General features: G+C 38.3%; 41 protein-coding genes and 7 pseudogenes. 16 read left to right on the forward strand and 32 right to left on the reverse strand.

Features of this window, described 5'->3' with window-relative positions; all coding sequences use genetic code 11:
* The first annotated feature begins 260 nt into the window (after positions 1 to 260).
* Positions 261 to 746 carry an 8-oxo-dGTP diphosphatase gene (locus tag H0Z31_13605; protein MBO8178473.1) on the forward strand — a complete coding sequence of 162 codons (486 nt, stop codon included), beginning with the start codon at positions 261 to 263 and terminating at the stop codon, positions 744 to 746.
* A 166-nt stretch (positions 747 to 912) separates the two neighbouring features.
* On the opposite strand, the gene H0Z31_13610 is transcribed toward H0Z31_13605, so the two are convergent.
* Positions 913 to 1,533, reverse strand: coding sequence for an alpha/beta hydrolase (locus tag H0Z31_13610; protein ID MBO8178474.1), 621 nt, complete (start codon positions 1,531 to 1,533; stop codon positions 913 to 915).
* Positions 1,534 to 1,681: 148 nt separating this feature from the next.
* Here H0Z31_13610 and H0Z31_13615 point away from each other — a divergent pair, with 148 nt between their 5' ends.
* Positions 1,682 to 2,149, forward strand: coding sequence for an antibiotic biosynthesis monooxygenase (locus H0Z31_13615; protein ID MBO8178475.1), 468 nt, complete (start codon positions 1,682 to 1,684; stop codon positions 2,147 to 2,149).
* A 59-nt stretch (positions 2,150 to 2,208) separates the two neighbouring features.
* Positions 2,209 to 2,667 (forward strand): NUDIX hydrolase, encoded by a 459-nt coding sequence (locus H0Z31_13620; protein MBO8178476.1) that lies wholly within the window; start codon positions 2,209 to 2,211, stop codon positions 2,665 to 2,667.
* Positions 2,668 to 2,704: 37 nt separating this feature from the next.
* Here H0Z31_13620 and H0Z31_13625 read toward each other — a convergent pair whose 3' ends face one another.
* From H0Z31_13625 to H0Z31_13640, 4 genes are all read right to left on the reverse strand, one after another.
* Positions 2,705 to 3,808: a sensor histidine kinase gene (locus H0Z31_13625; GenBank protein MBO8178477.1), complete on the reverse strand. Its 1,104-nt coding sequence runs from the start codon at positions 3,806 to 3,808 to the stop codon at positions 2,705 to 2,707.
* A gap of 177 nt (positions 3,809 to 3,985) precedes the next feature.
* On the reverse strand, positions 3,986 to 4,174 hold the full coding sequence (locus H0Z31_13630; protein MBO8178478.1) for a hypothetical protein: 189 nt from the start codon (positions 4,172 to 4,174) through the stop codon (positions 3,986 to 3,988).
* 4 nt (positions 4,175 to 4,178) lie between these two features.
* Positions 4,179 to 4,682 (reverse strand): hypothetical protein, encoded by a 504-nt coding sequence (locus H0Z31_13635; protein MBO8178479.1) that lies wholly within the window; start codon positions 4,680 to 4,682, stop codon positions 4,179 to 4,181.
* Between the two features lie 272 nt (positions 4,683 to 4,954).
* Positions 4,955 to 6,418: a catalase gene (locus tag H0Z31_13640; GenBank protein MBO8178480.1), complete on the reverse strand. Its 1,464-nt coding sequence runs from the start codon at positions 6,416 to 6,418 to the stop codon at positions 4,955 to 4,957.
* A 215-nt stretch (positions 6,419 to 6,633) separates the two neighbouring features.
* On the opposite strand from H0Z31_13640, the gene H0Z31_13645 reads away from it, so the two are divergent.
* Complete coding sequence (locus H0Z31_13645; GenBank protein MBO8178481.1) at positions 6,634 to 6,816, forward strand: hypothetical protein; 183 nt, start codon at positions 6,634 to 6,636, stop codon at positions 6,814 to 6,816.
* A gap of 222 nt (positions 6,817 to 7,038) precedes the next feature.
* Here the strand turns inward: H0Z31_13645 and H0Z31_13650 are convergent.
* Positions 7,039 to 7,400: pseudogene (locus H0Z31_13650) on the reverse strand (ASCH domain-containing protein).
* 121 nt (positions 7,401 to 7,521) lie between these two features.
* Between H0Z31_13650 and mutT the strand changes: the two are divergent.
* Entirely contained in the window at positions 7,522 to 7,926 is a 405-nt protein-coding gene (mutT, locus tag H0Z31_13655; protein MBO8178482.1) for an 8-oxo-dGTP diphosphatase MutT, read from the forward strand.
* A gap of 242 nt (positions 7,927 to 8,168) precedes the next feature.
* On the opposite strand, the gene tatC is transcribed toward mutT, so the two are convergent.
* The 6 genes from tatC to H0Z31_13685 form a co-directional block, all read right to left on the reverse strand.
* A complete protein-coding gene (gene tatC / locus H0Z31_13660) occupies positions 8,169 to 8,891 on the reverse strand; it encodes a twin-arginine translocase subunit TatC (GenBank protein MBO8178483.1) in 723 nt (240 codons plus the stop codon).
* Between the two features lie 340 nt (positions 8,892 to 9,231).
* A complete protein-coding gene (locus H0Z31_13665; GenBank protein ID MBO8178484.1) occupies positions 9,232 to 9,432 on the reverse strand; it encodes a twin-arginine translocase TatA/TatE family subunit in 201 nt (66 codons plus the stop codon).
* Positions 9,433 to 9,598: 166 nt separating this feature from the next.
* Positions 9,599 to 11,245: a DUF839 domain-containing protein gene (locus tag H0Z31_13670; protein ID MBO8178485.1), complete on the reverse strand. Its 1,647-nt coding sequence runs from the start codon at positions 11,243 to 11,245 to the stop codon at positions 9,599 to 9,601.
* Positions 11,246 to 11,648: 403 nt separating this feature from the next.
* Positions 11,649 to 12,149, reverse strand: a complete 501-nt coding sequence (locus H0Z31_13675; GenBank protein ID MBO8178486.1) for an acetone carboxylase subunit gamma — start codon at positions 12,147 to 12,149, stop codon at positions 11,649 to 11,651.
* 16 nt (positions 12,150 to 12,165) lie between these two features.
* Positions 12,166 to 14,442 carry a hydantoinase B/oxoprolinase family protein gene (locus H0Z31_13680; protein ID MBO8178487.1) on the reverse strand — a complete coding sequence of 759 codons (2,277 nt, stop codon included), beginning with the start codon at positions 14,440 to 14,442 and terminating at the stop codon, positions 12,166 to 12,168.
* Between the two features lie 21 nt (positions 14,443 to 14,463).
* Positions 14,464 to 16,611 (reverse strand): hydantoinase/oxoprolinase family protein, encoded by a 2,148-nt coding sequence (locus tag H0Z31_13685; protein MBO8178488.1) that lies wholly within the window; start codon positions 16,609 to 16,611, stop codon positions 14,464 to 14,466.
* A 273-nt stretch (positions 16,612 to 16,884) separates the two neighbouring features.
* On the opposite strand from H0Z31_13685, the gene H0Z31_13690 reads away from it, so the two are divergent.
* The 4 genes and pseudogenes from H0Z31_13690 to H0Z31_13705 all read left to right on the forward strand — a co-directional run bounded on the left by H0Z31_13690 (position 16,885) and on the right by H0Z31_13705 (position 21,937).
* On the forward strand, positions 16,885 to 18,873 hold the full coding sequence (locus H0Z31_13690; GenBank protein ID MBO8178489.1) for a sigma-54-dependent Fis family transcriptional regulator: 1,989 nt from the start codon (positions 16,885 to 16,887) through the stop codon (positions 18,871 to 18,873).
* Positions 18,874 to 19,003: 130 nt separating this feature from the next.
* Entirely contained in the window at positions 19,004 to 19,951 is a 948-nt protein-coding gene (locus H0Z31_13695; protein MBO8178490.1) for a restriction endonuclease, read from the forward strand.
* 76 nt (positions 19,952 to 20,027) lie between these two features.
* Positions 20,028 to 21,212: pseudogene (locus H0Z31_13700) on the forward strand (IS21 family transposase).
* Positions 21,209 to 21,937: pseudogene (locus H0Z31_13705) on the forward strand (ATP-binding protein). The pseudogenes H0Z31_13700 and H0Z31_13705 overlap by 4 nt, the downstream one beginning before the upstream one ends.
* Positions 21,938 to 22,381: 444 nt before the next feature.
* On the opposite strand, the pseudogene H0Z31_13710 reads toward H0Z31_13705, so the two are convergent.
* A pseudogene (locus H0Z31_13710) lies at positions 22,382 to 23,357 on the reverse strand (ISL3 family transposase).
* Between the two features lie 238 nt (positions 23,358 to 23,595).
* Positions 23,596 to 24,570: a DNA adenine methylase gene (locus tag H0Z31_13715; protein ID MBO8178491.1), complete on the reverse strand. Its 975-nt coding sequence runs from the start codon at positions 24,568 to 24,570 to the stop codon at positions 23,596 to 23,598.
* Positions 24,571 to 24,704: 134 nt separating this feature from the next.
* Between H0Z31_13715 and H0Z31_13720 the strand changes: the two genes are divergently transcribed.
* Together H0Z31_13720 and H0Z31_13725 are read left to right on the forward strand one after the other, a co-directional pair.
* A complete protein-coding gene (locus H0Z31_13720; protein ID MBO8178492.1) occupies positions 24,705 to 25,658 on the forward strand; it encodes a type II restriction endonuclease in 954 nt (317 codons plus the stop codon).
* A 97-nt stretch (positions 25,659 to 25,755) separates the two neighbouring features.
* Positions 25,756 to 26,547 carry a site-specific DNA-methyltransferase gene (locus H0Z31_13725; GenBank protein ID MBO8178493.1) on the forward strand — a complete coding sequence of 264 codons (792 nt, stop codon included), beginning with the start codon at positions 25,756 to 25,758 and terminating at the stop codon, positions 26,545 to 26,547.
* A gap of 50 nt (positions 26,548 to 26,597) precedes the next feature.
* Here H0Z31_13725 and H0Z31_13730 read toward each other — a convergent pair whose 3' ends face one another.
* Both H0Z31_13730 and H0Z31_13735 read right to left on the reverse strand, forming a co-directional pair.
* The gene (locus H0Z31_13730; GenBank protein MBO8178494.1) at positions 26,598 to 27,092 is read right to left on the reverse strand and encodes a hypothetical protein; all 495 of its coding nucleotides are present in this window, start codon (positions 27,090 to 27,092) and stop codon (positions 26,598 to 26,600) included.
* Between the two features lie 96 nt (positions 27,093 to 27,188).
* Positions 27,189 to 28,349 (reverse strand): annotated as a pseudogene (locus H0Z31_13735) (hypothetical protein).
* A gap of 539 nt (positions 28,350 to 28,888) precedes the next feature.
* On the opposite strand from H0Z31_13735, the gene H0Z31_13740 reads away from it, so the two are divergent.
* Entirely contained in the window at positions 28,889 to 29,722 is an 834-nt protein-coding gene (locus H0Z31_13740) for a hypothetical protein (GenBank protein ID MBO8178495.1), read from the forward strand.
* 35 nt (positions 29,723 to 29,757) lie between these two features.
* On the opposite strand, the pseudogene H0Z31_13745 reads toward H0Z31_13740, so the two are convergent.
* A pseudogene (locus H0Z31_13745) lies at positions 29,758 to 30,119 on the reverse strand (HIT family protein).
* A gap of 52 nt (positions 30,120 to 30,171) precedes the next feature.
* Positions 30,172 to 30,503 (reverse strand): annotated as a pseudogene (locus H0Z31_13750) (nucleoside triphosphate pyrophosphohydrolase).
* Between the two features lie 173 nt (positions 30,504 to 30,676).
* On the opposite strand from H0Z31_13750, the gene H0Z31_13755 reads away from it, so the two are divergent.
* Positions 30,677 to 31,642, forward strand: coding sequence for a bile acid:sodium symporter family protein (locus tag H0Z31_13755; GenBank protein ID MBO8178496.1), 966 nt, complete (start codon positions 30,677 to 30,679; stop codon positions 31,640 to 31,642).
* Positions 31,643 to 31,815: 173 nt separating this feature from the next.
* On the opposite strand, the gene H0Z31_13760 is transcribed toward H0Z31_13755, so the two are convergent.
* From H0Z31_13760 to H0Z31_13805, 10 genes are all read right to left on the reverse strand, one after another.
* On the reverse strand, positions 31,816 to 32,613 hold the full coding sequence (locus H0Z31_13760; protein MBO8178497.1) for a peptidoglycan-binding protein: 798 nt from the start codon (positions 32,611 to 32,613) through the stop codon (positions 31,816 to 31,818).
* Positions 32,614 to 32,959: 346 nt separating this feature from the next.
* Complete coding sequence (locus H0Z31_13765; GenBank protein ID MBO8178498.1) at positions 32,960 to 33,694, reverse strand: hypothetical protein; 735 nt, start codon at positions 33,692 to 33,694, stop codon at positions 32,960 to 32,962.
* A 356-nt stretch (positions 33,695 to 34,050) separates the two neighbouring features.
* On the reverse strand, positions 34,051 to 35,193 hold the full coding sequence (locus tag H0Z31_13770) for a hypothetical protein (GenBank protein MBO8178499.1): 1,143 nt from the start codon (positions 35,191 to 35,193) through the stop codon (positions 34,051 to 34,053).
* 14 nt (positions 35,194 to 35,207) lie between these two features.
* Entirely contained in the window at positions 35,208 to 36,482 is a 1,275-nt protein-coding gene (locus H0Z31_13775; protein ID MBO8178500.1) for a hypothetical protein, read from the reverse strand.
* Entirely contained in the window at positions 36,457 to 37,347 is an 891-nt protein-coding gene (locus tag H0Z31_13780) for an ABC transporter ATP-binding protein (protein MBO8178501.1), read from the reverse strand. The genes H0Z31_13775 and H0Z31_13780 overlap by 26 nt, the downstream gene beginning before the upstream one ends.
* Complete coding sequence (locus tag H0Z31_13785; protein ID MBO8178502.1) at positions 37,341 to 38,105, reverse strand: hypothetical protein; 765 nt, start codon at positions 38,103 to 38,105, stop codon at positions 37,341 to 37,343. Before H0Z31_13785 ends, H0Z31_13780 begins: the two co-directional genes overlap by 7 nt.
* Entirely contained in the window at positions 38,102 to 38,653 is a 552-nt protein-coding gene (locus H0Z31_13790; protein ID MBO8178503.1) for a sigma-70 family RNA polymerase sigma factor, read from the reverse strand. Before H0Z31_13790 ends, H0Z31_13785 begins: the two co-directional genes overlap by 4 nt.
* Positions 38,654 to 38,876: 223 nt before the next feature.
* Positions 38,877 to 39,641, reverse strand: a complete 765-nt coding sequence (locus tag H0Z31_13795; GenBank protein MBO8178504.1) for a hypothetical protein — start codon at positions 39,639 to 39,641, stop codon at positions 38,877 to 38,879.
* Between the two features lie 202 nt (positions 39,642 to 39,843).
* Positions 39,844 to 40,224 carry a tryptophan-rich sensory protein gene (locus H0Z31_13800; protein ID MBO8178505.1) on the reverse strand — a complete coding sequence of 127 codons (381 nt, stop codon included), beginning with the start codon at positions 40,222 to 40,224 and terminating at the stop codon, positions 39,844 to 39,846.
* Positions 40,225 to 40,270: 46 nt separating this feature from the next.
* Entirely contained in the window at positions 40,271 to 41,230 is a 960-nt protein-coding gene (locus H0Z31_13805; protein ID MBO8178506.1) for an NERD domain-containing protein, read from the reverse strand.
* Positions 41,231 to 41,456: 226 nt separating this feature from the next.
* Here H0Z31_13805 and kynU point away from each other — a divergent pair, with 226 nt between their 5' ends.
* The 3 genes from kynU to kynA are packed head-to-tail and all read left to right on the forward strand — an operon-like array spanning position 41,457 to position 44,196.
* A complete protein-coding gene (kynU, locus tag H0Z31_13810) occupies positions 41,457 to 42,728 on the forward strand; it encodes a kynureninase (GenBank protein ID MBO8178507.1) in 1,272 nt (423 codons plus the stop codon).
* Position 42,729: 1 nt separating this feature from the next.
* Positions 42,730 to 43,362 (forward strand): arylformamidase, encoded by a 633-nt coding sequence (kynB, locus tag H0Z31_13815; GenBank protein MBO8178508.1) that lies wholly within the window; start codon positions 42,730 to 42,732, stop codon positions 43,360 to 43,362.
* Positions 43,363 to 43,416: 54 nt separating this feature from the next.
* Positions 43,417 to 44,196 (forward strand): tryptophan 2,3-dioxygenase, encoded by a 780-nt coding sequence (gene kynA / locus H0Z31_13820; protein MBO8178509.1) that lies wholly within the window; start codon positions 43,417 to 43,419, stop codon positions 44,194 to 44,196.
* Between the two features lie 242 nt (positions 44,197 to 44,438).
* Here the strand turns inward: kynA and H0Z31_13825 are convergent, their stop codons facing one another.
* The 4 genes from H0Z31_13825 to pdaA form a co-directional block, all read right to left on the reverse strand.
* Positions 44,439 to 44,834, reverse strand: coding sequence for a hypothetical protein (locus H0Z31_13825; GenBank protein MBO8178510.1), 396 nt, complete (start codon positions 44,832 to 44,834; stop codon positions 44,439 to 44,441).
* 449 nt (positions 44,835 to 45,283) lie between these two features.
* On the reverse strand, positions 45,284 to 46,660 hold the full coding sequence (rlmD, locus tag H0Z31_13830) for a 23S rRNA (uracil(1939)-C(5))-methyltransferase RlmD (protein ID MBO8178511.1): 1,377 nt from the start codon (positions 46,658 to 46,660) through the stop codon (positions 45,284 to 45,286).
* A 5-nt stretch (positions 46,661 to 46,665) separates the two neighbouring features.
* Positions 46,666 to 47,538, reverse strand: coding sequence for a DNA-3-methyladenine glycosylase 2 family protein (locus H0Z31_13835; protein ID MBO8178512.1), 873 nt, complete (start codon positions 47,536 to 47,538; stop codon positions 46,666 to 46,668).
* Between the two features lie 622 nt (positions 47,539 to 48,160).
* Complete coding sequence (gene pdaA, locus H0Z31_13840) at positions 48,161 to 48,958, reverse strand: delta-lactam-biosynthetic de-N-acetylase (GenBank protein MBO8178513.1); 798 nt, start codon at positions 48,956 to 48,958, stop codon at positions 48,161 to 48,163.
* Positions 48,959 to 49,218: the final 260 nt, after the last annotated feature.

Here is a 49,218-nt window from a genome sequence, read left to right on the forward strand (position 1 = left end):
ATCTTGGCTTGCACTTTCGGCATCTTGGCTTGCACTTTCAGTATCTTGGCTTGCACTTCGGCATCTTGGCTTGCACTTTCAGCATCTTGGCTTGCACTTCGGCATCTTGGCTTGCACTTTCGCACATTCGGCTTGCACTTTCGGCATCTTGGCTTGCACTTTCGGCATCTTGGCTTGCACTTTCGGCATCTTGGCTTGCACTTTCGCTATCTTTTTTCCAGTAGCAGTTTCTATCTATAAAAAAAGGAGAGATTCACGATATGTCCGTTGATTGGAAAAGTATCGAACACCAAATATACACATTGTGTATGGTGCAGCATGAAGATAAAGTGTTATTAATTAAACGGCCTGATCGGTTAGGGTACCCAGGATATGTGGCCCCCGGGGGTAAAGTCGAATTTCCAGAAAGCATCGTGGAAGGTGCCGTAAGAGAAGTAAAAGAAGAAACGGGCCTCACCGTAACGAATTTAATTTTTAAAGGAATAGACGAATATGTGAATCCGAAAGAAAAAGTGCGATACATGGTCTTTAACTACTGGACCGATACGTTTGAAGGCGAGCTGCTGGAACATCCACCGGAAGGCGAACTTGTCTGGGTCCCGATCGACGAAGCTTTAAATTTACCGATGCAAGACTGGTTCCGCGTAAAGTTCCATTTGATTCTTGAACCCGGTACATTTGAGATTCACCGCGAGTGGGACCAAGATTTAAATAAACAAGTGTCCATGAAAATTACCCGTACATAAATAACGCAACCAAATTCTGAACGAATTTGGTTGCGAACATTGTTCCTATAATTTCACCACGATAAAATATGTGGTTCGATATGATCAATTCCCCAATGCTGTAAGAATTTCATAATTTTCATTTTGTATTCATCAGGTGGGGAAATACCAATAAAATAGTCCATAATTATTCCTCCCTTTCTTTCACCCACTTCTCAATTGCCACCATCACTTCCTTCAACCAGTCGATGGATTGTAAAACACTTGTATCCGTTCCTAAACTATGGTCCGCCCCTTTCATAATCACTGCTTCCGGGAACTGTTCTATTCGTTCGGCATGAAAATACGGATCGTTATCACCAATGATATATAAACTCTGATGTATTCCTTTTAGCATGCCATCGTACACGAGATCATTGGTGACGAGTGGGGTAAGCCAAATAAACGAAGCATTTGCAAACCGCTCTTCGTTCACAAACATTGGCAACACAACTGTCCCCATCGATTTTGCGATAAAGCAAAACTGTTCATACGTGTGTTCACGTAACACTTCGTTAACAACCGCGCGTACATCTTGCTGAAATTCCTCAAGATCTGGAGATTTCTCGTACGAATAATTCACATGGAGCACATCGTACCCGTTTTGAACCATGATTCCTGTCGCATAGTACAACAATGGTCCTTGCGTCGTATAGCCGGCCCCAGGGAGCATCACTGCCAAACGATTCGTCTCAGCCGGCCGCCGAATCAACGTATACGGAATCTCTCGGTTAATTCTGTGCACATGCCCTTTTTTCATCGACCTCATCTCAAGACCTCCATTAACTAAATAGGAAAGTTTTGTAAAGATATCTATTCTTTTTTCTACTCAAAATCTATTTTTCCTTCTTTTTGATAAGCCTCCTCCCGTGCGTTTCCCCCACGCATCGGCTATACTTAGCTTGAGGTGATTTTGGATGAAAATGTATATCGTTGCAGGAGATACGCAGGAACAAGGACTACTCCTTCAAAACGAGAATGAAACAAAACTTATCATCGAATCGGATACGGAAAAAGAGTTACCACAAGCGAAAGTATATGAAGTGCTGGATGCGGTTGGTTCGTTAGATGGTGGATTTGTCGTGTGCAACAATATCCCAGTGACAGAAGAAGGTCGGCCAGTATTTGAACAACGCTTTCAGCAGCGAGCTCGCTTAATTGAGCAGGAACCTGGGTTTCAAGCGATTCGGGTGTTAAGGCCATTATCCGACGACACGTACGTCATTATGACCGTGTGGGAAAACGAGGACGCTTTTAAACAATGGCAACAATCAAAAGCGTTCGAAAAAGCACATAAAAAACGCCGCACAAGTGAAGACGTCGATCAGCAAAAAACTATTTTCCCACGGCCATCGTTTGTCACGACCTATGAAATAAAACAGTAAAATCGAAAAAATGACGTGAGAATGGACATCTACTTTGGCACGTCACAAGGAGAATACGAATGGGCTATATCATGGATTTGCGAAAATTGGTCGGAAGTCGCCCTTTGATCATGGTAGGAGCAAATATTATTCTTCTAGATTCCCATCATCGACTATTATTGCAACTAAGAAAAGACAACAACTGCTGGGGACTTCCAGGTGGGGCTTTAGAGTTAGGAGAGACGTTAGAAGAGTCCGCCAAAAGAGAATTATTTGAAGAAACCGGATTCATTGCGAACAAATTATCATTGTTCCACATTTTTTCAGGAAAAGAATTTTATTATCAATATCCACATGGGGATGAAGTGTATAATGTGATCGCCACTTATATTTGTACCGATTATAAGGGAAATATAAGGATCAATGAAGAAGAGGTGCAGGATGTAAAATTTTTTCATCCAAGCGAACTTCCAGTCAACATTAGTCCACCTGAATTTCCGATACTAAAACAGTTTATTCATGAATATGACACAAAGTAAAAAGGAGCAATAGCTGCTGCTCCCTTTTTCATTGGATTTAATGATTTACCGACGTTGCTTTTTCAATGATTGGCAACGTAAAAATTAACGTCGTTCCTTTGTCTGAATGAATGTGCATCTCCCCATCTAAAAATCGCAGGCGTTCTTGAATTCCATTTAAGCCATTTCCAGTCCACGACTTCCTTGAAAAACCGATGCCGTTATCCGATACTTGAACTTGCACGCTTCCTTTCTCCAACCGCAACGTTAATTCACAAGCAGTGGCCCTACTATGCTTGACGACATTCGTGACTGCTTCTTTAATACATAAGCTGAGTACGTTTTGGTGTAACTTTGGAATGAAATCGACTGTATCCACATCCACTGTAAACGATATCCCAGCGATTTTTAGCATCTGTTTAGCTTCCGCTATCGCTTCGTCTACTGTTGTCACCTTCATGTTTGAAATAATTTCTCGGACTTGCTGCAACGCCCTTCTTGATGTTTGCTCAATTTCCTTTATCTCTTCTTTTGCCCGCTTGGGATCTTTTTCAATGAATCTCTCAATCAATTGACTTTTTAACGTAATGAACGAAAACGAATGTCCGAGCGTATCATGCAAATCACGCGCAATGCGATGCCGTTCTTGTTGTTTCACGAGCTCTTCGATTTTTTCGTTCGCGGCTTTGAGTTGCTCTTCTTTTTCATTCAACGACTTAAAGGCAACGGGCATAACCAGCATAACCACGAGATACAAAAAGTAGTTTTTAATAAAAGTAAAACCGTTCGTCATAAAGTCATACCCAACAATGAAAAACACAACCGCAACAAACATACCGTACCATGTAAAAAATTTTCTTCCTCTGTACCACGCAATAAAATTAGCTGGGAAAAATCCCATCATGATAAACTCTGAAGCGTAGAACAACCCGAAAAAAAGAATAATTCCTAGCATACATCCTAACCAATAAGGAAAATAGCGACCTCCCCAATACACTTGCCTGTAAGCAATAACAAAAAGGAGAAGTAAGAAAAGTCCTACTCCCTTATAAAACGGAGGCGCATGAAAGAGTCCGTAAGTCGGCAATATTAAATAAAGCAGCCACATCAGCGGAAAAAGACCGAACCGCTCGGGAAAAAGTCGAAACGAAAATTTCCTCATCGGCATCGCTTCCTATCATTGGGATTTTTTTGATCGCATCATGGTGGGCGAAAAATAGAAATTATTCTTATATTGTATGGGCTGGTGGGCTAGTTCTGAAAATCAGTCGGTGCATCAATCAATGTTGAGGTACAATAACCAAGTTTCAGAGCATCATCGTATTTCCGGGTGTAAAAATTATTCATTAACAAACAAATATCGTTCAAAAATCATATACACCAAAACAGCAACAACTGTAAGATACATAGAATAATAGAACATACGTATCAGCTGTTGCATCCTTCTTTCTTTTTGACGAAAAGCTAAAAGCTGACCAAGCAATACAAATACAAAAATAAAGATGGCGACAATAAATAAGCTATTCATTCCATTACTCCTCTTTGGACTTAGCTTTACCAACTTTTATGTTCCTTTTTTCTAGTTTTTTTAGGAGGTCATCGTAATTCGTATCACAAAGAACGTCCGGGTCTCCAACCGAAAACGTTTCTCTCGTCAACATGGTTTCACCTTCTTTTTCATAGCTTCCTAAAGCGTGAAAACCGATCATGTCTTGTGGGATATCTTGAACCTTCTTTCCATTTTCATCGACATAGTAAAATTCAGACTTATACCACCCTGAATGCTTTTTCCCTTCCCAACCGAAATCTTCAGGAGAGGATGTCAGCAGTATTCCATCCTCGTCAAATTCGTACAAAATCGTGAAGTGTTTAATCTCTAATGGAGGAGCATCTTCCACATGGTAGACGATATACGCACAGCCTCTAAATCCTTCGGGAAACGCGTAGGCTCGATCGTAAGAAATCGGTTGACTCCAAATATAATAGATTACTATACCTAAAATAACCGAAATGAAGATCATCCGGCCTTTTTTCATCAAATCCTCCCCTTTTGGCCCTGAACGTTGCCTCGTTACAGGACACTTTTTTCCGTTATGAACACCTATTTCACTCCAATATGCCTCGATGATGCGAACAAATTTTAAGCCTTCAATACATTTTTAAACACGTTCCGGACGATTGCTCTAATTATATTGATGTTCCCTTTACTAAGCTACTCCTTTTCATATATTCAATATTTTACCATATTCATACAAAAAAGAACCGCCCGAAAAAAGCAAAATCTCTTTCGGACGGTTCCTTTCAACCATTACCCTTGTTTTACTTCTTCCGGTACTTCTAGGCCAAGACCTTTGGCAACGCGCGTACCGTATTCAGGGTCTGCTTTGTAGAAATGAGCGATTTGACGGAGTTTAATTTCTTCTAGTTCGACCGGCTTCATTGAGTTTACGATATTTTCTACAAGTCTTGTTCGTTCTTCTTCACTCATGAGTCGGTATAAATCACCGGCTTGTGTGTAATGGTCATCATGATTGTATGGAGCATTTTCGGCAACACCCGACACCGGGTACGGCGCTTGTTTTGCTTCCGGTACTTCTTTCGGTCCGCCGAAGCTGTTCGGTTCGTAATAGACAGATCGTCCGCCGTTATCATCGTGGCGCATAAATCCGTCGCGTTGATAGTTGTTTACATCCACTCGCGGACGATTAATTGGTAACGAATTGTAGTTCGCGCCAATTCGATAACGGTGCGCATCATGATACGCAAACAAACGTCCTTGCAACATTTTATCTGGGGACACATCGACGCCCGGAACGAGGTTACCAGGTGAAAAGGCCGCTTGTTCCACCTCGGCAAAATAGTTTTCCGGATTGCGATTCAATACAAGTTTTCCAACTTCTATAAGCGGATAGTCTTTATGGGACCACACTTTCGTTACATCAAACGGATCCCAACGATACGTGTTCGCCTCTTCTAAAGGCATAATTTGCACATATAATGTCCATGAAGGATAATCTCCCTTTTCAATGGCATTAAATAAATCTTCCGTATGGTAATCAGGGTTCTCACCAGCGAGTTTCAATGCGGTTTTGTTATCTAAGTTTTTCACGCCTTGATCCGTTTTGAAATGATATTTAATCCAAACACTATCTCCGTCTGCGTTGGTCCATTTAAACGTGTGACTACCATAGCCGTTCATATGGCGGTAGGTGGCTGGAATTCCGCGGTCACCCATTAAGTAAGTGACTTGATGCAATGATTCAGGAGATAAGGACCAGAAATCCCATACCGCTGTTGGATTTTTTAAATGGGTACGAGGGTCGCGTTTTTGCGTATGGATAAAATCAGGGAACTTGATCGCATCGCGTATAAAGAAAATCGGAGTGTTGTTACCAACAATATCGTAGTTTCCTTCTTCTGTGTAAAACTTTACTGCAAATCCACGTGGGTCACGAACGGTATCCGCTGAACCAAGCTCGCCCGCAACGGTTGAAAAGCGAACGAAGACGGGTGTCCGTTTGCCAACCCCATTAAACACTTTTGCTTTTGTATATTTGGACATATCGTTTGTGACTTCAAAAAAACCGTGTGCTCCTGCTCCTTTCGCATGCACGACACGCTCCGGCACCCGCTCCCGGTTAAAATGGGCTAATTTTTCGAGAAGATGCACATCTTGAATCAACGTTGGACCACGATCGCCTGCTGTTATGGAGTTTTGATTATCGCCTACTGGAGCTCCCCAACTTGTCGTCAGTTTTTTGTTCTTTGCCATAAAAGGATCACCTCTGGAAAAAAATAGTTTAATAACTATATAGCAAAATAATAACACATATAAAATAAAAATCAATACTAAATTATAATTATTTTAATGTAATATTGATTATTCATTATACCCTATTAAACTAAAATGCCAAAAATGACAGACACCTTAAATAATTGTGGAATAAATTAACCATAAATAAGTTGAATAAAGGAGTGAACCAATCATTGGATTTTTTCTTTTACATGACAGTAATTATCGGTTTAAGTCTTATTTACTATGGATACGAATGTAAGAAAAAGTACGAGCTGAAAATGAAAGAAGTGGAGTTGGAAGAAAAGAAAATAGAATTAGAGATGAAAAAACTAGACCATCAGTCGAAAATTCAAGATCCTGCAGAAAAAGCTTGAGGAACGTGCCTCAAGCTTTTGTGTTTACTCTGTAATGCGATTGATGCTCGATTTTTTATTCTTTTCCCTTTCACACCAAAAGCGTAAATATCGATAAACAACGCTTTTGGTTTAATGTTTCCCATTCGTCTAGCTCGTTCATCTTAGCAAAAAGAAAGACAAAACAATAATCCACCATCACCGTTGTCACATTACGGTGATGGTGGGTTCCAATGCGTTCTCCTATGTACTATGGTTCTTTAGTTCCGGCAAATTCACCCAAATAACCGCTCCCTGCGGATGTTTATACGGAATGGGTTCATCGTATAAGACGGGATTTTGTAATACCCAAGCATAAATGTTTTTATAACGAGGATTCAAACATTCCTTCTTCGGAATACAATGATACCGTTCGCCTTCTTGATATTCTTCTAGCGAGAGTTTCTTACAATCTACTAACTCCACCGTGCCGTACACTTTGCCCGAGCCACTTTTAATTAAGGCAATTGTTCCTCTGATTTTCGTATTGGAGCCACGGATTTCCCAAGTCTTCTTTCCTTGAAAAATATAATCGATCCAAGGGGATTTATGATTAATCCTTTCATTTCACCACCTCCATTCATTCCCATCCTACCATATTATGTATAAAAACTACGCCCACCTTTTTAATGTCCTCATCTCTTTTTGATAAAATAAAGAGGAACTTCAGATGAAGGAGACAAAACAATGAAAAAAACCGTACGAGTTGTTGGAGCCGTCATCATGAATGAACAAAACAAAATCTTATGCGCGCTTCGTTCACCCGACATGTCGCTTCCGAACCTATGGGAGTTTCCAGGAGGCAAAATTGAAGAAGGCGAAGCACCAGAAGAAACATTAGTCCGTGAAATTAAAGAAGAGCTTGGCTGCACCATCCAAGTACACGAAAAAGTTGAAGAAGTGCATTACGAATACCCATCCGTTATCGTCAACCTGCTCACGTATAAAGCCAAAATCATCCATGGTGCACCAACAGCCAAAGAGCATGCTGAATTAAAATGGGTACCCCTTCAAGAGCTGCACACTCTCAAATGGGCACCCGCGGATGTTCCGACGGTGGAGGCGTTGTTAACAGGTTATACTAGTCATTAATAGTTTAATTTTCCTCGGTAGGTAAATTCCTGTATTTTGTATCGTGTTTACAAGTTAGAGAATCCCCATCAAAAAGACTGCCTGTCCTTTAAATACTATTTGTAAAAACTCTGGACTTGCAAAGATTAGAAGAAACAAACATTGTGGATAAGCCTTTTGAACAGGTCAAAAAGAGTTACCATGAAAATGGTAGCTCTTTTACATACTTAGCTTGGGCATCCATACAGGTTGTCATAAAAAAATTACGCGGACAAATGCATTACATGTTTACGTCGATAAACGACCTTCGATAATAAAACACTACATTCATAAAGAAACAGTAGTGGGAGAATAACTAAAATGTCTGACAGAAAATCCGGGGGAGTGATTAAAACCGCAGTTAAAACTAATACAAAATAAGCATACTTCCTAATTTGTTGTAATCGGTAAGGATTCAACACCCCAAGACTTGTCAGGAACATGATAATCACCGGAAGTTCGAATAAAAATCCGAATGGAAGAGTCATATGAATCATAAATCGAAAATATTTTTCCGTTGTGAAAAAGGTCATGAACATATCTTCTGACAATGAGAGAAGGAAATTAAAAACGATTGGAAAAATGACTAAATAACCGAAGCATATTCCTAATATAAAAAGGATAAATAAAGCTGGAATGTAAGCCAAAGTAATTCTTCGCTCATGTTCTTTTAATGCCGGACGAACGAAGAGCCAAATTTGATGTGCGGCGATTGGTATCGTTCCTGCAATGGCAATAACGCCGGCTAGCATCAAATAGACCCATAAAATGTCACTTGGTCCTAAAATGGCCAGCTTCACCGGTAAGTCATGAACGAGCCAGTTATAAATCGTTGGTACATATATAAAGGAAATAATTAACAATAGTATAAAAGAACCAAGTGTAATGATGAGACGTTTACGCAATTCTTCTAAATGACCGATAAGGTCCATATCACGATTTTCCATTGTTTGCCCCCTTTATTAAAAGACTCTACCCTGAAATAACTGTGGATAACTTTTGCTGTTATATCATTTATCGATGTGCCAATTTTTATTGGCATGGTTGTCTGTTAAGCGATCCTGTTGATATTTATACATTCGTTGCAAGCGGACGCTTTCCGCGGGCTAGGTGCAAGCCGCTTCCCTCGCTACGCTCAAGTATGGGTCTTGCCTGGCTTCTTGTTCCAGCTGGAGTCGCCGCCGTGTGAATAACTTGCTAAAAATCAACAATGACATATAACATAGCCTATTAAAAAAAAGATGCAAGCATGAACGAGCTACTTACATCTTCCTGAGTTCGTTTTAACTAAATGGTTTTTCCCTCTTTATTATTCGACTGCCCTTTGTTCAGCTCCTCATCGGACACTAATTCTCTTGTCGATTTTTTAAATTCTCTTAGTGTTGTACCAAATGCACGTCCAATTTCCGGCAATTTTGATGGACCGAAAATGATTAAGGCAATGATCAGAACAAGTATTAAACCCGGAACGCCGATGTTTTGTAACATTCAAAATACCCCTCCTACTTATATAGTGTTTATCTTTCTTAACGAATTTTTGTACAAACAAAAATCATCTTGAGTAAATAAAGAGCTAAAGTGTAAACGAGATAACCCGTTTACACTTTCCTTCTGACAAAGAAGATGAACTTTCTTGATTTTGGTAAAAAGTTAATTATTTATTGAAACTTCCACCTTGTACAGCTACTAAACAAGAACGGCCAAAATCATATCCAGGATATGGATTCCATGTTTCCGGATGCTGCACATCTAAGAATAAAGTACGCTCATCAGGTGTTAACCATGGACCAGTTACTTCGCATCCTCTTGGACCTGATGCAAACTGGAACGGTTCTCCGTAGTTTTTACCATCGGTTGGAATCATGAAAACTCCGCAGTTTTTATATGCTGCATACACGTTATCCTCCGTAGCATGGAAATCTTCTACGACCCAAAGGTTTCCTTTACTATCAAAATGAAGATTGTCAGGACAAGTGATACCGCTTTGACGTCCACCAGCTACAAATACTTCAAAAGTAAACTTATCGCTTCCATGATCACCGTCAGCAGGTATAAAACGGATAATTTGACCATGGAAGTTTCCGTGCTTCGAATTGTTGGTTAAGGATAAAAATACAGTTCCGTCATGAGGATGGATTTCTACATCTTCTGGACGATCTAAAGGTGTGGCGTTCACCGCACGTCCTGCCTCACGTGCATACGTTAACACGTCAGCTTGGCTAGTAAAGAATTTTTTGCCGTCTTTTTCGTAATTTTGCAAATCTGCATTTGTTTCATAGTCAAGTGGAATCCATCTTTGTTTTCCAAGGTCTGCTACATATAATGTTCCGCTTTCTAAAATATCAAAATTTTCCTCACGGTTATTTGGGTTATATTTCTTCTTGCTAATAAATTTATAGAAAAATTCATCGCGTTTATCATCACCCATATAAACAACCACTCTACCGTCTTTTGTTAATCCCATTGCTGTATTTTCATGGGCAAAACGTCCTAATGCAGTATGCTTTCGAATAGGTGCATCTGGATTAAACGGGTCAACTTCAACTACCCAGCCATAATGTTCGTCTATGAAATTAGGCCACCCATAATCATCACCATAATATGTATTCTCTTCACAGGACAGAGCTGTATTCCAAAGAGTTTTTCCACCGCTGCAGTTTCCAAGTGTTCCAATTACTTTTGTTGCCCCTTTTACCGCTTTACTCCCGCTAGCTGGACCGGTTAAAGTAATAAGGGTATTCCCATCTACACGACGGTTATATTTATCATCTTTCACCAATTTCCATTCGCCTTTTTCTTTCTTTACACGAATAACAGAGCCGCCAACTGCCTCTTTTTCCATCTTTAATAGTTCAGGATAGTTTGAAAGATTGGATTTACTAAATGTACTTGGGTCAATTCCTAGTATTTTCATATAGTTTTCGGGTTCAGGGAATTCATGGTTCACCCAGATTAATCCTTCTTCTGAATTGTTGCCGCCTTCTAAGCAATCGATTGGAAAATATACAGTAAGATCGGCTGAATCACCAAATATTTCGCCTTTTGAGTTAATGACATCACCATAAGATGCAATAATGTTGTATCTGTATCCTTTCGGTAGAACTAAATCATTTTCCCATGTACGATGAATAGGTTTAAAAGGTGCTGTAAGTGGCTTACCTTTTCCTTCAGGTTGACCATTCATTAAATGGTTGGCTGTTACGGCACTCGCTTTATTTGTTATTGTTTCAATCCCAGATGATGCTGCAACTAACGCCGCAGTACTACTTCCTACATATTTTAAGAATAAACGACGATCCATCCACGTATCACTCCTTTATCGTGTTTAGTCGGTGTACATCTTTGATTTTATTCTTCTGAACAAAGAATTTTAATTAACCAAATGTAAATCTTTGTTAAATAAGTATAAAACTTTTACATGTTAGTAAACTGTGTTACACAATGGAATCCACCATAAATATTGAATTTTTTTTGTAAAACTTTTTTAGAGATTGTATATTGTTTTACCGATTCTGATGCGAAAAACATTCACTAAAAACATTGAATGATTTAGCCTGTTGTCAGAGATTAAAGAGTCAATCCAAATCACTTCTATATAAAAAAGGTCTTATCGAATCTTCGATAAGACCTTTTGCTTACTGTTAACCTGCTATTCACCATTCCTTATTTCAAAAAACTTAAAAACTACCTTTCATTCAATTTGGTTATTTTACCTGAGGTAGTGGACGCTTTAACCACTCACTATAAAAAGTATCAATATCTGGCTCAAAATCTTTTATTATCGGATACCATGGTGTGACTGCTTCTACTTCCAGCTGAGTCGCACAATTCGGGCAATAGTATTCACGAATGACTTGCCACTCTGGATCTGGCGCAAGCATTTTCGGATATAGCTCCGTCATTTTTTCCTCGGTATCACGAACATATATGAGCGCATGAAGTTTCCAGTTATCACTTGCCTCGCAGAATTCATGTCCGCAGTCACACTTGACGATTCGTTTGCCGTCTGGCTTCTGAACGATGTAAAGGTGAAGTCCGGCCGGCAGCAAAATCGGATCATCCCACGGAACCCTTTCCTGCAGGATGCTGATATACTTGTCAAACCGGTCAGCATCCTTAAAATTCGAAAGCATCTCTTTTAATTTGAAAAAATCAATCGTACCATCAATTAACTCTTCAATCGTCTTGCGATCGTATTGTGTCATGTTTTCACCCCATTCGTTATGATTTTTTCTGGTGATTTATTTTAGCGCCAAAAGTTGGTACCCCTAACTCGTCTTCTGATAAATACCATTCTTTCGGTAGATTCCAAAATTCTTTAAACTCATTTACAAATTTTTCACTTAAGGCAAAACTGCTCGCGTACATATGGCGAACTTGCACAGCCGCTTCTTTGTTGATAATTTTTTGTCTTTCTTGTTCCATCCATTCTTTGACTGGAACTCCTCGCTTAAGACGCTCTTTTCTCATTTGTTTACGGCGTTTTTCTGTTGCTTTCTCATCGACGATATACTTCCCTTTTTCATTTTGACTGACAACAGCACCGTAAACGCTTTCGGCATAACGCGGAAGCAGATGCCCTTCATTTAAATCATCCTGAATCATGTTCGGTTTGCGCTCAAGCGGATCTCCAAATCCAGGACCCCCACGAAGGTAATTTAAATATAGATCGTAATTTTCAAAAATGGTTTCTGTCGTAATGGATTGCTTATCACGGATAATTTCTTTAGCTTCCATTAATTGGTCATAGGTTGGATTGTCTGGATCGGCATCTCCACCTGTTGGGATAGGGAGTCTCTTTTCAATCCGTTCTTTCAAGTTCGTACCATGTGCTTCAAAACGGTAGCCTGATGCTGCTGGATAACCGCCCATTAAGCCGCAGTCACTTGACATGTAGCCATTCCCCATAAAGAACATCGTCCAGTCTTTCGCACCATATACCATTCGTAACGTTTCATAGCCGCTACCGCCACGGTATTTTCCGTACCCTGCTGTATTTGGTTTAATGCTTCGTCCTAAATAAAGGAGTGGTTCTGCAAGCTCCCAAATTTCCATATCTCCCATATCGCCTTCAGGGTTCCAAATCGCTGCAGCATGGCTAATACCGTCACGAACCGCACTTGCTCCGACCCCTTCAGCTGCTGATTCGAAGCTGTTGACCGCATGATTTTCGTTAAATTGGTTATACCCGCCTCCTTGCAGCCAGTTCGAAGTATTCGCATTACCTGCATTGACTTCTTCCAAATATCCGCGGGCAAAGTAGTTGCGGCTAAGCGCACGCCATAACGGACTCCACGCAGATACGAGGAAGTGCCATGCATAACTATGAGCGGTACGAATATCGTCTGGATTTAACCATGAACCATATGGTAAGTCAAATTGACTCGCAAAATAAGCTCCGTCATTCACCCGATCGTTCGGAATAAGCGTTTGCGACATCATCACCCAGATTCCGCTCGTAATCGAAACAGGCGTTGCGTTGTAACTGTGCCAGCCCCATCGATTGACGCCTTCGAAGTTGATTTGGAACTTGCCATCCTTATGAACAGTCATTTCAGTTGGCGCATGCATAATGGTGTTCACACGTGCATAAGGAGGGACATCAAGGTTTTTATATGGGACATCCACAAATGAAACTTGGCGGTATTTACCTGGAATCAACAGCGTTTTCACCTGATTGACAAAGCCGCGTCGTCCGTCCTCAATGACCTCACGAATAAAATGTTTATAAGTATCAACACCTTCTTCCTTGATAATATCAAGGACAAGATCCCGAATCATATGGCAGCCGGCAATACGCGTCCGTTCGTCAAGCAGCCAGTACTTGGTTGTTCGGACAGAACGCTGGCTTTCGATGAGCCAATCTTTAAAGAGCGTATCGTTTTTACCGATTTTACGGCAGGCCACCTGATATCCATCATCATAACGGGTAACCGGGCCGACCGTCATACTTCCTGGTGCTGTTGCCCCAACATCGATAACGTGGGTAACCCCACCAACCCAACCAATCAGCTCGCCCCCGTAAAAGATCGGGACAATGGTATGAACGTCACATGGGTGAACATTTCCGATTTGGCAATCATTGTTACAGAAGATATCTCCATCTTCAATTCCTGGATTCTCTTCGTAGTCATTGTTAATCATGTATTTAATCGCTGCGCCCATCGTACCAACGTGAATGATAATTCCAGTAGAAGTGACAATCGAATCTCCTTCTGGTGTATAGAGCGTAAAGCATAATTCTCCTTCCTGCTCAACAATCGGGGAAGCCGCTACTCTTTTAGCTGTCTCCCTCGCATGGACAACCCCTCCCCGCAATTTCGAAAAAATCTTTTCATAACGGATTGGGTCGGTTTCCTTTAATGGTAATGTTCTTAATCCTGCGTAATGCCCTGTTGCTCGGCTGACTTCATCAATTTCTTTACGCATTTGTTTAACCGTTTTTCCGTCCCAACCAATCGTGTTACGGTTTTGTAAGGCTTTTTCAGTAATCGTCATGAAAAAATACCTCCTTTATCATTAAAGTTCTTTTAAGTGGAAAATGCGATGCTCATCAAGATACGTTTCAAAGCCAGGAGGAATCACAAAAGTAGTAGCTGGAGATTCTAGAATGGAAAAGGCACTGATTTTGTTGCCCGGCTTTAGTTTTTCCATTTCCCAAATGTTTGCTTTGATCCATTCGCCTTTCCAGTACACAAAGCGCTCACCAAGGTATGCTTCTTTCGGCGGAGTTTCTCCTGATAATGGCTCCTGAGGAATTCTCGGTTTCGCTACTTCGACAATGCCCCTTACGATCGCACCTGTAATGCTGTAACCGAGTTCAGGTGATTTCGCTGCTTTGGCATAAACTCTCGTGTAAGTGTCTTCAAAAGCTTTCACCAGTGCCTCCCAGTCACTAACACTCGTAAACTTTTTAATCGGCGCTTCAATTTCAAGGTCGTTTAACTGACCTTGGTACTGCATGCGGAAATAAAGACGGAAATCTACATCTTCTCTGCGGAAGTTATTTTTCTCAAATTCTGCCGCCACTTTTTCCATTAGTTCATCCCAGGCCTCTTGCAATTCTTTACCGGCCTTCAGTTTACTGTCGTCTTGATCACCGTCGTTGACATTGATATCGAGCGTTTTATCGTAGCGGTATTCAAAGTCTGCCGCTCCGCAGCCAAAAGCAGAAAATCCAGCGGCCCACGCAGGTACAAGAACATCTTCAAATCCAAGACCTTTCGTATAGCCAGCCGTATGAAGCGGACCACCGCCTCCATAAGAGAAGCAGACATATTGGGATGGTGAATACCCTTTTCCCAGAATCATAGATTCAAGGTAATTGCGCAGTTGAGACTCAAGCAGGTCAATCACACCGTATGCGGCGTCTTCAACGGATAATCCAAGCGGATCGGCAATCTGTTTCTTAACCGCCTCATAAGCTCTCTCCGGATCTAGCTTGATCTCACCACCGAGGAAATTATCCGGGTTGATGAGTCCGAGGACGACATGGCAGTCGGTTACCGTTACCGTTTCGATACCGCCTTCCTTATAACACACGCCTACTCTCGACCCAGCGCTGTCCGGTCCTAGTGTCAATGACTTAAAGTTCGGATCGATTCGTACAAAACTGCCAGCCCCCGCTCCAACTGTATCCATCGCAACAAGTGGTAATGACAGAACAAGTCGAGCCATATCCGGACTTGTATTAATACTTAAATCCCCTTGAGTAATAAGGGCCATATCAAAACTCGTCCCACCAATATCCGAGCATGCAATATTGCGAATACCGAGGTGTTCACCAAGATATTTCGCACCAACTACTCCCCCAATTGGACCAGAAACGAGTGTTCTCGCCAACTCATTTGCTCGTGTACTTATCGTTCCACCGTGGCTTGCCATTACCCGAAGGTCAAATTTAGCTCCATGCTCTCTAAGCATGTGATCAATTTTTGACAATGTCTCTCGAGACGGATCTGCGGCATATGCTTCAATAATGGTTGTATTTGTGCGATGAGACTCTTTTCTGACAGGATAATAATCAACCGACGCAAACACCGGGACTTCTTTTCCGACTTTCTTCATGACTTCTTTCGCCATATCCCTAACTTTTCGCTCATGTTGAGGATACTTGTAAGAATGCAGCAAGCTGATAACGATTGCTTCTACATCTTGTTCTAGAAGTTCCAATACGGCAGGTTCCACTTCATGTTCATAAAGCGGAATGACAACGTTTCCAAATAAGTCAACTCGTTCGGTGACTCCTCTTGTCAACTCTCTTGGTACAAGCGGAGGATCGTAACGATGAGTATTTAAGTGTAAACGGTCGGAATAGGAATAGCCGAGGTAAGCCTGAATCGCTCGTCCCATTCGATGGAAATCCTCCATCCCTTTATTCACGATTAAACCGACCCGGCGTCCTTTCCTTGAAACAAGACGATTGAGCATCGCCGTTCCCGAGTAGACACCTGCAAGGAGTTTTGGGAATTCTTCTTCTACTGTTGTGTTCCAGTAAGTCAGTGCATCTCTTGCAGAGTTGAGAAGACCAATCGATTCGTCTTCAGGTGTGGATTGGGCTTTCCCGACGACAAAGTCTCCATTGTCGTCAATAATGAAGGTATCGGTCATCGTCCCCCCTGCATCGATTGCAAGTATTTGTGCATTCCGAGTTGAAACTTTTACCATCCTTTTCTCTCCTTTCTTTACTCAGAAATTGATTTCGTTTACACTGTACAATTGTGCAAAATCCGTGCCAAAATTTTAAATATTCAAACAAATGGTTTTTCCAAAAATAAAAAATAGGTAACTGTAGCGAAATGCTACAACTGTCTCGCTACATTTTTTTCATGCAACAATTCAGATAATGTTCCATAAGTTGATTTCCTTTTACATCAGAAAATGTGTTAAAATATTCTTAAAATTTAGGTAAATAAAGGGAGGGGGAAAGGCATGGGGAACATGAGGAATCCTTTTATATCGATCTTCTCGACGCATAATTTACCTGATAAAACAAAGGAATTAGAAAATTTATGGGAAATGTTTGTTACAAAAACGAGGGAAGATGACATAACAGGAAAAATACGAAAAAATGTTTTAGAATCTTGGAAGCGCTGTCAAGAAATCGGCGTTGATCCGAGGCAATTGCAAACAAAGATGGCCCTAACAGAATACGATTTAAAACATTTATTAAATGAATCTGAGTTATATCAGATCGCAAAACCGGTCATCGATGATTTGTTTCATAAGATGAAAGGAACCGGTTATTTAGTCACGTTATCCGATGAAAACGGTCGTATTATTTATTTAAAAGGCGAACCACATGTGTTGCGGGAAGCAGAAAAAATGAATTTCGCAGCTGGTATGGACTGGAGCGAAAAGACCGCAGGAACCAACGCGATTGGCACGAGTATTGTCACCAACAATCCCATTCAAATTTTCTCTGCAGAACACTTTTGTCAAGGATGCCATCCATGGACATGTTCTTCAGCTCCTATTACTCATCCCTTCACCCAAGAGATTATCGGTGCCATCGATTTTACAGGATTTTGGGGAAATGCCCAGCCTCATACTCTTGGTTTAGCTGTATCCATTGCCCAAGTGATTGAAAATCAGCTTGCACACGTCTATATGAAAGTAAATAACTACTTAACCGAGTATTTTTTTCAAGTCGTCCATAAGTGGAAAAACGATCATATTCTTGTACTGAACCATGCCTTTTTTGTTGTAAAAAGCAGTGAAAAATTAATCGAATGTTTGAATCTCCAACATGTTGGAGATTTAAAAGAACATCCTGACTTTCAACCCTTAATCACCGAACTTGAAATGATGTCTAAATTCCCTAATCGAAACTATATTTCCAGCGAACTGATGATTCGAGATTTTAAAGTCCTTGCGATCGAGCGGATTCATTTTAAGGGTAATGTAGCTGGATATATGGTGGTGTTGAAAGACAACAAAAAAGTATCCCGTACCCCTTCTTCACTCATTCTCCAAGATGGACCGTGGCAGGATGTCATTGGAACGTCAGATGCATTCTTAAAAGCTTTATACAAATGTTATAAGGCGGCCCCTTCCAATGTTCCGATTCTTCTGTTGGGAGAAAGCGGTACAGGAAAGGAGAAAATAGCAAAAGCCATACATAAATCGAGTCAACGACGCGATGAACCTTTTTTGGCCATCAACTGTGGCGCCATACCAAAAGAACTGATTGGAAGCGAATTGTTCGGATACGAAGGCGGAACGTTTACCGGAGGCAGGAAAGAAGGAAAGAAAGGCAAATTTGAAGAAGGAAACGGGGGCACCTTGTTTTTAGATGAAATCGGCGAGATGCCGCTGGACCTGCAAGTTCATTTGCTCCGGGTCCTACAAGAAAAAGAGATTACAAGGTTAGGTTCATCCCGTATCATTCCCATCAATGTTAGAATCATTGCGGCAACCAATAAGAACTTATATGACTTGTGTAAACAAGGGCTTTTTCGCGAGGACTTATTTTTTAGACTGAACGTTGTTACGGTAAATCTCCCTCCTCTTCGTGAACGGAAGGAAGATATTCCGCTGATTGCTGACTACTTTTTAAAACAATTGGCTAAAAAATACGGAAGACAATCCCTTTCACTTGCGGAAGAAACTCATAATTACTTTTTAGAATATACATGGCCCGGCAACATAAGGGAATTGCAAAATGTACTCGAGCATGCCGTCATATTCAGCGATTCTCCCGTTATTAAGTTAGAAGACTTACCGGCCTACTTAATGGAAAACAGGATGAGTCACACCCTCACCCACCAACAAAAGGACCTATCTCTCATCGAAGTGGAAGAGCAAAAAGTGCTCATCCGACTTTTAGAAGAAACCGACTGGAATCTATCCGCCGTCGCCAAAAAAATGAATATCGCCAGATCCACTCTTTATCGGAAGTTAAAAAAATATGAGTTAAAGCGGAAATAAGGTGAATTTTCCTCTGATATACGATATTAATAGAACCTTTACCACGGTTACAGATGTAAAAGGGGAAGTGTCAACTTTATAGCAGTTATTATAATGTTAATGATTCCAAATATAAACTCGGGAGGAAATTATGTTTAAGTTTAAATGTAAACGGCATTCAGAAATAATGGTTGAAAAAATTGAAAATAATCAAATCAAGCCGTATTGTGTTAGCTGCTTGGTAGAAGAAATTTACCAAGAAGAAATCGAAAAATATCAGAAAAATAAAGAATATTATCAGAAAGAATACTCCAAACAAAAGAGGATGTATTTCCTTTCGAATTTTATTGGATGTACATTTAAAAGTTTATTTTTGTGTATGTTATATTTTAATTTATATACTGCGTTTGCATTTTTGAAGTTTTCGATATGGTTTTCAGTCATTGTTACAATTATTTATCTCTATTTTCAAGGAGCAAATGGTTCTTTTAGTTTAAGACAAACTTGGTGTTCTGAACCAACAATAGAAAATACTAAACAACGATTACAATATGATATCGATAGAAATAAAGAAAAAGTTGAACGGTTTAAGAAGAGATTAGAGAAAGAGTATGTTTCAAAATCGGTTGGTATGGATATCATTGATAAAATGACTGGTCACCAATTCGAGGAATATGTTGCTGAGTTATTAAAAAACTTAGGTTATCAATCCGTTAAACTTACGCCCAAAACTGGTGATGGTGGGGTAGATATAGTTGCAAAAGATCATTTTGGCAATAGCGTTGCAATTCAATGTAAAAGACTAAGTTCAAAAGTTGGAAATAAGGCTATACAAGAAGTTTATTTAGGTAAGAAACTTTTAAAATGTAAAAAAGCGATGGTGATAACAAATTCTTATTTCACAGACCCGGCTATTCAAGCTGCACAAAAAGTTGGTGTTGAACTTTGGAATAGAAAGAAGCTTATCGAAGAAATTAGAAAGGTGAAAATAGAGATCACTTGGGAAGACTTTTTGCGTCAACAATATGCTGAGCCTTTCAGAAGCTTTAACAATTGCAAGAAAAAAATACATAACCCTGTAATGCTAAATAGGGTATAAAAAAAAGACTTGCCAGCCCCCTAAAATAACCTCTACTGTATTTGGTGTGCGAATCAAGCGTAGGAGGTAGAAAGGGATGCTGACAATGTCTGAAATTAATTCTATCAAATTTTTACGAAATCATAAATCACTATCAATCAATAAAATTGCTAATACGTTTGGTATTAATTGGCGTACAGCCAAAAAATATGATGACTGTGACCAAATTCCTCAAGAGAAAATTATTAAAAAAAGGGGGATGATGTACGAGGAAAAGTTGGGAGAGATAGTATTCAGACTGGTTAATGGAGGAGCAGAAATTAAAGCCAAAACAAAGACGAACGAAAAAGAAAATATATGAAGACCTAAAAGAAATGGGATTCCCAGGGTCCTACCGGACTGTATGTTACTTTATTAAAAATTGGAAAGAAGGAAAAATAGCTGAAGATGAGATAATAAGTAAAAATTACGAACGTTTAGAACACCCTCCCGGTGAAGCACAAATTGATTTTGGAAAAACAGAAGCTTTGAAAGACGGAAAATATATTGATCCATACTGTTTAATCATGACTTTATCTTACAGTAATGCTGCTTTCTGTGTGGCTTTACCAGGTAAAAATCAAGAATGTTTCCTTTATGGACTAAAAACACTATTTCATCAATGGGGGGGAGTACCAAGGAAACTAAGAATTGATAACTTAACTGCTGCCGTTGTTCAATAAAGAAATATATATGTGGAAGCACAATTCACAACAGAATTCCTTCAATTCGCAAACTTCTATGGGTTTGGGGTACAGGCTTGTAATCCAAGAAGTGGACATGAAAAAGGAAATGTCGAGAACAATAGATATTCCGAAAGGATATAACTATGGACAGCTACATCTTGTGTTGTATTGGAATCGCTTCAAGGTTGTTTCTCCTAACGGAGAACTACTTTATGAAGATGAACGTCCATATATGCTTAAAAAACGGAATATCCCATGGAAATCCATATTATTAGATTGGGCCCGAAAGCGAAGATGTGTAACTTATTCAAGATACGCTTCTTATTTACCTGGTCGTATTTATCAATATATCAGTATAGAGAACTACCAACTTCGTAAAGAAAGAATAAAGTGGCTAAAGCCTGTTAGCGACCCATGAAATGGAGGAAATTAATGAGAAGTTTTATGAACTTGTTCAGGAACAGGAATTAATTAGCTCAGAGGATCATCCCTATGATGTAAATTGGGACATGTATGATCAACTACACAATCATTTAAATCGAGGTGATTCTCTTTGAGTAGCACGAATTTAAAAAAATTGTGTAAATCGTTACGTCTTGCCTACGTAGCTGAAATCTATGAATCTATTCCATTTGACAATGCAGCTCAATATCTTGAGGATCTTTTCAAAAAAGAAATGGAACTTCGTGAGAAAGCGAAAGCAGAACGTTTAATCAAAAAGGCTCGTTTTCTTACAAAAAAAGACTTGGATTCTTATCAATGGGGAGAACATATTCATTTCCCTCCCCATACAGATCGAAATGACTTGTGTGAACTGAACTTTATTTCACGTAGAGAAAATGTTATATAAACCGGTTCTCCCGAAACCGGTAAAACTCATCTCGCTACCGGATTAGAGAAAGAAGCCTGCCGTAAAGGATATGAAGTACGATTTTATCGAGTATCAGATCTGGTAGATCAGTTAGAGAAAGTCTGGAGAGAAGGAAAGCTCCAAGCATTTAGAAGCCGTTTTAAGAAGGTAGATCTGATTATATTAGATGAGATTGGATACATTCCTTTTAGCAAAGAAGGTTCTGAACTGTTGTTTCAGCTTATTTCGGATTGGTATGAGCAAAAGAGCTTAATTATCACATCAAATCTGGAATTCAGTCAATGGAATCGAATCTTTGTTGATCCGAGATTGACTGCAGCATTAGTAGATCGTGTAATTCATCACGCTCATATTTTAAGTTTTATAGGTAACAGCTATCGAGTTACACATGCATTATCTAGAGCAAATTAAATACATTTTATAGGGCTGGTAAAGTTGTGTATTTTTCTTTGCAATTTTATGTATTTTTCTATTGCAAAATACATTAATAGGATTTATTAATGTACAATGAATTCATTTGTATAAAAAAATTTTTTTATGAACTTAAACAAACCTATTTTTATTACGTAATTTTTATTAGTTCCTAAACATGCATAGTGATATATTGTATTAATAAAATCTACAGCTACAAAATCTTCATCCAAAAAATTTAAACCACAAATTGGACATTTTATCATAGTAGACCTCCATTATTTGTAGAATTTTGGAAATCAATATATATCTATATATTAATACATTTTATGTTTTAATTGTTATTAATTACAAAAATCAGTCTACATTTAGTACATTTATGGCTCTCTGTCAATTGTGGTGGTGTAAATATTTCCAATACTCTCTCTTTGGAAGGAATGCAGGTTAACCTGCATTCCTTCTGACAAGTTGACGCCACAATATCTTTTTTCGTAATCGCTGAAAGCTTTTAATTCCATAAGAGATTCGTTTGATTACCTTGGTTGTATTATTTACACCTTCAATATAACCATTGTTAAATGGATACATGAAGGATTGTAAAATCTCTTGTTTCCATCTCTTAAATGTTTGAACGACTTTTCTAAATGCGAATACGTTGTTCTTTATATAATTTATGTTGCACTTCTCGTCTTACTTGATCAAACGCCCAATAAGCTTGTCTCATAAAATGAAACCGATCCGCAATAATAAGAGGATTCCCTAATTGTCTTTAAACTACTTTCTTAAATGACTTGGATAAATCCATTTCTACGATCTGTACATTTCCTGTGTCACATTGTTTTAAATAGGTTTCAATCGTTTTTACACATCGGTCTGGCAGCCATCCAATATTTCACGATTTTCTACATCGACAATAATCGTTTGATATTTTTAATCCTCCTGCATCACCCTTAAATTCATCAATGGTAATCGCACGTGGAAGTACCTTTTTGACAGGGATGGATCGTGTATCGAACATTCTTAATATTCGGTTTGTACTCACCCCCGCTAGCATTCCAGCATGTTTAAAGGACATTTCTGCACATAAACATAATGCCTCCTGAGCCAGCATGAGCGTGTGACGTTGATATCGATCCACAAACGAAAGCTTTTCATAAAAAATATGACCACATGTTGTACAACGATATCTTCGCTTCTTCACATGTAAGTACACTCTTTTTCCCGCCACTAATGAACTCTGTACTTTTTGCATTCGATAGCTATGGATGCGTTTTGTACGGCTTTTACACTTCGGACATTTCTGCATTTTCACACGTGTATGTAATTCAAACCAAAATACGCCTTGTTCTTCCCCTGAATCAAAAATCTCTACATGCTTATCTTTAATTCCTAATAAGTTTATGATAGAATGAGTAAGCACCTATCTTCTCTCCCTCTTTGATGTCTTTTGTGTCGTAACTTTAGATTATCAAAGAGAGAGAAGAAGGTGTTATTTTTTTATCATTTTTTGCGGATTATCTGAACCCTTGAGATGATAAGCATGACCACCACATTTAGTGTAGAGCCTTTTTTATTTGTATTTAAAAGATAATAAAATTGGGATGAAAAAGGCACCCTTTTTTTATAAAGGATGCCATGTTTAAATGAGATTTCTATTCTTAATAATTTGTAATTAGCAGCTCTGTTATTTCTCCTCTTTTATCTCCTTTAGAATTAATATTTCTTCGAGCATAAACTCTATTGAGATTGTAAAGATTATTATTATTTTCATCAGGTTTAAAGTAAAGTTCATCAAAAAATTTATCATCTGGTTTTACATTTTTGGGATCAGAGTTACTTAGCATCACATATGCTCCAAGTTTATCAAGTTGTTTAAAGTAATCAGCAAGTTCTCTTTGATTATCATCGTTGAAATCATATTTACTATAAGAAGTGAAACTCGAGCTCTCAGTTATTGGCCGATAAGGTGGGTCAAAATACACAAATACCTGTTCTTCAGATGAAATTATATACTCAATTGTGGCATAACTTTGCTTATAATCACCTGGCTCCGCTATTTCTACTTTTTCCAACAAGTGATGAACAGCTTGGAGATTTTCTTCATCACATATTTTTGGATTTTTATATCTTCCCATTGGAACATTAAATTGTCCTTTTTTATTTACACGAAATAGTCCATTAAAACATGTACGATTTAGAAAAATAAACTCACTTGCTCTTTTTACTAAAAATTCCTCAGTTGGATTTGCTTCAAATTCTTCTAACTCCTCATTGAACTTACTTCTAACACTCATATATATTTCTTTTCTTAAAGGTTCATCAGCTAGAAGATATTCTTCTTCTTTTCTTTTAAGCTCTTCAATTAAAAACTTTACATTTTCACTTTTGATAACCTTATAAACATTTATTAGCTCAGGATTAATATCCCAAATAAATGCTTTTTGAATTCCATATTCATCATTTTGCAGTAAATCAAACAATACAGCTCCGCTACCAACAAAAGGCTCTACATAATACTTAACTCTTCCCAATTTTAATTCATTGGGCAAATGTTCCCGTATTTCAGGAAGTAATTGGGTTTTGCCACCAGCCCATTTTAAAAACGGTTTAGCCTTAACTATAGAATTTATCATCTTCTCACCCCGAACATATGTTCTTATTCCTAGTATAACACATCTTACTCTAGTTTTCTATAAATTCATAATTGAAATTCATTGGAAGATCATCTATTATTTTATTAGTAAAATAATAATTCAGGAGTGTCAACATGATACAATTACCTTATCATTTAAATCGAAATTTGTCGAATCCTGAAGAAGCATTTAATTATTTCATAGAAACCCTCAAAGACAGTATCTTTACATGGGATTATTTTGTTGACTTTGAAAAGGTAATAAAGAATGTATCAGAAATTGAAGCCGAATTAAAAACTTTAAATCGTCTTATTGGACTTACTAACGAAGAGTTTGATGCAATCTTTATTAATATTGTTTCTGATTACCCAAGTATAAGAAAAGCTCTTCCGATATTAATAGCTTCTCGAATTTCTAAGATTGCTGAGACACCGATTGTAGATGATATTAAAACAATTGAAGCAGTAAATAAAAAATATCTTTTTGATCCTAAAATTCCTTTAACTGAAAATATAAAAAAAGATTTATTAACATTTATGGAACAAACGGGATTAAAAACCTTCTTTGTTAATCGTGAAGTCAATAATCTAATTGATTTTTGTAAAGGGATAGAAGTTGGAATGGACACCAATGCTAGAAAGAACCGAACTGGTACTAGTATGGAGAATATTGTAGAAGAATATATTAAAGTATTTTGTAATAAATATAATTTTAAATACATAGTTCAAGCTACAAAGAATAAAATTTGGGCCAACTGGCAAATTAACATTGAAGTTGATAAAATTGATAGACGGTTTGACTTTGCAATATTAGATAACCAAAAACAATTATATCTAATAGAAGTAAATTATTATGGCAGTGGAGGTTCAAAATTAAAGGCTACTGCTGGGGAATATAAGGAAGTCCAAAAATTCCTTTCAGATCAGGCGGTTAAATTTATTTGGATTACAGATGGAAAAGGGTGGCTAACTGCAAAAACCGCACTTAATGAAACATTTGTAATGAATGACTACACATTTAATTTACAAATGTTATCAGATGGTATTTTAGATGAAGTTGTACAATCTAAAAGATCGATAAAAATCTAATATAAAAGAGAAACCACTTTTTGGTTTCTCTTTTCTTTTGGAATAAAACAATATTGTTTGTTAAAATGAGATAAAATCTTACCAGAGGTGTAAGTAAATGAATTTCCAAAACAAAATTTCTTACTATTATGAGTATGCCGATTTTAAACTAATACTAGGTGATAGCCTAGAAATGATGAAAAAATTTCCTAGCGAAACATTTGATATGATATTTGCCGATCCTCCCTATTTCCTTTCTAGTGGAGGTATCACATGTAATTCAGGAAGAATGGTTAAAGTGGATAAAGGTGAATGGGATAAGTCGTTATCAATAAATGAAAAACAAGATTTTAACAAAAGATGGTTATCAGAGTGTAAACGTCTTTTAAAAAAAGGTGGTACAATTTGGATTTCTGGAACATATCATAATATATATTCTATAGGAATGGCTCTAGAAGAGCTTGAATTTAAAATTTTAAATAACATCATATGGGAAAAATCAAATCCTTCTCCAAATCTGAGTTGTAGGTACTTCACACATTCGACTGAAACAATTTTATGGGCAAAAAGAAATAAAAATGAAAAACATAAATTTAATTATAAATTAATGAAAAGCCTTAATAACGGAAAACAAATGAAAGATGTGTGGACCTTTTCAACAGCGAGTAAATCAGAAAAGAAATATGGCCATCATCCAACACAAAAACCATTGAAATTACTAGAAAGAATAATAATGGCAGCAACTGATGAAGGAGATCTGATTTTAGATCCATTTAATGGTAGCGGTACAACAGGAATAGCTGCATCTAGACTCAAGAGAAAATATCTTGGGATTGATATTGAGCAAAGCTATTTAGATATTACAGTTAATCGACTAAAAGATTCATTTCAAATGAAATTTGAGATTTAAAAAAAAAGCGCATGAAGAAGAAACTTCATGCGTTTAAATTTTTTTGTTGGTTATTTTAATGAAATTACTCGAACCCACTTAACATTTTCCTGCAGTAAATCACGGTTAACAAGTCTACCTACAGTAATATAAACTGTATTACCAACAGGGGTAGATGTTTCTCTTTCTACAAACTTATCCATATTTTCTATAAACCAATCTCTTGTTTCAGGCATAGGTAGTATATGTAATTCTTTTTCGTCAACAAAATAATAGAATACAAAATTTGCTTCAGTATACATAAAACAACCAGGAGTTCCTTTACTTTTATTGCTAACAGTTTCAAAGAAATAATTCCCAGTCCTATAATATCTATCTCCTTTTACTTCAATTTTAGTAGTTACTTTTTTACCATTATTATACCAGTTCCAAAGTAAATCAATATCTTTTTCTCTATATATAGGATCATCTTCAACATTAATCACATTTATAGTATATGGAAATGATTTTAAATACTCTTCAATATCTCTTGAAGCTCTTTTAGCAACACTATTAGCTTCATTCATAGTGTATCTTTTTCTCAATACAAAGCACTCCTTAAATTTCACTTAATTAGTAATAAAATTATTACGCTTTATTATTTTTATAAAAACTTATGTTGATTATTCTATTAAATCAAAATCTATCTTATTAGTTTCCGTATTATATGTGTATTTTATTAAAGAAAGGGAATTCCATTGTGTCGATTCGACTGGACGAAATCCTTTGGTATATTTTCTTACTCCTACCATCTTTGCATAATTTCTTACTTCTTCATTAAATTCATTTGCTACTGAAAAAGCTCGAATCATTGAATAGTCTCCATATGAGTACTCTTGATTAATCTATTCCACATATTTCAATGTTTGGTCAACATCATTTTTAGTAGCTGAATCTTTCTTTAATTCAACTACTAAATATCTAGAAATTGTTGGTTGAAACCCAGGAATAAATCTATACCCGAATATGTCCATTTTATCCATATAATCAATTTTAAATGGAGCCGCAATTACTTGGTGTGAAAGGTAATCCCAATCCCCAAAAACTTTTAATGTTTCTTCTTCTTTATTAGCAATTTGAAAGAGTAATCCCGCTTCAAGCGCCATTTCGTGTTTCAAATTATTTCCATTAGCTCCAAATTGTAAAATGTCCATGGCATTAAAACGATGTTCATCTTTCAAATTAGAACTAATTTCATGATGTTTATTTTCAAATTCAGCAGAAAATATATGTTTTTCATCATTAGAGTATATGTATTCTTGATTTGCTTTTAATATAGCATCTTTTAAAGCTTGATTTTTCTTCATTATCAATTTTAATAAAAGATAATTCCCAAAATGCTCTTAACACTTTAAATTTTGATGGATTTGAAGATAATGCTGCATCTATATCAATTCCCTTTTTAAAAAAATGAGGTGAAGGCTTAAATATACAAATCACCGTTGTTCAATACCGTTATTTTGACTAAATAGGTTTTCATCCCATAACACATCATTTTTTAATTTTTCATAATTGTATCTTTTTGGAATATTAGCCTCTGGAAAATTTAAAAATTTGCAATCGCTATTAAACTCAACTAACTTACCTATTCCATATATCTTCCTTTGAATAAAAAAGTATATATTATCTCCTGGTTTCATAGTAGTATAATCTGCAAATGTTCCCTCGTGATGAACTCCTCAAATGCTTTTATTTGGTATTTTAATTTTCGTTGAGTAAACACCGTTTTTAACATAGAGTGAAAGTGATTCAAGATTATCTAGTCTCATTATATATCCTGCCAAAAAAACCTCCTATTATTATACATTTTATCATAAAATTGGTTCTGTTTAATAAAACGTGCTTGGTTCTCCCTCTCGTTCTTTTTCAGAGATTCTAATCTTATTGGTAGTGCAAATTTTTCGTTGTTCAATCCCCTAAGCTCCGTCAAATTATTGATTTGAATAAGTTCATCTTACCATTTCTTAAATATTCAAGGAATTAAGTATGTGGAACCCTTTGGAAGAACAAACTGTGTAAAAGCCTTTAAGGATAAGAATGAATGAGGATTTTTGATTTTGTTATCTTTTACTTATAAAAAGTACATTAAATAAAATGTATAAACTGTAAGGATGAATTAACATCTATGAATAGTAATTTATTAATGTATCTTCCTGATTCCATTCTCTCTATATATTACCATTATTTAGATTATTTTCTCTTTGCGAATTCTCCCCTAAACCATAAAAAAGTATTGGGGTTGTGATATATTTAATAAAATTATAACTAGGAAGTCCCCAATTCCCCTTCTACCTCCTATATAGCAAGTGGGGAGGTAGAAAGTATGATTCAACAAAAACCGATTGAGAATTTTAATGAGTATAGTCAGTTTGAGTCGTTGAAGGATTTTAACAATAATATCGAAGCGTTTTTGTTTGAGCACAAAAAAGATTTTACGCGTTCGGAGTTAATGGCGTTTAAAGGACTTGTCCGCTTTTGTGCGAAAGTGTATGGCGTGTCGAATGCGTCCATAAGTACGATTTTACGTGCTATTTCCGATCGGTATAACGGGCATGGGGTGTCTGAAAGTACGTTTCATCGGATGAAACGGAAATGCGTGAAGCTAGGGATTTTAACGGTGAAAGAAACGGTTAGAAAAGATGGTTCACAATCTAGTAACCTGTGGATATTTAATCGTTTTTTAAAGAAAAATGATTCTCGTTCAAACGGAAATGACACCCCTTGCAACCAACGAAAACAGGAAGAAACCGCGAAAAATCAACAAACAAATGATGAACAAATGACACCCCAAAAAACTAGTCATCATTCTTTTAAAACTAGCAATCTAAATAATAAACGTAAGGACGTTCCACTAGACTACACATATACAAGCAATCGAGTGCCGAAGGAATTTCGTAATCTCGTGAACTGTTTTTTTGACAATTACAAAATGATCGAAGAATTGTGGAAAATTATTACCATCCAAACACGGTGCTTAACGTATTACACACTTCAAGACAAAGTGGATCTTGCTGTGGACACATTTAAGCAATTAATCCGTAACTTAAAAATCGGCAGGAAAATCAAAAATATATTTGGCTATTATTGGGGAATTGTGAATAATTTCTTAGATGCGGAAATGTATGAACTTATGGCGACGTTAGGTGAAACGGACTAATTTACATTTGTTAATAAACGATTTCACCAGATAAACTAATATTTCTGCTTATCTGGTATTACCCCACGTACCCCGCCTCTTGGGTCGTTCATGTCTCCTTTATATCTTGGGATGAGGTGGACATGGACATGGAAAATCGTTTGGCCGGCGGTTTGGCCGCAGTTAATGCCGATGTTGTAGCCATCGGGTTGGTATGTTTCATCAAGGAACTGTTTGCTTTGAAATAAAAGGTCATCGATGGCTAGCCGTTCTTCTTCGGTTAAGTCAAAGTAATTGGCGGTGTGCCGTTTTGGGATGATGAGCAGGTTACCTTGGTTACTGGGTATTTGTCGAATATGGCATAGGCAAGGTCGTATTCGAGTACAAATTTTTCCATTGTACAAAAGATGCAGTACATTTGGTTCCTTTTCGTTCAAAGTGGTAATGGAATGAGTCGTTCGGTTACTAACTCAACGTCCCTCATTTTCCACCTCAATGAGGAAGATTTTTTCTTCGAATCCTCCCCGTTCAGCAGCTTTCTTTTTTCGGACTGCTTCGACTTCTTCGATGGTGGAGCCGTGACACTTCGCTAAGGCATGAATAAGTTCTAATAGATCTGCTAATTCTTCGATGGCTTGTTCAGAACTTTCGGCTTGTACGTATTCATTTAGTTCTTCCGTCATTTTTTTCTGAAGTTCTTTTCTATATTCTTCGTCAGTTAATATTTTTGTTGTGCATTTTTTCCTGATTGTTGAATGATTTCAGGAATGCGGTCACGTACAAGTTTATGGTAAACTGGCATGTGAATTTTCTCTCCCTTAATTCAAGTATTCTACCACTAGTTTAATTGGATTTTTTATACATGACTAGTAACCAACCATGATATACTTAAATCATTTCCATATATTTTCATCATTTAATATGATACATGTAATAAATGAGTCTCAGACTATGTTAACAAGGAGTCAAACATCTATGCTGAATCAATTCAATCAAATCCTCCAAAAATGGATGCCATTGATTACTCCGGCGAGTGTGGTTATTGGAATCGTTTTTTATGAGAGATTAGATAACTACATGTTTCTAGTCCCATGGATTTTTGCGGTGATGACGTTTACGGGGAGTTTGCGGTCAAACTTTCGTGATTTGAAAAAAGTGTTCCAGCATCCGCTGCCTTTACTTGTTGCGTTACTGACGCTTCATTTGGTGATGCCGCTCATTGCTTTTGGTACAGGAACGCTATTTTTTCATGATGACCCTTATATAGTCACCGGGCTCATCTTGGCCTTCGTCATTCCGACTGGTATTACGAGTTTGTTATGGGTGACGATTTATCAAGGAAACGTTGTGTTGACCTTATCCATCATTCTTGTGGATACGTTGTTGTCACCTATTATTGTTCCGGCGATGTTGCAATGGCTGGTTGGGTCGTCGGTGGAAATGGACGTCGTCGCCATTATGAACGGGTTGTTATGGATGATTGTCATTCCATCGCTATTAGGAATGATCACGAATCAATATTTAGAGAAAAGCAAAACCGAAAAACTAGCCGCGACCCTTTCTCCTTTTTCCAAGCTAGGAATTGGTGCGGTGGTGGCGATCAATAGTTCTGGCATCGCTCCATATGTAACCAAGGTGGATACACGGTTACTATCCATTATCGTCGTCGTGTTTTTGTTAGCATTAGCCGCCTATGGAATCGGTTGGATCAGTGGAAAGATGTTGAAGGCCAAACGTAGTACGACCATTTCGATGATGTACAACAGCGGAATGCGAAACATCAGTGCAGGTGCGGTCATTGCGATTACGTACTTTCCAGCTCCCGTAGCCATTCCGGTCATCGTTGGCATGCTGTTTCAACAATTGTTAGCTTCGCTCGTGGGAAGTGTATTGGACAAACGGAAGCTGCCATTGAACACGGATCGAGTCGTTTCGCGATAACAAAAGCGCGTTCCCCCTACTTTTGGGAAACGCGCTTTCTTTTATGAAAAATGAGAGAACCTCATCTTGCTTGCTGTTTACCGCGATTAAAGTGATTCCAAATGTCATCCCCTTGGACAAGTTGGAAAAATCGGTTTTATTTCAAACAAAACAACTACCCTTTATCTGTACCGTTATTCTATCACTGTAATACGCACATTTTTACGTCCCCATTGCATCGCGGTGTCTTGATTTTTAATAAATACATCGATTCTATTCCCTTTGATTGTACTGCCGGTGTCAGCTGCAATCGCTATGCCGTAACCTTCCACTTTCACGATAGATCCAAGTGGAATCACATTAGGATCCACAGCAATCACTTTCGCATCATCAGCATATTTTTTCAGGTTAATGCCCATCTTGGTGATACCGGAACAACCTGAACAATCTGCCGTGTAGGCTGTGCTCTCAACGGTTAATTCCTTTCCAGCAGCCGTTTTCGGAGCGGCTTGTCGGTCGAGCTCCCTTCGAGTTTGTGGACCTACAACGCCATCTACCTTCAGCCCTTCTTCTTTTTGAAAACTCTTTACAGCACTCTCAGTGCCTGATCCATAAATTCCATCCACACTTCCAGCGTAATTCCCCGCCTGCTTCAGTTGGCTTTGAATTTTGGCGACATGTATTCCAATATCACCTCTTCTTAAAATTTGAATGGCATGAAAGGTTTGCGGACCCGCAATGCCGTCCACCTTTAAATTCCTTTTCTCTTGAAAATCTATAACAGCCTGTTCAGTTATCGATCCAAAGTATCCGGTTGAGGCAGGATAAGGAAATAAACCTTTGGTCATTAAATAATCCTGTAATTCTTCGACATCTGAACCCGACATCCCTTCCTTTAATGTACGATCCCCAAAAGCTGCTTCAGCCCATAACGGAGTTGCTACTAATACGACTCCTACAATAAATGACATCAAGATGCCTTTCATTTTCATTCACCCTCTCACAATCTAGTTGTTCGATACATTAAATAGATTCGTGAGAAAGTGATAGAAGATGAGGTTTGAATACGAATTCCCTACAAAATACCTAATACCTCTTTTGAACAAATCATCGGTTTGTTACCGATTGACCTCTTCTTTTTAGAGATATAGTATCAGTTTATCCAAGAGTAAGAGATTACTTGTAATCAATGTCTTAAACTAATGATGGTGATTACCCGCCGATAAGGTCAATAATCACATTACACCCTTTTACCGCCCTTGATACTTGTAAAAATAACTACCTGACCGCTGCGAGGGTTAAGTTTTTATATATGGATGCGTCCATTAAAAAAATACGTCATGATGAACGCTTATTATTTCTTATAAGCGGTGAAACACATTGAAAATAATAATTCGGCTCATGCTTTTCATGTAATTGATTCCAAGGATACACGTCTTTGATCGAACCTGTAAATTCAATTGGTTTTGAATGGGAAAGGGCTTCAATTTTATATTCAGGAGGGCAGTTTTTCACCTCATATTCACCTAATTTGATAGGAATGCCTAAAACTGTAATAGCATGTAAAAATTGATTTTGAAAATACACATCCACCAAATGAAAATCAATATATTTGGTTTCGCCGTTTTCTTTATACACAATATAAAAATGCGGAGTTCTGTGAGTGTATTTTGAACGATATATTAATTTCGTTTGTTTTTCGATTACACATTTTTTTATATGTTTGATAGGAATTTCTAACGTTTTATATCCTTTTTTCTTGGAATCTACTTTTTGAAAAATTAGAGAAGTTTTTGATACCGTTAATTGAAACGGATGACGATGCTCTAATATTTGATCACTAATGGAAAACCAAGCGATACACCCGGCAAAGAAGCCAATAACTAAAAGAAATAGAGAGAGCAATGCCCAAAGCCAATTCCAATTTCCCCATCCATTATTTAATATGTTTTTGATTAATTCATACGGAATATAAACATCAAACAAAAGGAAAAATCCGATGCCCATAAATGCTAATAAAAAGGCCGACACCCAATTCATTTCTTGAGTTTCTTTGTAAGAAAATAGATTCATATGACATCACTTCCTAAATGGAAATTATTCTATATTCTTATAATATTGTCAATATTAAGATATAAACTTAAATCGCTTACTTCTAGGATTGCAACTAAAACCGAGATTGGGAGTTTTGTACCGATTATCCAAAGGTCGCATTCCCAATTCTATGTGCCTGTTCGGATGCTTTATGTGCTATTTCCGATGATTTATGAGCCTGTCTCCACTTTCTATGTGCCAAAATCGTCAACTAATGTGCCTTTTCCTCAGGCTATGTTCCAAATCTGAATTCTTATGTGTCTATGTACCAAACTCAACCTCTCAATGGATCGTCCAAATAAAAAAATACTCAGAAACGATAGTTCTGAGTAAGCTTATACAATATCAAGCACTTTTTCTTTTTTCCATCTTAAAATCATGAAGATTATACCAATGAAGAGCAACGCTAAATATAAGCTCGGAGCTAAATACTTTGGTAGACGAAGAGTCGTTACGTTTTCGATTAAGTATTTTAGTAAGTACCCGACCAATCCTAAGAAAATAGGTACTTGCATGCCTATGACCATTAGATAATTCGATGAAATACTTGAAATAAAGCAGACGATGAGTGACAAAATGATACCTAACAAATAAATTGCGACAACTGTCATAACGATATATTGGAAAAATGAGAGGTCGTACCAAAGCTGTACATAATTAAAAATAGAATTTACTTTTGATGCGAAAAACATGTGAACTTGATTTTGCGAATAAATCGTGAAATAACCTATCAATTGTACAGTGATTAAAAGAAAAGTTGAAATGAGAGCTGTCATCAGCTTTGTGGTAAAAACGCTTCTCCCTTTTTTTGATGTATATTGTAATAAACGAACATGATTTCGTTTATCGGACACATAAATTGGAGATAACAGAACAATAATGCTTACGATGATGATGATTGTCACGTTTTTAATAATATGATTATAGTTTTCAAAAACGAACCATGGAAGAATGGATTGATTGGTACCACTATCGATGATTTGATTAATTTTCTCCTCTTGCTTTGGAGTTACTTCCTCATATAATCTCTTGATCCACCGATCCCTCTTTTCGTATTGTCCCATTATGTATTCCAACGCTTCGAGCTTCCAAAATAAATCCACTTGTTCCGTAAACATGACCTGACTATGAAGTGCTCTTAATTCATCATTACTATGGTCAGCCGTTCGAAAGTCTTCATACGTCCGAATTCCCGCATGGGCAAAATCTTCTCTGGACTGGATGTATTGATCGGCTTGTTTTACCATATTTTCATACCACTTTTTCAAATCGGTAAATTCTTTTTCATCGATGGAAACTCCATATTTTTCTATCATCTCTTTTGATAGATGATATTCATCTAATATCGGGCGTCCATTCGGAAAATGCTTAATATGAAAATCAATAAACAAATAGTTCATAACGATATTTATCAGTATAATAAGCAGAATATTTTTCCAATTAAACAGTTTTTTCATTTCATAATACACCAGTCTCATAATCATCCTCCCTTTTAATACACATCTTGTTGTTTAAACCTTCTTACCGAATAAAGCGCAACAATTAATAACAAAATGGACCAAACAACGACCGTCACTAGTTCATAGTATTTAAATGTAGTAAACGCACCGCTTTCCATGAACCATAAAAATGGGTTTAGTATTAATATAAATGGGGTGAAATGAACAATAATGATAGCTATCGAATTTTTTGCCATCACACTCGGAAGTAATAGCCCCGCTCCAAACAATACCCAAAAGAGAAAAAACACAAAGTAACTATGGCGAATCCACATGGCAATCACATACGTCATCGTACTAAATATCAAGACGCTCAACAAAAGGAGTATGCTTGCTAACGTTAAATACAAAACAAAAGGCAGGTTCCACCACGAAATATATGGATAATCATACTCCCAATTAAACCCACTGCTGATGGGTACCTTCCATAAACCTGAGTAATCAAAAATACTAAAGTACGCTATGAACGTTCCTCCTAAAACAAGAACCGTTGTAATGGAACTAGCTGTGAGGGAAACGATCCACTTATCCACACTTAGCCTTCTCCCTCTTTTCGATGAATAGGTTAACAGATGCGTTTTATTTTCAAATTCAAAATTAACCAAATAGCCTGTTAAAAGGACAGCTAATATGATGGATTCAAATAGAACCGCCCGAAACAACGTCCGGAACAACAATGTATGCATTTTGTAAAAAGAACCGATAAAAAACAAATGATTGTACTCGTTAGTTTCAACTAACTCGGTAAACCGTTCTTTCAGCTGGGCATACTGTTTATTAACAAAACGTTCAGCTTGCCCTGATAACCCGTATCTAGAAATTTGAAACTTAGCGATATTCATCACATCAAAGTTTTTATAATAGGTATCTAGGTCGTTAAGGTAATAGTAGTACGATTCCACAAGAGCAATTTCCTCAATCCATTGCAGTTGCTCTTCGTCTACCTTCGTTTCTTCAAAAGCTCCATGATGAAAATCTTCTAAAAACTCTTGAACTGTATGATACTCCTTTGAAAAATATACCTTTGTGAACTGTTGAAAATCGTCTAATTGTTCGAAATAATACTCCTTAAAGCGATCCGCCTTCTCACCATTCATTTCATGACCAAAGCGATCGACGAGTTTGGTCAACACCGCTAACTCTTCCCTTATGTGGCTATGTTGATAAATGATGAACACGTTAAATGAAAGAAAAATCACCAAAAGACTGACCAATATTGGAGACGTTCGGACTTTTGTAAACTCATATTTCATTATTGTCCACATCATGTGATTGCTCCTCATCTTGATACGCATATAAAAACACATCTTCTAATCTAGGTGAAACGATGGTCCAATCTGTTTGAGGACTCGATGCAATAAATCGAACTTTCCATTTTCCTTTTCGTTGCATTTCTGATAAGGTGAAATGGTTCTTCCTAAATTGCACCATTTCTTGATCGTCCACTTCTGTTTCAAATACTTTACCCTCTAATAGTTGACAAATATTTCCGATGGTATCTTTATAAAGAACCTGTTTATTTTTAATCATAATGATTTCGTTGGCGATGGACTCGACATCCGAAACAATATGGGTAGAAAGAATAACAATACGGTCTCTTGCTAAGTCAGACAACATATTGCGAAAACGTACCCTTTCTTTTGGATCGAGGCCTGCTGTCGGTTCATCTAAAATCAAGATTTTCGGGTCATTTAACATCGCTTGAGCAATTCCTACTCGTTGAATCATTCCACCTGAGAATTTCTTCATTTTTTTATGAGCCACATCAGTAAGGGCTACTTTTTCTAATACATCGTACACCCGTTTTTTAGCTACTTCTTTTTCAATCCCTTTCAACGCCGCTAAATAAAGTAAATATTGAACAGGGGTATAATTTTTGTAGTAACCAAATTGTTGAGGCAAGTACCCTAACACTTCACGGTACCGTTCATCAAGCTGAAAAATATCGATTCCTTCATACAAAATGTCCCCTTTTGTCGGATAAAGTAAAGTCGTCAACATTTTGATTAATGTTGTTTTCCCCGCTCCATTTGGTGCTAATAATCCATATACTCCATGATGAAATTCAAGCGAAATATCTTCTAATGCACAAAAATCCCCAAAATATTTGCTCACATTGTTCATCACTAACATCTTGCCTCTCTCCTTCTAACCGTTGTTTGCATCATGTCTTGAATTTGCTTTACGTATAGATATCCACATAGAAATACAACGAAGATATACACATATATCGGTATTTGACTTAAACAAGTATGATAAAATTCGTCACTATATATGAAAAGCACACAATTTAGAAACACCCAGGCGGTGAGCCATCCATAAAACACCCGACGCGACCGATAGCGAATGATGACATAGATAAAAAGCGCTGAAAAAATAAAGAGGGAAGAAATCGAAATCGTGAATAATTCCCAAAAATGAACGACACGATTTACTTGAATACTTAAAAATGCTGCCCCTAGCAAACTTAACAAGACGCTGAGAATACTATAGACTAACATGCGAAAAGCTGTAAGTTGATAAAAGTTGTACTTACAAACCATTTCTACTTCATACGTTTGATCCTTATCTAGCAAAGCCCAGAATGAAAAACTAATATATATGAGGGGCGATGTGATAAACATAAAAGAGTAGACGTTTCCGATATCTTTTTGGAAATAATTTGTGGATTGTAATACCGTAAACGTAAAAATAATGACCAACATGAATAACGTGAAGGCTGTTTCATACCAATCTCGAAACAAATGCTTCACACCAACTTGTCGATACATGTTTTTCAAAGAAGCGAAAAAAGAGTCCCGGTCATTGCCAAACTGATTGACAATCGTGTAAATTTCATCCTGAATCGTTTCATCATCTGGATATTCAACGTAAAATTTTTCCTTCCTCATTGGTCATCCCCCCTCATTTTGTTTTTGATTTTTTTCAAAGCCGAATAATACTTCGTTTTCACCGTCGCCTCCGGTAAGTTTAATATGTCAGCAACTTCGGAAAACGTATAATCTGAAAATAGCTTCAGTCTGAATATTTGTTGGATGGATGAATCGAATTGAAGAAGAAGATGCAAAATTCTCTCGACATCTTCTTTATATTCCAACGTCAATGTAAAATCATCCCACCGAGAAGGCTCATATTCTTCAATCGGTTCTGCTAAGTGATGGTATTTGTAATATTTTGAGCGGTAATAATCAATGATTCGATAGGTTGCTAGTTTATAAAGCCACGTCCTGAACGAAGCTTTTTTCTCATCAAATGAACGGATGGATTGAAGCATGTGTAAAAAGATTTCTTGCGTTATGTCCATAGCTAATTCTTTATTCATCGTTTGCTTATACACATAGGCATATATTTCTTTATAGTATTTAGAAATCAGTTGATTGGCAGCTTTCCGGCAGGACTTCCTTTTGATTTTTCTGATCCACTGTCTTTCCTGATCCATCATTCACATCTCTTTTCTTTTTCTAGCAGATTTATGGAATTGGAAACTTCTATCTATTTATTCGTAACAGAGGAAAAAATAGTTTTAAAGAAATTTATTTTTTTAAAAAAAAGTGGATTGGTTCTGAGGATTCGAAAATGAGGAATAAAAGGTAAAAAGGCGCCAATCTTCCGTTCTTAGCGCCTTTTTAAAATTATCTCCTTAACTCATTTGGGTTTGCTTTCTATTTCCCCACTTCCCACTCCACCGTTATACTCCCCGATAAATGGTGACCTGTTACGACGATGTAGTAGGTATCGGTAGCTTTTGCTGTAATCGAACGCGTATTTTCTCCCAATTCCGTTATGCCGACATATTGGTTTTCTTTGTTCCTTACATGATACCCATATCCACCGCCATTTGTCGGATGAAACTCAATGGTAAACGTTAGCGTATCACCTTGTTCTAAGTAAACGGGAATTTCGTGCTTCCCGTGAAAGTAGGAAAAGGTAGCTTGGAAGCTATTGTCGGTTCTCATTTCGTTCCATTGTTTTTTCGTCGTAAAGTCGATGGATAAAAGTGTGATAAGGAATAGTGGGATAACAACCGCAAATAACCACCGTCGCCACACATTCTTTTTCGAAAATATAGTTTCAAGATAAAACAGTAACGAAAAAATAGCTCCAACAGCACCAGCAAATAAAGTAAATGGATTTACACCTCGAACTAGAAAATAAGCAAATCCGGCCACGATATAAAGCACGATTTTCGTCGTTTGATGGAACTTTTTCACTCTTGTTGTTAGCCCATCAATAACGATGGAACAAGTAATTCCGTACGCGTAAAAAATAAACCAAAGCATCTTTGTTTGATTAAAGTTTTCAACTGTATCGTACATGTCAAATTCAGCGGACATTAATATGACAAGAAAATAAATAAAGATGGAAAAGCCGGCACCGGCTAACTTTGTCAGTAAATATCGCCCAATGGTGAGGGCTTTTTCTTGCATCATGGAATCCCCCCATCGAAGCCGTTTATAATCTGTATTTATTTTCCATTGTACATGAAGAATGAAGTGTTTGGAGGAAAATTCCACTTAAAAAATAATTTCAAAGGCTTCTTCTATCTTTAGTAGGGCGATGAATTCATATGTATCCATTTCGGGCTTCAATCGGAAGAACGGGTCCATCCCACTGTTTCAGATTTTTCACTTATTTTTGACAGCGGCCGAGCTCTTTTTTTACAAGGTCAACCGCTGTTAAAGCGATAAGCATGGTATTAATGATCCCAAATAGCAACAATTTTAAGCGGAAAAAGAGCAGACTGAACGCTTGGTTGCATAAAAAATTGGTGATACATAACGAGAAAAACCGCTTCGTTTGGGAGTTATACCTATGGCGATCATTGATAATGGAAACGGCTAAAGCAATGAAGCAATAGAGGATGGACCGAACAAAGCCAATCGTGTAGCCGGTTGGAGTGAAAATCGGCTTTTTTAACTGGTGATACCAAAACGGGCGACGGTTGGTTAAAAAGGAGGAAAGGAACGAACTGACGTAAATGATGAATAAAAGGATAGACGATTTTTTCATGAAGATCCCTCTTTTTTACTTCTAACTTGTGTGGCCATTGGCCAAATTATTCTACTCGCAAGTAATATTTACGGTGTTTACTCCCTCCTTTTCTTTCCAGCGGCATGTTTGATAAAAGATCGAATGTGACTCTAATCGATGGACATTGTATAAAAGACCGGCATTTTTGATTCGTAATAAAAGGTTCTACCAGATACAAATAATCGAAAATCGCTTGTTCATGGGCCGTTTTAGATGAATAGTTACAATGTGGGCATATCCACTTACCCCAGACTCTCTCCATCGAAAAGTTATTACACTCAGGGCAATAGACACCAGTAATTAATTCGTTCGGTTGGATGTTGTAAAGCGGTAAGATAGCTGGTTGGTGAGGTAAATGGTGAAGTAATATTTGTTGTTTTAATTGCTCTAATTTTTTTTCACTTAAAATAGGGTGGGAATAAATGCGAGCAAGCTGGTCCACTTTTTCGGGGAGAGTGTGGACATGCACTACGGGGAGCGGGTGTTCTAAGGCAGATTTTAAAATGGTTCTTTCATTTGTATTGACAACAAGGAATTCAATAGGGATATGTTCTACATCATATTGAGCGAACCACAATTTCAATTTTCGGCAAAGCCAATCAGCTTCGAAAATCGGATTGGGTAACCCTTTTTCCTTTCCATTCACCGTCTGAATTAGCTGTTCAAACTCATCAAAATAGAGCGTTCCGCAATAATGGATTTTTTTTATGATGAGGAAAAATGAAGGTGTCATGACCAACGCATCCAGTTGGATAAGCAGGTCATCTATTTTTAGTCGTACATCATGATAAATGTAATACGATCGTAAGTACAAATCTATATAAGAAAGAAATTCATCTAATAACTTTTCTCCCTCATACTCCTCCCTTCTTTTGAATAACTCATTCTCTACTTCATTTCTTTTCGGATGATGCTTTGGAAGCCTTCGTTCAAGTGCTTCTAATGCTCGCAACTGATAAGGTACCGTTCGTTTTTTGACAATCAATAATTATCCCTCCTCTTATTTTTTATATTCAATTCTCCATTTATTTACAAAATCCTGCATCCATTGACAAATTTTTTACTAAATGACCTTCGTTGGAAATGCTCAATCTTCTAAAAATTCTTTCCTTATGCTTTTTTGCTCCGTTGACACAGCATTCATCATAGAGATACGATTAATTTATCAGAATTTATTTAATTTTTTATCCAAAGAGGTGAAGGCCATGACGATGCCATACACGATTAAGTATGCACAGCAACTCGATGCGCGAGATGAGCTGCGTTCGTTTCGGGACGAGTTTTATATAAAAAAAGGAACGATTTACATGGACGGGAATTCTCTCGGACTGCTTTCCAAGCGGGCGGAGGCATCACTTTTACAAATTCTTGATTCGTGGAAAGAGCTTGGGATTGACGGTTGGACACAAGGGGAGCATCCGTGGTTTTACTTGTCTGAACGGCTTGGGGATTTGATGGCACCGCTTGTTGGGGCGAAGCCGGAGGAGGTCATTGTAACCGGGTCGACGACGTTAAATCTTCATCAACTCGTGGCCACGTTTTATGAGCCTCAAGGGAACCGGACGAAAATTGTCGCAGACGAATTAAGTTTTCCATCGGACATTTATGCGTTACAAAGTCAGTTGAAGTTAAAAAGTTTGAATCCGGATGAACATCTCGTCCGCGTGAAAAGTCGCGACGGACGAACGCTCACAGAAGAAGACATAATTGAAGCGATGACCGATGATGTCGCACTTATCGTCTTATCGAGCGTCCTTTATCGAAGCGGGCAAATTTTAAATATGAAAAAAATAACGGAAGAAGCGCATCGTCGTGGGATCCTTATCGGTTGGGATTTGTGCCATTCGATTGGGGCGATTCCGCATGCGCTTGACGAATGGGACGTCGATTTTGCGTTTTGGTGTAACTACAAGTATTTAAACGGCGGTCCAGGATGCGTGGCGGGTCTTTACGTGAATGAGAAGCATTTCGGCCGGACGCCAGGGCTAGCAGGCTGGTTTAGTTCAGATAAAAGGAAGCAGTTTGACATGGAGCATACGCTTACGCCAGCGCCGGATGCTGGAGCTTATCAACTGGCGACTCCGCATGTACTGAGCATGGCACCGCTGCTTGGTTCGTTGGAGCTTTTTCACGAAGCTGGCATCGACCGCCTCCGAAAAAAATCGCTCCAGCTGACGCAATATATGATGGACCTTATCCGCTATGAATTAGCCGATTTTGGCTTTTCGTTCGGCAATCCGTTAGACGACGAGACGCGGGGCGGTCACATCTACTTAGAACATTCGGAAGCTGCGCGTATTTGTAAAGCACTAAAAGCACAAGGCGTGATTCCAGATTTCCGGAAGCCAAACGGCATTCGCCTTGCCCCAGTTGCATTGTACAACTCCTTTGAAGACGTCTTCCGGACGGTGCAAATATTAAAAGCAATTATGACAGAGGAAACATACAAACAATACGAAAATACACGAGATGTGGTGGCATAACATGAAGAAAAACGAGTGGATTGATATTTCACAACCGCTTCATAACGAGTTAGCCCATTGGCCAGGGGATACGCCTTTTTCGTATAACCTTTCTTTTACGAAAGAACAGACGGGATCGGTAAACATCGGACGGATGACGATGAGCTTGCATTCCGGAACGCATGTCGATGCCCCATTTCATTTTAACGACCATGGAGAAAAAATTCTCGACTTAGATGTAAGCGTTTTTATTGGGCCGGCGCGCGTCATTGATGTGTCGCATTGTGAAAAAATTGACCGTGCTGCGCTTGAAGTGTTCGATTTAGAAGGAGTGACCCGGTTGTTGCTTCGGACGGCTGTTCCGAACGAACCGAACCGCTTTCCGGAAAAAATTGTCCCGCTTGATGCCGACCTTGGTCCATTTTTTTACGAAAAAGGCATTCGCCTCGTAGGTGTCGATGTGCCGTCTGTTGATCCGCTTGATAGTAAAGACATGGCAGCGCATCATTCACTGCATCAACACGGGGTGCACATTTTAGAAAACGTGATGCTCGACGATGTGGAACCGGGAGATTACGAACTTATCGCCGTTCCGCTTCCGTTAAAAGAGGCCGACGGAAGTCCGGTGCGGGCGCTCATCAAACCGATTCGATAGGAGGAGACGGCTTTGGTACACGAAAAAGACATTCACACCGATTTTCGCGATCGGATGACGTATGGAGAATATTTGCAGCTCGATGCGATTTTATCTAGTCAAAAACGATTGTCTGACCATCATGATGAAATGCTGTTTATCATCATCCATCAGGTAAGCGAATTATGGATGAAGTTGATTTTACACGAGCTCCGCGCAGCGACGGCTTTGATCCAAAAAGGGGAATTTTCACCAGCATTTAAAATGCTCGCACGCGTATCTAAAATTCAAACGCAAATCATTCATGCTTGGGACGTACTTTCTACGCTCACCCCATCGGAGTACATGGAGTTTCGCGACAAGCTTGGGCAAGCATCGGGCTTTCAATCGTTTCAATACCGGATGATTGAATTTGCGCTTGGTTACAAAACAGACCACGTGCTCAAAATTTATGAAAAGGATCCGAAACTATCGGCGGAACTCGAACAAGCGTACAAAGCACCCGGATTGTACGATGTCTCTATTCAAGCGTTAGCTAAAACCGGTTTCCCAATTCACCAAGACGTGCTCGACCGCGACTGGACAAAGCCATACAAAGAAGACGCCTCGGTGGAGCAAGCATGGCTCGAAGTGTACCGAAACGTCGACAAGTATTGGGACCTATATCAATTGGCAGAAAAGCTCGTCGACATTGAAGACTGGCTCCAACAATGGCGCTTCCGCCACATGAAAACCGTCGAACGCATCATCGGCCACAAAACGGGCACCGGCGGCTCATCCGGCGTCACGTATTTGAAAAAAGTATTAGACCAACGCTTTTTCCCAGAGCTGTGGAATATTCGGACGAAGTTGTAATTTTAGGGGACAATTTTAGGGGACAGTCCCGCATTACTTTAAAGCGTTAAATTATTCATTAATATAGCAATAGTTTGTTTTGAGATTGCAAAATTAGGCTCATAAAAGCTGGCATTGGGGTTTAGAGCAGTTTATTTGGCAAATAAAAAACGATTTAGGGCTCATAGAACAATTGGTTTTGGCACATAAGAAAGCCCATTAACGATTCAAATTTTGATTGGATAGAAAGGAGTAGCTAAGTGCTAACTCCTTTTTATTTTTAACCTTACAACGATGAATACAATCGCAACTATAACAAGCCCAAATCCTATTTTTAAAGCAACTTCTTTCCAATAATGTGGTGACCGATGCTTGTAGACTGCTTTCAAATAGCGATTGGGCTCCACTTCGACCGCAATGGCCAATTTTGTCGGTGTCCCTTTAATTTCATAATACTTCGTCCCGACTGGATAAACATTCGACGCATCTCCCCAGTAATCACCTGTCCTATTGTCCGCTTGTGTTTTTACCTGGCCAATCATTTTTCCAATATCGGTCACTTCTTCCACAGTTACTTCATACACATGTCCTTTCCAGACAACGAACGAATAGGCCCACGAAAGTGCATGGACGAATGGCTGAAATGTCCATACGAACATGAAAAACAACAATAGAACCCGTTTCAATCCCCCCATCCCTCCTATTAAATTTAGTTATTTTTTACTTTACTAACGAAAACGAACATAATAACCAATCATGATGGTTCCGATTGCGAATAGCCCAGTAGCGAAATACATTCCTATTTTCATACCAGCTATAGTGGTTAACATATTAACCTTACCTTGATTATATTACCATTATTTTACTATTATACTATAAAGCAAATACTAATGGGAATAAATTAATGAATTAGAGCAAAACACATTACTTATGAGAAAAAATACAAAATTTATGAGAAAAAATTGAACTTTTATGGGAAAAATCCTAACTTTTATGGGAAAAAATCTAAATCTTATGGGAAAAAACCCACGTTTACGAGAAAGCATAAAAGGGACAGCCCCGCGCTCCTTTAAAGCTTTACCATAGCGCGGGACTGTCCCCCAATACTTTAAAGTGCTACCAACTTTGCGACGATTTCGACGTGCGCGGTATGCGGGAACATGTCGACGGGTTGGATGTATTCAACCTTGTATGATTTACTGATGTATTGGACGTCTTTGGCGAAGGTGGATGGGTTGCATGAGACGTAGACGAATGTTTTTGGTTTGATTTTTAAGATGGTGTCGAGTAGACCACGGTCACAGCCGGTGCGTGGTGGGTCCACAATGACGACATCTGGAATCCATCCTTCTTTTTTCCATTTCGGCAACACCGTTTCTGCTTTACCGACGACGTACTTTGCATTTTCAAAGCCATGCTTTTTCGCATTTTCCTTGGCATCTTCAATTGCTTCCGGGATGATGTCCATACCGCGAATCTCTTTCGCTCCGTCGGCCACCCATAACCCAATGGTTCCGACGCCGCAGTAGGCATCGACGACTTTTTCTTCACCGGATAGATCGGCGGCTTTTTTCACTTCATGATAAAGCTTCACTGTTTGCTCAGGATTCAATTGGAAAAAGGCACGTGCCGACAATTCATATGAAAACGTCTCTAAATGTTCTTTAATCGCTTTTTTACCGGCTAAATGAATGGTTTCGTCCCCAAAAATGAGCGACGTTTTTTTCGGCTGGATATTTTGCATAATAGACTTTACTTCTGGCAGGCGCTTTTGAATTTCTGCCACAATGAGATCTTTTCGAGGAAGTTCTTTTTTCGCTGTTACGAGAACGACTTGTGCTTCACCCGTCTTAATACCAACCCGCACAACAACTGTCCGCACGACGCCTTGTTTCGTCCGCTCGTTATAAATCGGAATTCGAAAGTCTTGTAAAATTTGTTTCACGACGTTGGTGATTTTAATCGTAAGTGGATGCTGGACGCCACACTCTGGGATGTCAATGAGCTTATGCGAATTTATACTGTATAGTCCAGCAATGACTTGACCATTTTTTTCGCCCACTTGGAATTGACTTTTGTTACGGTATGACCACGGGTCGTCCATGCCGATCGTTGGGCGAATGTCTAGTTTATCTACATCGAGTTTTGTATGCCGTTCTAACGATTGTATGACAATGTCCCGTTTTTCTTCTAACTGCTTCTTATAGTCTAAGTGCTGCAACTGACAGCCCCCGCACGCCTCGTAAACCGGGCATGGCGGTGCCACACGATGAGGTGATTTTTTTCGAATGCGTTTAATTTTCGCTTCAGCGTATTTTGGATGGATGTTTGTTGCTTCTACAATGACTTCTTCGCCTGGTAACGCCCCAGGTACAAACACGACTTGCTTTTTAAAATAGCCGACCCCTTCCCCGTTAATTCCGAGCCGTTTAATGGTTAACGGAAAGGTTTGTCCCGGCCGAATCGTCACTTGCTGTTTTTTCATTCGTTTCACTCCGTTGCTTCAATACTTCTCCATAAATAAAGGGATGCATAGCTTAAGTACGGTTCCCACGGACGTTTGTATTCGTCCATTTCGTCGTACGTTGGTTTCTGTTCGAGATTGTACAATTTTTTTAACGCATTTTGAATGCCGATATCTGCTTTAGGAAATAGATTCGGGCGACCGAGTCCAAAGAGAAGAAAGTTTTCCACCGTCCACGGACCGATGCCGCGAATTTTAACCATCCGTTTCATAATTTCATCATCCGAAAGTTCGGCGAGATCGGATAAGTTCAGTTCTCCCGTCACAATTAGCTTTGATACGCCGATAATATACTCCGCTTTTCGTTGACTAAACTGCATCTGACGCAGCTCTTCGATACGTATATCTGCGATTATTTCCGGCGACGGGTAAAACCAGACGCCCTCCTGTTGAAAACCATATGTATGCACGAAACGTTCCGTCAGTTTTCGAGCAAAGGCCATGTTCAACTGTTGGTGAATAATACATTTGACAAGACATGCATACAAATCAAAGTCGAGAATAAGCGGTGTCCCTTTATGTTTTTCAAAAATTGGCCGTAAATCAGTTTTCAAAAAATATTCGTGGATATCGTGAAGCGAAACGTCCCACTGCAAAATGTGGGCTACCCGCTGTAACACCTTGTCTTTAGGTGCCGGCCCTTCGCTCGTAACGATAAATTTCGGCGCATCCGTCGTTCCGACCCCTTGCACGGTCACCACTTGCGGCTTGTCCCCATAATACGGAATCTTTAACGTTTTTGTACGTTTGTCCACCCAGTTGAGCGGATCGTCCTGCAAATGCGACAGAACTAAGTCAAAATTATATGGTCCCTCAAACTGAATTGTTTCTTGCCACATACTCGTTCCCCTCATTCGTAGAGATGTTTTTTGTATTATATCATGTTTTGGAGGCGGCATGCTTCATATGGGGATTGACACATAGAACATCGAATTGGGAACACAATTAGGCTCAATGGAAAACTAATTCAGTATATAAATCTAGACACATAAGTCGCCTTTTTGGCCTTTTAGAAAATTACGTTGGTATATAGACGTCCATTTTGGGTAAATAAGAAAATCACTTTAGTTCTAGACATCCATTTGAGGCACATTTGAAAATAACTTTGTCACATAGTCGTCCATTTTGGGCCTATTAGAAATCACTTTGTCACATAGTCGGGAGTTTCTCATAAAGTTCGATTTTTTCTCATAAACGTGGTTTTTTTCACGTAGGATATAGATTTTTTCCCATAAAAGTTAAGATTTTTCTCATAAAAGGTCAATTTTTTCTCATAAATGTTGGATTTTTTCTCATATTTAATGTGTTTTGCTCTAATTCATTAAGTTATTCTCTTAAGAATTTGACTCATAAGAAAATCTCTTTGCCACATAGTCATCCAATTTGGGCCCATAGACGTTAACTTTTGGCACACAGAATGAGGATTATACAAAAAAGCTGAAAAAAGAGGGACTCCTCCCTCTATGGTGTAATCATTGGATATTTCATATCGTGGGTAATCATGTAGTGATCTAAGCTTTTAAATTGGTAGCCTTGTTTTTTCAATTCTTGAATGACACGTTCGAGAGCTTCGGCGTTGTCCTTAGAAACCGTGTGTAAAAGGATCACCGCTCCGGGATGGACTTGGGCGAGGATGCTGTCGTAAGCGTATTTCCAGCCTTTTTGCTTGTTTGTTTGCCAGTCGACGAACGCTACGGACCAGAAGACGTGCGTATAGCCAAGTTTTTGGGCAAGAGCGAGCGTTCGTTCACTAAAAATGCCGCGAGGGGGACGTATATATTGCATCGTGTCTTGACCAGTGATTTTTTCGACTTGTTCTTCTACCCGCTTCAGTTCTTTTACAAATTTCTCATCGGTCACTTTCGTTAAATCGGGATGACTCCACGTATGGTTGCCGACGATATGGCCTTCATCGACCATTCGCTTTAACAAATCGGGGGCACTTCGAATGTAATGACCGGTGACAAAAAAGGTAGCCGGAACTTTTTCTTTTTTCAGTACATCTAACACTTGAGCCGTATATCCGTTTTCGTATCCATTATCAAACGTTAAGTACAATACTTTTTTGTCGGCTGTGCCTTTATAAAACGCATCATATTTCGCAAGTAGTTCATCTAGTTCAGGGCCAGCTTCAGCTTGCTGACCGTTTTTTCCTTTTTTAAATCCCCAGTGGATCGCTTCATTGGAGACAGCTTCTGCCTGTCCAATCCCCCAAAGGAAGCTCGATCCAACTGCAAGAATGAACATCCATTTTTTCATCGATGTTACCTTCCTTCCCTACTTTTACCCTTATTGTGAGAAGAAAGAAAAAGATTCATGCTTGGCAAAAATTGAGAAACAGAGCTCATAGATGATGTTGTTGGCATATAGAACAGATAAATAGGCACATAAAACTTGATTTTAGGCTTATAATAGCTGAGAAATGGTACATAGAAAGCGATGTAGTAGAGTAGAAAACTGATTTCAAAAGGGACAGCTTCTGCTGTCTCTTTCTACTTTCAGTTTCCCCTCATCAAACC

The organism is Bacillus sp. (in: firmicutes), from assembly GCA_017656295.1.
In the GTDB taxonomy this organism is placed as follows: Bacteria; Bacillota; Bacilli; order Bacillales; family JACDOC01; genus JACDOC01.

What these genes read in the sequence shown, in the direction of transcription:
- H0Z31_13680 (MBO8178487.1), bottom strand. Translation starts at nt 14,442, where the DNA reads ATGACGATTACTGAAAAAGCCTTACAAAACCGTAACACGATTGGTTGG.
- H0Z31_13685 (MBO8178488.1), bottom strand. Translation starts at nt 16,611, where the DNA reads ATGGTAAAAGTTTCAACTCGGAATGCACAAATACTTGCAATCGATGCA.
- H0Z31_13630 (MBO8178478.1), bottom strand. Translation starts at nt 4,174, where the DNA reads ATGAATAGCTTATTTATTGTCGCCATCTTTATTTTTGTATTTGTATTG.
- H0Z31_13725 (MBO8178493.1), top strand. Translation starts at nt 25,756, where the DNA reads ATGAATTTCCAAAACAAAATTTCTTACTATTATGAGTATGCCGATTTT.
- H0Z31_13760 (MBO8178497.1), bottom strand. Translation starts at nt 32,613, where the DNA reads ATGAAAATGAAAGGCATCTTGATGTCATTTATTGTAGGAGTCGTATTA.
- H0Z31_13785 (MBO8178502.1), bottom strand. Translation starts at nt 38,105, where the DNA reads ATGAGGAAGGAAAAATTTTACGTTGAATATCCAGATGATGAAACGATT.
- H0Z31_13640 (MBO8178480.1), bottom strand. Translation starts at nt 6,418, where the DNA reads ATGGCAAAGAACAAAAAACTGACGACAAGTTGGGGAGCTCCAGTAGGC.
- kynB (MBO8178508.1), top strand. Translation starts at nt 42,730, where the DNA reads ATGAAGAAAAACGAGTGGATTGATATTTCACAACCGCTTCATAACGAG.
- H0Z31_13755 (MBO8178496.1), top strand. Translation starts at nt 30,677, where the DNA reads ATGCTGAATCAATTCAATCAAATCCTCCAAAAATGGATGCCATTGATT.
- H0Z31_13720 (MBO8178492.1), top strand. Translation starts at nt 24,705, where the DNA reads ATGATACAATTACCTTATCATTTAAATCGAAATTTGTCGAATCCTGAA.
- H0Z31_13695 (MBO8178490.1), top strand. Translation starts at nt 19,004, where the DNA reads ATGTTTAAGTTTAAATGTAAACGGCATTCAGAAATAATGGTTGAAAAA.
- pdaA (MBO8178513.1), bottom strand. Translation starts at nt 48,958, where the DNA reads ATGAAAAAATGGATGTTCATTCTTGCAGTTGGATCGAGCTTCCTTTGG.
- H0Z31_13715 (MBO8178491.1), bottom strand. Translation starts at nt 24,570, where the DNA reads ATGATAAATTCTATAGTTAAGGCTAAACCGTTTTTAAAATGGGCTGGT.
- mutT (MBO8178482.1), top strand. Translation starts at nt 7,522, where the DNA reads ATGAAAAAAACCGTACGAGTTGTTGGAGCCGTCATCATGAATGAACAA.
- rlmD (MBO8178511.1), bottom strand. Translation starts at nt 46,660, where the DNA reads ATGAAAAAACAGCAAGTGACGATTCGGCCGGGACAAACCTTTCCGTTA.
- H0Z31_13615 (MBO8178475.1), top strand. Translation starts at nt 1,682, where the DNA reads ATGAAAATGTATATCGTTGCAGGAGATACGCAGGAACAAGGACTACTC.
- H0Z31_13605 (MBO8178473.1), top strand. Translation starts at nt 261, where the DNA reads ATGTCCGTTGATTGGAAAAGTATCGAACACCAAATATACACATTGTGT.
- H0Z31_13800 (MBO8178505.1), bottom strand. Translation starts at nt 40,224, where the DNA reads ATGAAAAAATCGTCTATCCTTTTATTCATCATTTACGTCAGTTCGTTC.
- H0Z31_13740 (MBO8178495.1), top strand. Translation starts at nt 28,889, where the DNA reads ATGATTCAACAAAAACCGATTGAGAATTTTAATGAGTATAGTCAGTTT.
- H0Z31_13795 (MBO8178504.1), bottom strand. Translation starts at nt 39,641, where the DNA reads ATGCAAGAAAAAGCCCTCACCATTGGGCGATATTTACTGACAAAGTTA.
- H0Z31_13780 (MBO8178501.1), bottom strand. Translation starts at nt 37,347, where the DNA reads ATGTTAGTGATGAACAATGTGAGCAAATATTTTGGGGATTTTTGTGCA.
- H0Z31_13610 (MBO8178474.1), bottom strand. Translation starts at nt 1,533, where the DNA reads ATGAGGTCGATGAAAAAAGGGCATGTGCACAGAATTAACCGAGAGATT.
- H0Z31_13665 (MBO8178484.1), bottom strand. Translation starts at nt 9,432, where the DNA reads ATGTTACAAAACATCGGCGTTCCGGGTTTAATACTTGTTCTGATCATT.
- H0Z31_13770 (MBO8178499.1), bottom strand. Translation starts at nt 35,193, where the DNA reads ATGAGACTGGTGTATTATGAAATGAAAAAACTGTTTAATTGGAAAAAT.
- H0Z31_13620 (MBO8178476.1), top strand. Translation starts at nt 2,209, where the DNA reads ATGGGCTATATCATGGATTTGCGAAAATTGGTCGGAAGTCGCCCTTTG.
- H0Z31_13670 (MBO8178485.1), bottom strand. Translation starts at nt 11,245, where the DNA reads ATGGATCGTCGTTTATTCTTAAAATATGTAGGAAGTAGTACTGCGGCG.
- H0Z31_13825 (MBO8178510.1), bottom strand. Translation starts at nt 44,834, where the DNA reads ATGTTCGTATGGACATTTCAGCCATTCGTCCATGCACTTTCGTGGGCC.
- H0Z31_13730 (MBO8178494.1), bottom strand. Translation starts at nt 27,092, where the DNA reads ATGAATGAAGCTAATAGTGTTGCTAAAAGAGCTTCAAGAGATATTGAA.
- H0Z31_13790 (MBO8178503.1), bottom strand. Translation starts at nt 38,653, where the DNA reads ATGGATCAGGAAAGACAGTGGATCAGAAAAATCAAAAGGAAGTCCTGC.
- tatC (MBO8178483.1), bottom strand. Translation starts at nt 8,891, where the DNA reads ATGGAAAATCGTGATATGGACCTTATCGGTCATTTAGAAGAATTGCGT.
- H0Z31_13690 (MBO8178489.1), top strand. Translation starts at nt 16,885, where the DNA reads ATGAGGAATCCTTTTATATCGATCTTCTCGACGCATAATTTACCTGAT.
- H0Z31_13835 (MBO8178512.1), bottom strand. Translation starts at nt 47,538, where the DNA reads ATGTGGCAAGAAACAATTCAGTTTGAGGGACCATATAATTTTGACTTA.
- kynA (MBO8178509.1), top strand. Translation starts at nt 43,417, where the DNA reads ATGACGTATGGAGAATATTTGCAGCTCGATGCGATTTTATCTAGTCAA.
- H0Z31_13675 (MBO8178486.1), bottom strand. Translation starts at nt 12,149, where the DNA reads ATGACACAATACGATCGCAAGACGATTGAAGAGTTAATTGATGGTACG.
- H0Z31_13625 (MBO8178477.1), bottom strand. Translation starts at nt 3,808, where the DNA reads ATGAGGAAATTTTCGTTTCGACTTTTTCCCGAGCGGTTCGGTCTTTTT.
- kynU (MBO8178507.1), top strand. Translation starts at nt 41,457, where the DNA reads ATGCCATACACGATTAAGTATGCACAGCAACTCGATGCGCGAGATGAG.
- H0Z31_13775 (MBO8178500.1), bottom strand. Translation starts at nt 36,482, where the DNA reads ATGATGTGGACAATAATGAAATATGAGTTTACAAAAGTCCGAACGTCT.
- H0Z31_13635 (MBO8178479.1), bottom strand. Translation starts at nt 4,682, where the DNA reads ATGAAAAAAGGCCGGATGATCTTCATTTCGGTTATTTTAGGTATAGTA.
- H0Z31_13765 (MBO8178498.1), bottom strand. Translation starts at nt 33,694, where the DNA reads ATGAATCTATTTTCTTACAAAGAAACTCAAGAAATGAATTGGGTGTCG.